This is a genomic window from Variovorax sp. 278MFTsu5.1, from assembly GCF_048305045.1.
GTDB classification, from domain to species: Bacteria; Pseudomonadota; Gammaproteobacteria; order Burkholderiales; family Burkholderiaceae_C; genus Variovorax; species Variovorax guangxiensis.
In genome coordinates this window covers 6159868-6217538 of record NZ_CP157622.1, presented here as the reverse complement: position 1 = coordinate 6217538, position 57671 = coordinate 6159868, and the positions used below count along the sequence as shown (strand labels likewise).

Here is a 57671-nt window from a genome sequence, read left to right as displayed (position 1 = left end):
CGCTTCGGCGCGCCGCCGCCGCCCAACGGCATCGGCGTGCTGATCGGCGCATGGCTGTTGCCGGTGATCACGGTGCTGGGCATCCTCGCTGCCGTCGCGCTGCCGGCCTACCAGGGCTACACCACGCGCGCCAAGGCGGCGCAGGTCGAGCGGCCCTGAGCTTTTCTACCTCACCAGCGTCGACTTGCCGAACAGGCTCTCGATGAGCTCCACGGCCACCTCGGCCGTCTGGTTGCGCACGTCGAGCGCGGGGTTCAGCTCCACCACGTCGAGGGAGCCTAGCCGACCGGTGTCGGCGATCATCTCCATGCACAGCTGCATCTCGCGGTAGGTGGGCCCGCCACGCACGCCGGTGCCCACGCCGGGCGCATCGGCGGGGTCGAGGCAGTCGAGGTCGAAGCTCACGTGCAGGTGGGTGTCCTCGTCGACGTCCTGCAGCGCCTCGGTCATGGTGGTGCGCATGCCGTGCTCGTCGATGTGGCGCATGTCGAACACGTTCAGGCCCAGCGTCCGGATGGCTTCCTTCTCGTCGCCGTCCACGCTGCGGATGCCGATGAAGCGGATCGCGTCGTGCTGCAGCGCCGCGCGCTCGCCGCTCCAGCCCGTGAGCACCGCCGGCCCATGGCCCAGCAGGCATGACACCGGCATGCCGTGCAGGTTGCCGCTGGGGCTGGTGGCCTCGGTGTTGACGTCGGAGTGCGCATCGAGCCACAGCACACGCAGCTTCTTGCCGCGCTTGCGCGCATGCCATGCCACCGCGCTGATCGAGCCGATGGCCAGGCAGTGGTCGCCGCCCATCATCAGCGGCACGTGGCCGGCGCCCAGCGCCGTGTCGATGGCCTGGTAGACCGAGCGGTTCCAGGCGATCACCTCGTCGAGATGCCGCAGCCCGCTCGGCGGCTGCGTCCAGGGCGTGGCCGGCCCCGCGAGGTTGCCGCGGTCGACGACCGCATAGCCCTGCCGCGCGAGCGCCTCGGGCAGGCCCGCCACGCGCAGCGCGTCGGGGCCCATGCCCGCTCCGCGCACGCTGGCGCCTACGTCGGTGGGCGCGCCGATCAGTTCGAGGGTGACGTTGGCATTGCTCATTTCAATTCCTCAGGTGTCGCCACAGGTATGCGTAGCCCAGCGCGTCCATGAAGGCGGACTCCTTGTTGTCCGTGGCCGCGCTATGCCCGCCTTCCAGGTTCTCGTAGAAGCTGCTGTCGTAGCCCAGCGCCTTCATCCTCGCGTGCATCTTGCGCGCATGCACCGGGCCCACGCGGTCGTCGCGCGTGGACGTGGTGAAGAGCGCGGGCGGACAGGCCAGCCCCGGCTTCGCGTTCTCGTAGGGCGAGAAGGTGCGGATGAACTCCCACTCCTCGGGCTGGTCGGGGTCGCCGTACTCCGCGATCCATGAGGCGCCCGCCGACAGCTGCGTGTAGCGGCGCATGTCCAGCAGCGCCACCTCGCTCACGATGGCGCCGTACAGGTGCGGGTACAGCGTGAGCATGTTGCCCATCAGCAGGCCGCCGTTGCTGCCGCCCATGGCGCCCAGGTGCGCGGGCGAGGTGATCCCGCGGGCGATGAGGTCTTCGGAGACGGCCGCGAAGTCCTCGCAGGTGCGCAGCCGGTTCTCCTGCAGCGCGGCCTGGTGCCAGCGCGGGCCGTACTCGCCTCCGCCGCGGATGTTGGTGACGACGTACACGCCGCCCTGGTCCAGCCATGCGCGGCCGATGCTGCCGCTGTAGGCGGGCTGCAGCGGAATCTCGAAGCCGCCGTAGGCGTACTGCAGCGTGGGGTTGGTGCCGTCGGCCTTCAGGTCCTTCGGCGCGATCTCGAAGTAGGGCACGCGCGTGCCGTCCTTCGAGGTGGCGAAGTGCTGGCTTACGCGATGGCGCGAGGCGTCGAAGAAGGAGGGGCTGTCCTTGATCACCTGCGGCTCTCCCTGCCGGATGGTGCCGATGTAGAGCGTGGTCGGCTGCAGGAAGCCGCTCACTGTGAGGAAGTAGTCGTCGTTCTCGTCCTCGTCGATGCCGCCCGCAGCGATGGTCGAGAGTTCAGGCGCGCCGCCCAGGCTCTCGCGCTTCCACGGGCCCTTGCCGTCCGCGGGCGGCGTGAGCACCTCGAGCTGGTTCACCACATCGTGCATCACGTTGAGGAGCAGATGGTTGCGCGTCCACGAATAGTCGTCGAGCGCGGTGGTGTCGTCGGGCTCGAACAGCACCGTGAGCTCGCGCCGTCCGGCCATGTAGTCGTCGAACTTCGCGGCCAGCAGCGAGCCCGACCTGTAGGTGGCGCCGCCCACGGTCCAGTCTTCTCGCGGCTCGACGAGCATCCACTCGCGCGTGATGTCGGTGTTGGAATCGTCGGGCACGTCGATCTTCACCAGCTTGCCGTCGGTGCCGCGCAGCCAGGTCTCGCTTTCGTAGAAGTCCATCTGGCGAGAGACGAAGTCGCGCTCGAAGCCGGGCGTGTTGTCGCGCCAGGCGCTGACGGACATGTCCTCGTGCAGGCCTTCGTACACCGTCACCGCGCCTTCGAGCGGCGTGCCGCGCCGCCACTCCTTCACGATGCGCGGGTAGCTGGAGCTGGTCATCGAGCCGGGGCCGAAGTCGGTGGCCACGTAGAGGTGGTCGATGTCTTTCCAGCCGACGTGGTTCTTGGCCTCCGGAAGCGAGAAGCCGCCTTCGACGAACTGCTTGGCCTCCAGGTCGAACTCGCGCACCACGTCGGCGTCGGCGCCGCCGCGCGACAGCGAGATCAGGCAGCGCCTGTACTCGGGCTCCAGGCAGTCGGCGCCGTGCCAGACCCAGTTCTCGCCGTCGGCCGCTGCCAGCGCGTCGATGTCGAGCACGGTCTCCCATTCGGGCCGGGGCTTGCGGTACTCGTCGAGCGTGGTGCGGCGCCAGATGCCCTTCGGATTTTCCTTGTCGCGCCAGAAGTTGTAGAAGAAGCGCGGGCCGATCTTGCGGACCATCGGAATGCGCTCGTCGGAGTCGAGCACCTCGAGGATGCCCTGCTGGAGCGCCTCGAACGCGGGCGACTGCGCGTAGGCCTGAACCGTGATGGCGTTCTGGGCACGCGCCCAGGCCAGTTGCTTCTCGCCATCGATGTCCTCTAGCCAGAGGTTCTCGTCTTCGTCCTGTTGCTGATGCTGCTGCGGGGGGAGGCTGGATGTCATGGCCCCAGTGTACGGAGGCGCCGTGAAAGACACCGCGTCTTGTGAGCAGTTGTTGCGGTGCCTTTTTCAGTATCCGTACTTTGGAATTACTGGGGCAAACCCCTGTCGCGCCGGTGCCTGCCCTCGGTGGAAACACTGAATAAGGGAGGGCCCGGGAACGCGATGCGCACGGTATCCTGCCAAGCGGCTCATGCCCCACCAAGGAGACACTACACATGAAACACCTGAGCGGTCTTGATGCCACCTTCCTGCACCTGGAAACGCCGGAAATGCCGATGCACGTGGGTTCGCTCAACGTGCTCGACCTGCCCAAGGGCTACACGGGCGACTTCTACGAGGACGCCAAGAAGTTCATGGCCAGCCGCATCCACCTGGCCGACGTGTTCACGCGCAAGCTCGCGCTGATGCCCTTCGACATGACCAATCCGGTCTGGGTGGAAGACAACGACATCGACCTCGACTACCACGTGCGCCACATCACGCTGCCCAAGCCCGGAACCAACCGGCAGTTGCAGCAGTACGTGGCGCGGCTGCATTCGTCGCTCATCGACCGCAGCCGCCCGATGTGGGAGTTCTACATCATCGACGGCCTCAAGAGCGGCCAGGTGGCGCTCTACACCAAGGTGCACCACGCGGGCATCGACGGGCAGGCCGGCGTGGAAGTGGGCAAGGCCATCTTCGACCTCGAGGCCACGGGCCGGGTGGTGAAGCCGCCGCGCTCGCGCCCGCGCGGCAACAACTACCAGCTGGGCATGGCCGAACTCGCTACCGCGGCGCTGCGCAACACCGCGCAGCAGTACGTGAAGCTCTTCAAGATGGCGCCGGCCATCGCGCGCGCCATCAGCGGACTTGCCAGGCCCGACGAGAAGGCGGCCGAGAAGGATGCGGCCGCCGCGCCGAAGAAGTTCAACCTCTTCGCGCCGCGCACCTCGCTCAACGTGTCGATCACCAACCAGCGCACCTTCGCCGGGCGCACCATCTCGCTGGCCGAGACCAAGTACATCGCCAAGCACTTCGGCGTGTCGCTCAACGACGTGGTGCTGGCCACCGTGTCGGGCGCGCTGCGCCACTACCTGGCCGACAACAACGAGCTGCCGGCCAAGCCCCTGGTGGCCGGCGTGCCGGTGAGCCTGCGCGAGGCGGGCGACGACACGGCGAACAACCAGGCCAGCATGATCCTGGTGAGCCTGGCCAGCGACATCACCGACCCGATCCAGCGGCTGAAGGCCATCAACGCCTCGTCGACCAGCTCCAAGTCGACCATGAACCGCTTCAAGGCGGTGATCCTCGACGACTTTCCGACCTTCGCCGCGCCCTGGCTGGTGTCGGGCATCGCGTCGATGGTGGGGCGCTCGGGCATCGTCAACCTGCTGCCGCCGGCGGCCAACGTCGCCATCTCCAACGTGGCGGGCGCGCCCTTCCCGATGTACTTCGCGGGCGCGCTGGTCACCTGCTACTACCCGGTGTCCATCGCCAGCCACGGCACGGCACTCAACGTGACGGTGCAGAGCTACAACGGCCGCATGGACTACGGCCTCATCGCCTGCCGCCGCGCCGTGCCCGACATCACGGAGATCGGCGACTACATGCTGGCCGAGCACAAGCTGCTGATGGAGCTCACGCAGAAGCACCCGGCCGCAGCCGGCGCCGCTCCCGCGCCGGTGCCGCCGAAGACGGTGGCGGAGCCCTCGGACGACGAGGCCGAAGCCATGCCCGTTGCCGCCGCAAAGAAGAAGCCAGCCGCTCGCAAGAGGGCCCCGGTCAAGGTCGCGGCGAAGAAGGCACCTGCGAAAGCGGCTGCCAAGGCGGCCGCCAAGCCACCGGCCAAGGCCCCTGCCAAGAAGGCCGCGCCCAAGGCTCTGGCCCGAAAGGCCGCCCCGGCCAAGCGTTCTTCGGGCTCCGCGCCCAGGGCCGCCGCGGCCTGACCGGCACAAGGGGCAGGCCCGGAAAGAAAATTGGGGCAGTTGGACTAGTTTTCCGACTGTTCTAGTTTTCCAGGCCTAGGCCCCCTGGAAGAAGATAGGCCCATCGCGACTGATCCAGTCCCTCTGTTTCCTTCGCGAAGCCCATCAACTTCAAGGAAATCTTCATCATGTCCACGCAAACCTCCATCGCCTCCGCTGCCGTCCACGTCGTCGGCCAGTACAACGACGCGGGCAAGACCCTGGTCGGCGCCTATCGCGCCGGCGTGCACCGCCTGCTGGGCGGCGCCGCTTCGCGCTACAGCGAATTCCTCGGCAGCCGCCAGCTCCCGCTGGTGAGCGAGCAGGTCAAGGCCAACCTGATCGGCGCGCAGGAGAAGATCAACGGCTTCCTGGCCAACCGCGTGGATATCGACACCGGCCGCATCGTCTCGGTGATGGACCGCGTCGCCGCCGGCACCACCAGCGGCATCGAAGCCGTCGCCGGCCGCGTGGCCCGCGTCGAATCGCCGGTCGCCACCTCGGTGATCAATGCCCTCGGCGCGCTGAACCAGCCGCTGGCCACCGTCTCGGTGCAGATCGCCGACCGCATCGCCGCCGGCACCAAGCAGATCGAAGCCCGCGTGAACGGCGCCGAAGAAGCCGCCAGGCCGGTCCGCACGGTGAAGGCCAAGGCCGCCGCCGCCAAGAAGCCGGTTCGCCGCGCTGCTGCCCGCAAGGCGGCCTGATCCTGGGGCGCATGGCGCCCCTTTTCATTTTTCTTCCGGCATCTGGAGCACCGAATGGCCACCCGTCCCGACGAAACTGCAAGGTTGAAGAAGAGGGCGGCGCCCGCGAAGGCGGCCAGGAAGGCGCCGGCTGCGAAGAAGAAGGCCCCCGCCGCGAAGAAGGCGGCGGAGCAGACGGGCAGCAAGGCCGAGGGCCTGCTGCGCGCCGGCCTCAAGGCGCTGGACAACGTGCGCAACGACGTCGCCAAGCGCCAGGCCAACGTGATCGAAGGCCTGCTCGGCATCGGGCAGGGCAAGGTCCCCAGCCTTGGCCTCGACAGCTTCGGCATCCGCAAGTTCGAGGACGTGTTCGACCAGCGCGTCGCCACCGCCATGCAACGCCTGGGCATGCCCGACGCGGCCGAGGTTCAGGCCCTGCGCGACGAAGTGGCCAGGCTGCGCGAGCGCGTGGCGCAGCTCGAAGCCGGCACGGGCGCGGGCGCAGGCGCAGGCACATCCCGCGGGCGCGGCAAGCGCTGAACGGCAGGCAACGCAGCAAGCCGCCTGTGGCCAGCTCCAACACCACGCGCGACCGCATCCTGCAGGCCAGCCTGGCGCTCTTCAATGCGCAAGGCCTCGCGGCCGTGTCGACCCACAAGATCGCGGCCGAGTTGGGCATCAGCCCGGGCAACCTGCACTACCACTTCAAGGCCAAGCAGCTCATCGTCGAATGGCTGTTCCGGCGCTTCGAGCAGCGGCTGGAGGCCCTGAACGGCTCGTCGGGCTCCATCGCGGCCATCGACGACCTCTGGCTCGCGCTGCACCTGCGCTTCGAGGCCATCGACGAATACCGCTTCATCTACCGCGACATGGCCTTCCTGGCCAGCGAGTACCCGGCCCTGGGCCAGCGCGCGCAGGCCCTCACCGCGCAGAACCTGCTGGCCGCGCAGACGCTGTGCGAGAGCCTCGTGGCCTCGGGCGTCATCGAGACCAGTGCCGAGCAGGCCCGCATCCTGGCGCTGCAGATGGTGTTCACCACCACCTGCTGGCTCTCGTTCGAGCGGCTGGTGCCGGGGCGCGAGGCGCTGGCGCAGGCCGACCCGGGCCTTGCGGCCTTCTACACGCTCACGCTGGTTTCCCCGTATGTTTCCGGCGAATCGAGGGCTTACCTCGATTACCTGAGGGCCAAATACCTCGGATAAATGTCGCTGCCGTCCGACGGGGCATTCGCTTTGCCGGCCTCACCTTCGTTCTGAAGCAGATAAAAGAACCACAAAGGAGCCATCCATCATGACCAGCGCTACCGCCACCTACGCCAAGGAAGACCTCACCCCGCCGTCGCGCCTGCTGCTGCTGGCCGAGGGCCGCGCGCTGTGGGAGACCGGTGCGGGCATCGCCATGTGGCCGCTGCTGCAGCTCACGCCGCGCGGCGACGGGCACCCGGTGCTGGTGCTGCCGGGCCTGGTGGCCGGCGACGGCTCCACGCTGCTGCTGCGCCGCTACCTCTGCAGCCGCGGCTACGACGCCCACGGCTGGGGCCAGGGGCGCAACTTCGGCCCGCGCGAAGGCGTGGAGCAGGGCATGGTCGAACTGCTGAAGAAGCTGCACGACGACAGCGGCCAGAAGGTCAGCATCATCGGCTGGAGCCTCGGCGGCGTGTACGCACGCATGCTGGCCTCGTCGTACTCGCACATGATCCGCGACGTCATCACCCTGGGCAGCCCCTTCTCGGGCAGCCCGCGCGCCACCAACGCATGGCGCGTGTACGAAGGCGTGAGCGGCCAGAGCTCGCACGACCCGCGCCGCATGAAGTTCGTGCAGCCCACGCCGCCCGTGCCCACCACCTCGATCTTCAGCCGCACCGACGGCGTCGTCGCATGGCGCTGCAGCATCGAGAAGACCGGCCCGCAGTCGGAGAACATCGAAGTCATCGCCAGCCACCTTGGACTGGGCGCGCACCCGGCGGTGCTCTATGCGGTGGCGGACCGGCTGGCGCAGCCGGAGGGGCAGTGGAAGCCGTTCAATCGCGGGGTGCTGGGGCCGCTGGTGTATCCGGATCCGTATCGGGGCGCTTGAGTTTCGGGCGCCCGCAGCCCCGCCGTTGCGGTCGCCCAGGTCTTTCTCAAGCCTTGGCCAGATGGGCCATGACCTCGTCGACCAGTTCCCTGGAGCCTGAAATCGACAGGCCGACGAAGGTTTCGGCTTCGACCAGGAGATGCTGGTCGGCGATGGTCACCGAATAGCTGTCTATCTCCTGCGAACCGGCAACGGACCAGTCGTGGCCGTCGAGAACGGCCCCCATCTCCCGCAGGGCCTTCGCAAGCTTCTCGCGCAGCTGCTCGTCGTATTCGTCGCCGAGGATGGCGGTAAAGGCGGTGCCTTCATTCATGGTCATCAAAGTCCCAGGTCCTTCCCGCCAGTTCGTGTGGCGGATTCAATTATCTGACTCCATGATTTCCCCCGTTGCTGCAGCCAGTCGATGGTGGGGCCCAGTTTGTCGCCGTACTTGGTCAGATTTCTCTCGTAGATCTTGTCCAGCATTTCCTTGGGGGTGAGGTCCTTGTACTGGACGCCCAGCGCGCGCCTGTCGGCATGCAGCTGTCTTGCGATTTCCTCTTCGCTCTTGCCGGCGTTTCGCATTTCCGCCTCCTTGTCCTTCAGGGAACGGACCTTGGCTTCGTACTCGGCTCGCAAGGGGGCTTTCTGAGTGACGACGACACCGTCCGCCGGAGCTGTTTCCTTCGCTTGTCCGGTGGACGGCCGTGACGAAGACGGCTTGCCCTCCACCGGCCTGCTCACTGGTTCCAGGGGCGCATTCTTCGCGGTGCCCCCAGGCCGGGGCAGGGGCTCGGCAGCAGGTTTCCCACCAAGCACGGTGACGGCGGCCGCAGATTCGAACGCACTGGCCCCGAACTGATTGGCCGCGGCGACCTGCTGCTCCGAGCCGCCCAGCACACGCGTGGCCGCACCGGGTGCCCCGAATAGCGGGCCCAGCAGTGCGATGCCCAGCGAATTGCCGAAGCGCAGGTTCTGCTCGCTCAGCCAGGCGCTTTCGGCGCCGGAGATGTTGTTCTCCCAGCGAGGCCCCGGCGTGTAGACGTCCTGGAGGAAGGAAGTCCTTCTCCTGAGCTCGAGGGCTTGTTCCGGCGGCAGCGGATTCTTGCCGCTGTAGTGGTCGTTCAGCTGCTGGAGCTTGTCGTCCAGCGCCGCCTTCGGGATCTCGTCGGGCATCTGTTCGCATGCCCGCTGGAAGGTCTTGGCCGATTGCAATGCGTCGGTCGGTTCCAGGCGCGCGTCGCGGCCGTTGCCGATGAACATCCGCTCGTACCATGGGATTTTCTCGAACTCCGCCTTCTCCCGTTCATACCGTTCACTGCAGATGCCGGGTCGGCGCCGCAGCATCGGCCCCTTGGGCACCTCGAAGGTCAGCACCCTGCCGAGGGTGCCGTTGCTGTTGAAGGCCGGGGTCGAAAAGGGGGACGAAGACGAAGAGGAGGTGGACAGCACCTGTCCCAGCGTCTTCTTGTCGTCGGGGGTCGAACTCATCAGGCCGATCCGTTCATCTCGCAAAGATCGCCATGGCGGGCAACGGCACGGCTTTCGACGAAGACCGTCTGCGAGCCCGAGATGATCTTCACGTTGCCCGCGCCGAGCGAGACGCCCGAGCGCACGCCACTGCCCGCATTGCCTGCCACGCCCTTGACGATGCTGTCGACCATGAGCACCTTTTCGCTGCGCGCGAACACTGTGTGCGAGTAGGCGGCCTTCTCCGGAGGGAGGATCGACACGATATCGAAGGGAACGACCTGCTTGCCGACGATGCAGAAGTCGGGCACGACGTTGACCACCATGAAGCCCGACTCGGCGTCGGCGATGTGTTTTTCGGTGCTCATGCCGACACCTCTTCCTGGCGGGCATTGCCATCGGTTGCGATGACTTCGGCAAGCTGCCGGTGGAAGAGGTCGACCGCTACCGTATCGAGCGCCTGGTCCAGCGTGAGCCGCCAGGTCAGATGCACGAGCATCTCGTCGAGGTCGACGTGCACCGTGTCGAGCCGCATTGCTTCGCTGCGCTCCGTGCCATCGCCGTCCCTGCACAGCGCCTCGATCCACAGCTGCGGCAGCTGGAACTCGATATGCGGCGCGGAGGCGAAGAAGCCGCTCATGCGCACCGACTCGTCGCCTCGCAGGCCGCCGGCCACGACCTGGTCGGCGGGCGCGTACTGGAAGAAGCGCTCGTCGAAATCGTCGGCGTAGTCCATGTACGGCTGTCCGGCATGACGCTGGAGCCAGGCGTCGTCGTAGGTGCCGGCCAGCGCCAAACGCGGCTGCCAGAAGCGCGCGATGGGGCCGAAGCCGGCGGGCTGCGCGTCCTCCTGGTTGGCGTGCTGCAGCGGTGCGCCGGCGTATTCGATCTGCGGTCCGAAGAACGGCAGCCCGGCGGCATGGCGCGCTCCGGGGTGGTCTTCGCGGGCTGCGCTGCCGAACCATCCGGTGCCGCAGGGATTGGCTGCGTGCGTGCGAGGCTGAGCTGCTTCATCGTCTCCCTGGTCGAAGCCCCATCCGCCGTAGGCGAGTTCATAGCGCAGAGGCACGGCGAGCGTGGGTTGCGGATCGGACAGGCCGCGCTGTGCGGTGTCCTCGTGCCAGCTCCAGTGCCGCGGGCCCGTCAGGCGCAGCGCCTTGTGCAGCAGCGTTTCCTCCTGCCGGCGCACCAGCAGCTGCGCATGCCACTCGCTCGACGGCGTCCAGCCGAGGGCGTGCGCGGTGCCCGTCACGTAGACGTCGGCACCGGGCTTGCGCAGCAGCACGTCGGTGGCGGCGCGCAGGCTCGACAGCGTGGCATGGTCGGCGTCCCACGGCTCGTCGGCGAAGACCGGTCCGCGGTGGAACGCTGCCGGCTCCAGGCGCCCGGGCGCGAGAACGAAGCTCGCGCACACCACCACCACGTCGTGGAAGCGCCGGCCCTTGCCCATCTTGTCGAACTGGAAGTGAGGAAAGGGCGTCGCGTTGCGCAATTGCGCGAGGCGTGGCTCGGGAATCGGCGACGCGGGCTCAGCCATGGCTGTCGTCCTTGTCTGCAGCCATCTTCCCGATGCCGGCAGAAACGGCCGCGGAGACGGTGCCCAGCACCTGCGTCACCTGGCCTGCCGTTCCACCGCCACCGCCAGCGCCTCCGGCCACCTGCTGCGCGATCGACGCGAGCTGCCCCGCCTTGCCCAGCAGGTCGGCCGGGTTGCCGCCCATCAGCGCGCCCAGGCTCGCGAGCGGGCTGCCCGGAGGCTCGGCCGGCGGCGGGGTGGGCACCGCGTTCGGCTGCAGCGCCGCGCCACCGCCCTTCGGGTTGAGCCAGATGTGCTCGCCGTTGACGGTCACGTCGTCGCCCTGCGCGGTGATGTTGATTTTCTTGCCCGTGACCGCGATGGAGCCGTCGGCCTTGAGCTGCAGCACCGAGGCGCCCACGCGCAGCGAGATGGTCTTGCCGTCCATCTCGATGTGGCTGCCCTTGTCGCCGCCCACGGACAGCAGGTACTTCTCGCCGACCTTGGTGGTCTGCGTCTTGCCGACCATGGTGTTGTCCATCATGCCGACCACGGTGTTGCGCAGCATGCCGACGTTGAAGGAGTAGGCCAGGCCGATGTTCACCATCTTGGCCAGCCCCACGTTGTGCATGTAGGCCATGCCGATGGTGGCCATCTGGTTGCGGCCCACCTTCTTGCTGCGGTCGCGCCCCACGGAATGGGTCTCGTCGTGCTCGACCTCGATGTCCTGGTTGCGCTCGGCGTGCAGCCACACCTGCTCGGCACCCTTCCTGTCCTCGAAGCGCAAGGCGTTGGCGTTTGCCTCGCTGCCGCCCTCGGAGCTGCGCGTGAGAAGGCCGCTCTGCGTGGCGTTGTCGGGCAGGGTCCACGGCGGCATGTTGTCGGCGTTGTAGACGCGGCCGGTGACGATGGGCCGGTCGGGGTCGCCGTTCTCGAAGTCGACGATCACCTCCTGCCCGATGCGCGGGATCTGGATGCCGCCGAAGTTGGTGCCAGCCCAGGGCGATGACACGCGCACCCAGCACGAGCTGTTCTCGTCCTTCGTGCAGTAGCGGTTCCAGTGGAAGCTGAGCTTCACGCGGCCGTACTCGTCGGTCCAGATCTCGCGGCCCGCGGGGCCGGTGACGATGGCGGTCTGCGGACCCGTGGTGCGCGGCCGGGGTACGGACGGTGCCGGCGGGCGGAACACCTTGCTCGCGGGGATCACGTCGAAGTCGACGCGGCACTCGAACTCCTGCTGCGAACTCGCGTCGCCCACGTCCTGCAGCTGCAGATGGGCATGCGTGACCAGGTACTGCCGGTTCGATTCGTTCTGCGGATGCCGCTCCAGCGTCATGAGGCAGCCCGGCACCACGGCACGCAGGTTGCCCGAGCCGCTGGCGAGCTCGCCCTGGCTGCCGGTCTCCTCCATGCGCGTGCGCACCAGCTGCTCGCCTTCGGACTCGACGACGTAGTCGCCCGGCCAGCCATAGCGCTCCCAGGTGTTCTGCGCGGTCTTGCGCGGCATGGCGCTGATCTGCTGCAGCTCGGCCTTGGGGCGCGTGAAGTCGAAGTCGTCCGTCACCCAGCGGCCGCTTTGCAGCTCCTCGCAGGCGTTGAAGCGGTCGCAGTGCTCCTCGCGCACGGTCGCGTCCGCAGGGTGGAAGGGGATGCTCTGGTAGCCCTCGTGGGCGAAGGGCTGGTGCGAGGCCATCTCGTCCACGATGACCAGCTTGTGGCTGCTCTCCTCGTGCTCGAAGTAGTAGTACAGGCCCCATTCGTGCAGCAGCCGGGCGATGAAGTCGTGGTCGCTCTCGCCGTACTGCACCTGGAACTCGCGCGGCGGATAGCTGCGCGTTGCCCGGACCTCGAAGGGCAGGCTGTACTTGCCGAGCACCGTCCTGACGATGTCCAGCACGTTCTGGTTCTGGAAGATGCGGTAGTCGCTCGTGCGCGTGGCAAGCGTGAGCCAGGGCTCGATCACGGCTTCGTAGAGCGCGCGCCGGTTCTCCAGCCGCAGGAAGCGTACGCGTGTGACGAGGCCCGAAATGTGGCGCTGCTGCGGCCCGGAGCCCGGGCGGCCGTCGAGCACGATGTGCGCGGCCAGCATTTCGCCCACAAGCTGCTTGATGGCGACGTTGGCCGCCTGCCGCTCGTTGTAGCCCTGCTGCTCGGGCGTGGCCAGCGTCAGCGTGTAGCGAAACAGGCTGCTCAGGCCCTCGTCGCCCGCGATGGCGATGGGTTCCAGCGCCGGCGCATTGCCGAGCGTAGGCATGGCGGACGAGGAAGCGGTAAGGACACGCGCAAGCTGCGCTGCGCCGACAGACATGGAATCTCCCTGGAGTTCTTGGGTTCTTGGCTGACGAAGCAAATCGTAGCAATTCGAGCCTGAAACACCAGTAAGACGATAGATTGCTACAGATCGGGCATTTCCGGCGTTCTTGCGTTCGTGTGCGCAAGATTGCGGCGAGCCATGACTTCCGTCACTTGTGGCGCCGCTGGTCCGCCCAAAACAATGGCGCACCATGCACAGCCTCCCGCCCATCTACCCCCGCATCAGGCATGCCGGCTTCGTGGAGCAGGCGATGCGGCCGGTGCTGGAACTGATCGAGACGCTCGGAGGCAACCGCGAAGCGCACGAGCCGGTGGCCTTTCCCCTTGCCGCGGATTCCGACCTGCTGGTGAGCTTCGTGGTCGACACTTCGGCGCGGTTCGTCACGCTGACCCGCGAGGGGCTGCTGGAGACAGGACTCGACACGCAGTCGATGTACGAACTGGCCATCGACAACATGCTGCGGCTCGTGGCGCCCAACGTCCGCACGCGGGATTTCGGCTGCTACAGGGCACTCGTCGCGGGCGACGGCTTCGAGGCCTGCATGCTGCTGCTGCCCGATCTCTGGCAGCAGCTTGCGCAGGGCTTTGAGGGCGAGCTGATCGCGGTGGTGCCGAGTCGCGACGTCGTCTACTTCGCCGAGAGCCGCGGCGGCGCCGAAGCGTTGGGCCGCATGTGCGCTGCCGCCGAAAAGCTCAGGGCGGCTGCCGGGTCCGAAGGGCTCTCCGACAGGGTGATGGCGCTGACCGCCGACGGCTGGTGCGTGCGCGGCACGCTCGACGCCTTCGCCCCAGCGCTGGAAGCCTGAGCTTCCGCCGCCGCCTCAGTTCCCCGCCCACACGTCCAGCACGTAGCGCTGGTCCGCGATCATTTTGTCCATCCACGTGGTGCTGTCGTGCCCGTGCTCGCGCGCAAGGTCGCTCAGCGTGCGACGCACGTCGGGCTCCATGCGTGAGCCGTCGCCGCACACGTAGACCACCGCGCCGGCTTCCAGCAGCTTCCACACGTGTGCGGCCTGCTCGCGGATCAGGTCCTGCACGTAGACCTTGCGCTCGCCGGCGCGCGAGAAGGCGGTGTGCAGCTTCATCAGGCCGCGATGCGCCCAGGCCTGCAGTTCGTCGGCATAGATGAAGTCCTGCTCGGGATGGCGGCAGCCGAAGAAAAGCAGCGCCTCGCCGAGCGCGGTGCCCGCCTCGGCCTGCGCCGCGCGCTCCTGCAGGAAGCCGCGGAACGGGGCGAGCCCGGTGCCGGGGCCGATCATGATGAGCGGCTGGGTCGCGTCCTCCGGCAGCCTGAAGCCTTCGGCCGTGGTCTCGCGCACCACGCCGTGCACCGTGTCGCCGGCCTCGGTGCGCGCCAGGAAGTTGGAGCACACGCCCTCGAAGGTGCCGATGCCAGACTTCGCGGGCCCGCTCACCACGCCCACCGTCACGCTGCAGCGGCCCGGCGTCATCGCGGGTGAGGACGAGATCGAGTAGTAGCGCGGCGAGAGCGGCGACAGCATCTCCAGAAACACGGCAAACGGCACCTGGCAGGCGCGGTGCTCTTCCAGCAGGTCGAGCAGCGACTTGCGCTTGTGCAGCACCTCGGCCTTGTATGCGGCCTGCGAGGCCTCGTCGCTGCCCGAGAGGGCCTCCAGCCTGGGTTTCGTGAACGGGCATTCGGTGTACGCCGCCAGCGTGGCGATCTGCTTGCGCGTGGCCACGTCCTGCAGCTCGACATAGTCGCCCAGCAGGCGGTCTACCGCGATCACCTGCTCCACCGGCAGCGCCGCCTTGCGGCCCGTGGCCGCGTGCAACCGCACATGGGCCGTGCGGTCGAAGCCGAAGCGCGCCATCGCGCGTTCGACCTGCGCCGGGCTGTTGCGCGGCACCACGCTCAGGTGGTCGCCGGCGCGGTAGACGAGGCCCTCGGGCAGCATCAGCTCGACGTGGCGCGTGGAGCGGCCGGCCTCGCCGTTGCCACCGCTTTGCAGTTCGCGGTTCTCGATGACGCGCATCGCCACCGCGCCGAGCGCATCGACGATCGCGTTCTTCTGCGGCGGCGGCAGCTCTTCCAGCGTGTAGAGCGGCTCGCTCTGCGCGGGCATGTCGGCACCCGTCTTGATGCCGAAGGCCTTCGACAACGCAGGCCAGAGTGCGTCGCTCCAGTCCTGGAAGGCGCCGTCCATGTCCTCGCGCGCATCGCCTTCGCCGCGCGAGTGGATGCGCGCGGCGCCCAGCGCCTCGAGCCGCTCGTCGATGCGGCGCGGCACGGCCTGGTAGGTGGAGGCCCAGTCGGTGTTGCCGCAACCGAAGACGCTGAAGCGCACGCCGTTGAGCGAGTCGTCGGCCTTGTCGAGCCAGCGGTGGAATTCCGCCGCGTTGTCGGGTGCGGCACCGTTGTACGAGGCGCAGACGATGGCGACCGCGCCGTTGGCCGGCAGCCGTTCGGCGTAGTCGTCGAGCGAGGCCAGCTGCGTCGAGAAGCCGCGCATCTCGCCGGCCTCGGCGAGCTGTCGTGCCAGGTCTTCGGCGGTGCCGAGGTTGGAGCCCTGCAGCACCAGCAGCGAGGTGCCATGGCGCGCCGCTTGCGGCTTGCGCTCGGCCGCCTTGGCGGGCTGTACCGGCGCCGCGGCCGCGTCGCTCATGTTGCCGCGCGGGCGCGTGGCCGGGTCGCGCAGCAGCGCCTTGATCCTGAAGTTCTCGGGCTTGATCGTCAGCGCTTCCTTGATCTTCAGCTTGTAGCCCGTGTGGTCCACCAGGTTGAAGCGCTGCAGGATCATGCCCAGCGTGAGCACCGCCTCCTGCAGCGCGAACTGCCGCCCGATGCAGGCGCGCTGGCCGTTGCCGAAGGGCTTGAAGGCGTTCACCGGGCGCTCGCGCTCTGCCTCGCGGCTGAAGTGGTCGGGGTTGAACCGGTCGGCGTCCTCGCCCCAGATGCCCTTGTCACGATGCAGCGCCAGCGCATGCATGATGACCATGTTGTTCTTCTTGATCGTGTACTGGCCGCCGATCTTCGTTTCTTCCTTTGCGCGCATCGAGATCGCGGGCGCCGTGGGGTAGAGGCGCAGCGACTCCTTCAGCACCTGCATCACGTACTGCAGGCGGTTGACCTGCGCGTAGGTGGGCTTCTGCGTGGTGTCAGGGCCGAACACGCTGTCGACCTCGGCCTGCGCCTTGGCCATGGCGTCGGGATTGTTCAGCAGGAAGTAGATGGCGAAGGAGAGCAGGCCGCTGGTGGTCTCGTGCCCCGCGATGAGGAATTCGATGCACTCGTCGCGGATCATCTTGTCGGTGAGCTTCTCGCCGCTCTTCTTGTCCACGCCTGCGATCATGTAGCTCAGCAGGTCGGGCTTGGTGGCGATGTCGGCGCCGCTCGTGCGCCGCTCCTCGATGATGTTTTCCACCATCTTGTGCATGTAGCGGATGTCCTTGCGCTGCTGGGCGAGCTCCTTCTTCAGCATCAGCTCTTCCAGCGGCAGGCCGCGGCGGTTCTGCACCGTCTCCAGCGTGCGCACCATCGCGTCGACGAAGGGGTGGAAGCCTTCGCGGTAGAAGGAATTGAAGCGGTAGCCGAAGCCGCACAGGCCGATGGTGTCGAGCGTGAGCGCGGTCATGTCGCGCACCACGTCCACCTCTTCGTCGAAGTTCAGCCGCTCCCACTTGGTGACCAGCTGCCCGGCGATGTCCAGCATCATCGGGTGGTAGGCCTGCATCGCGCGCTGGCTGAAGTTGGCCAGCAGGATGTTGTGCGGCTTCGACCAGGTCTCCTCGTGCGTGTCGGAGGTGAAGAGGCCGTGGGAGGCCGCGCGCAGCCGGCGCAGCGCGCCGCGCGTGCTCTTGTCGAAGCGCTCTTCCTCGCAGAGCTCGTCCACCAGCGCGGGCGAGGACACCACGATCACCGGCATGCCCGGCATGTCCAGCCAGTAGATGCCGCCCAGGTCCTGCGCGATCTTCCACATGTCGAGCACGGGAGAGTCGGAGCCGATCGACAGCAGGTTGCCGACGAAGGGTTTCTTCGCCGGATGCGGGATCGGATGGAGCGAGTTTTTGCCTGCCATGGTCTTGTTGTGCCTTTGGAATGGACCCGCCTCTGATATCCGGGCTTCGAAGCCGGAGTATCCCGACGGCACAGGCGGCAGGCAGGACGGGGTTTCCCTTACAACCCCCGTCCTCTTCAGCAGTCGCGAAGAAAGTGCACGCTCAGGGCCTGACCATCTTGCACTCCGTGCCTTGCGCGAGCTCGTTGCCGGTATAGACCGCGTCGGTGCGGAAGCCGTAGTTGGTGCCTTCCCAGCCGGTCTTCACCGTCTTGCCGTCCACCGGCACGATGGTGTTGACCACCTGCGTCAGCAGCAGCTGGTGGTCTTCGGCGCGCATGCGCACGGGGCCCACCACCGAGTCGAAGTTCAGGTCTTCCAGGGCATGCGCGACCTTCACCGTGTCGGTGGAGCCGGCCTTGTTGATGGCCGCGGCCAGCAGGCGCGGCGTCATGTCGATACGGGGCGCGAGGAAGTCCTTGCCGGTCTTGGCCTTGTAGGCCTTGGCCAGCGCGTCCACCTTGGGCGTGTCGGCCTCGCCCGGGTGCCATTCGGCCACCCAGGTCAGCTGGCCCAGCCTGGCCTGCGACACGGCCGTGACCGTGCCCGGCACCGAGCCCGCGCTGTGGTTGAAGTAGCGCAGGTTGTAGCCGGCATCGCCCGCGGCCTTCAGCAGCAGCGTCATGTCCTGGCCCCAGTTGCCGGTGATGACCGAGTCGGCGCCGCTTTGCTTCACGTTGGCGATGTAGGGGGAGAAGTCCTTCACGCGGCCGATGGGGTGCAGCGTCTCGCCCACGAACTGGATGTCCGGCCGCGCCAGGCCCACCAGTTGGCGGCCGTAGCTCGCCCACTGCTTGCCGTGCGCGTAGTCCTGGTTCAGCAGGTAGACCTTCTTCACCTCGGGCGTCTTCTTGATGTAGTTGGCCAGCGCCTTCATCTTCATCGCGGTGTTGGCCTCGGTCTGGAAGTGCCAGAAGCTGCAGGCCTTGCCCGTCATCTCGGGGTCGATGGAGGAGTGGTTCAGCACGATCAGCTCCTTGCCCGGGTTGCGCTGGTTCCAGCGCGCCACCGACTGCACCAGCGCCGTGACCACCGAGGAGCCCGAGCCGCCGGTCACGATGGCCTTCGCGCCCTGGTCGATCGCCGCCTGCAGCGCGCTCTGGCTTTCCTGGGCCGATAGCTTGCTGTCGAACTGCAGCAGCTGCAGCTTCGTGCCGCCGAGCACGCCGCCCTTCGCGTTGATGTCCTCGATGGCGTACTGCGTGTGCATCAGCATCAGCTCGCCCACGTTGGCGAAGGGCCCCGACAGCGGGTCGATGTAGGCGATCTTGTAGGTCGCCTGCTGGGCATGCGATGCGCCGGCCGCGGCCAGCAGGCAGGCAAGGGCGATCCGCGCCAGAGGCGCTTTCCTGAACTTCATGGTGCTTTGTCTCCGGAGGTGTTGTCTTCAGTTCTTCGTTCGCAGCCCGATCACGCGGCTGGCCAGCTTCGTGAGCTCGGCCACCACCTCGTCGGGCGAGAGGCGCCCGCCCGGGCGGTACCAGCTGTAGAGGAAGCCCGGCAGGCTGCAGGCCGCGAGCGCGGTGATCTTTGTCTCGGTGAAGTCGAGGTCGCCGTCGGCGCGCGCCTCTTCGAGCAGCGGGCACAGCCGCTCGTAGAAGTGATGCGCCAGCTTCTTCTGCGCGGCGATGTACTCGGGCCGGTACACCTGCGGCTCGCGGTAGGGAAAGAAGGCCACCGGGTGGTGCGAGATGGTCGCGCGGATCAGCCGCTCCAGGCCGTCGAGCACCTTCTCGCTTGCGCGGCGCGGATCGGTTGCGGCGAAGTCGAGCGCGGTGAAGCAGTCGACCGCGGGGCGCCACGACAGCGTCTCGAAGATCTCCTGCTTGTCGCGGAAGTAGTAGTACACGAAGGGCTTGGTCATGCCCAGCTCGCGCACGATCTGCGCCATGGTGGTGTTGGCGTAGCCCTGTGCCGCGAAGAGCTGCGCGGCCGCCTGCAGGATGCGCTCGCGCTGCGTGTCGGTGCCCTGCGTGGCCGCGCGCTGGCGGCCCGTGCCCTGGGGCAGGTGCGGCTGCGCCGTGACGCCGCTCTGGTCTGCGGAGCCAGAGGGTTTTTGCCGTGTCGCGGAAGTTATACCCATGGGTAGGATTGTTCGTGCACCATGCACCATTGGCAAGCGCCAGCCCCTTGCGGGCTGCTATCGATAACCCTGAGAAAGTGACGCCATGGAGACATTGCCCGACCGCCCGCAGCAGCCCCTGCACGAGTACCTGCGCACCCACGCGCGAGAGCGCGGCGACAGCCCCGCCTGCATCTGGTACGGCCACGCGACGAGCTGGGGCGCGCTCGACCGCGCCAGCGACGCCTTCGCCGCGCGGCTGCAGGCGCTGGGCGTGGAGAAGGGCGAGCCGGTGGTGCTCTTCCTCAACAACTGCCCGCAGTACCTGGTGGCGCACTTCGGCATCCAGAAGATCGGCGCCATCGTCTGCCCGAGCGGGCCGCTCAACAAGGAGCACGAGCTGGCCTACCAGGTCAACGACCTGAAGGCGCGCGTGATCGTCGCGGCCGCGCCGCTCCTGCCGGTGGTGCGCAAGGTGCAGCCCGGGAGCTCGCTCGAACACGTGTTCGTGGTGCACTACGCCGACCTGCTGCCGGCCGATCCTGCGCTCGACCTTCCGGCCGAACTCGCCGCCGAACGCAGGGCGGAACACAGCGTGCCCGAGGACTGCGAAGACTTCCTCGCCGTGATGCGCGCCGATGCGAAGCCGCAGCCGGTGGCCATCGGCATGGACGACGTGGCGCTCATGACGTACACATCCGGTACCACCGGACTGCCCAAGGGTGCGATGCTGAGCTACGGCAACGCGCTCTTCAAGACGCGCGCAGCGGCCGACTGCAACGGCGTTGGGCCTGACGACCGGCTGCTCTCGATCGCGCCGCTGTATCACATCGCCGGCATGCTGATGGGCGTCAACGTGCCGGTGCTCACCGGCGCCGCCTCGGTGCTGTTGCACCGCTTCGATCCGCGCGCGGCGCTGCAGGCCATTGCCGCGTACAAGGTGAGCTGGTGGTACAGCATCGCGCCGATGAACGTGGCATGCATGCAGGTGCCGGACATCGCGTCCTTCGACCTGCGCAGCCTGAAGATGAACCCGGTGACCAGCTTCGGCATCGCCTTCACCGAGCCGCTGGCGCTGCAGTGGCGCTCGCATGCGCCCAACTGCACGTCCTTCGAGGCCGCCTACGGCCTGAGCGAGACCCACACCTGCGACACCTACACGCCGCACCATGCGCCGCGCTGGGGCACGCAGGGCGTGCCGGTGCCGGGCGTGACGATCCGCATCGTCGATGCCGACACGCAGGCCGACTTGCCCGCGGGCGAGGTCGGCGAGATCGTGCTCACCAGCCCCGGCACCTTCAAGGGCTACTGGAACAAGCCCGAGGCCACCGCCGCCACGCTGCGCGACGGCTGGGTGCACACGGGCGACATGGGCAAGATCGACGCCGACGGCTACCTGACCTTCATCGGCCGCTTCAAGGAAATGATCAAGGTCTCGGGCTACAGCGTGTTCCCCGAGGAGGTCGAGACCATCCTCATCAAGCATCCGGCGGTGGCGCAGGCGGCGGTCATCGCGCAGCCCGACGCGGAAAAAGGCGAGGTCGTGAAGGCCTTCATCGTGCGCAAGACCGGCGCCGAGCTCGATGCGGAGGCGCTCATCGCCTGGGCGCGCGACAACATGGCGAGCTACAAGGCGCCGCGCGCGGTGAGCTTCATCGACGCGCTGCCCACCACCGGGGCGGGCAAGGTGCTGCGCCGCCTGCTCAAAGACCAAAGCTGAGAGGTTCCGTTTGCTGTTCTCCAAAGTTCTGATTGCCAACCGCGGCGAGATCGCGGTGCGCCTGGTGCGCGCGCTGCGCGACCTGGGCATCGCCAGCGTGGCGGTGCATGCGCGCGACGACGCCGCCGCGCTGCATGTGCAACTGGCCGACACGGCGGTGGCGCTCGATGCCACCGGCCCCGCCGCGTACCTCGATGCCGCAGCGCTGATCGCGGTGGCGAAGGCGCAGGGCTGCGACGCTGTGCATCCCGGCTACGGCTTCCTCAGCGAGCGCGCCGATTTCGCGCAGGCCTGCGCGGATGCGGGCCTGGTCTTCATCGGGCCCACGCCGGAGCAGCTCGGCCTGTTCGGCGACAAGGCACGGGCGCGCGAACTCGCCACGCAATGCGATGTGCCGGTGATGCCCGGCAGCGCCGGCGCCGTGACGCTTGCGCAGGCGCAGGCCTTCTTCGCCGAGCAACAGGCGCAGGGCGCGGGCGTCATGGTCAAGGCCATCGGCGGCGGTGGCGGGCGTGGCATGCGCGCGGTGCTGGATGTGCAGGAGCTTCCGGAGGCGCATGCGCGCTGCATGTCCGAAGCCAGGGCGGCCTTCGGCATCGAGGGCGTGTACGTCGAGCGGCTGATGCTCAACGCGCGGCACATCGAGGTGCAGGTGATCGGCGACGGCAAGGCCGTGGCCAGCCTCGGCGAGCGCGAATGCACGCTGCAGCGGCGCTTCCAGAAGCTGGTGGAGATCGCGCCCAGCCCGTCGCTGCCCGAGGCATTGCGCGCGCAGGTCACGCAGGCCGCGCTGCGCATGGCAAAGGCGGTGAGCTACCGCGGGCTCGGCACCTTCGAGTTTTTGGTCGATGCGGCATCGGCGACGCTGCCCTTCGTGTTCATCGAGGCGAATCCGCGCCTGCAGGTGGAGCACACGGTGACCGAGGCGGTGACGGGGCTGGACCTGGTGCAGCTGCAGATCGCCGTGGCCGCCGGCCAGCCGCTTTCCGAACTCGGCGTGGAGGCCGGCCGCACGGCGCTGCAGCGCGGCTTCGCTGTGCAGTGGCGCATCAACGCCGAGACCCTCGATGCGCAGGGCAACGCTCGGCCCTCGGGCGGCACGCTTGCGCGTTTCGACCTGCCGGCCGGCCCCGGCGTGCGCGTGGACACGCACGGCTATGCGGGCCTCGCGCCTTCGCCGCACTACGACACGCTGCTCGCCAAGCTCATCGTGCATTCGCCCTCGCCGCGCTTCGAGGACGCGCTGCGCCGCTCGCTGCGCGCGCTCGACGAGTGCCACATCGACGGCATCGCCACCAACCTCGCGCTGCTGCGCGCCATCGCGGCGCGGCCCGAGTTCGCGACGCAGGCGGTGCACACGCGCTTCGTGGAGGCGCATCTGGGCGATCTGCTCGCCGCCGCGTCGACGCTGGAGAAGCAGGTGCGAAAGACGGTGGCTGCTCCGACCGGGCAGGCGGCCGTCGCTGCCGATGACGAGTCGGACGAACTCACGGTCAAAGCACCGATGCCCGCGCGCCTGGTGCAGTTCGAGGTCGAGGTGGGCGACGTGCTGCCGGTCGGCGCGCAGCTCGGCGTGCTCGAGGCGATGAAGATGGAGCACCTTCTGCACGCGCCGGTGGCCGGCCGCGTGGTGGCGCTGCTGGCCGCACCGGGCGACTATCTCGTCGAAGGGCAGTCGCTGGTGCAGCTCGAAGCCGTCGATGCGCAGGCCGTGCAGGCCGAGGCACGCGCCGAGCATGACCTCGACGCGATCCGCCCCGACCTGCGCAAGGTGATCGACCGCCATGCCTACACGCTCGACGCCAACCGCAAGGCGGCCGTCGACAAGCGCCACGCACAGGGCGGGCGCACCGCGCGAGAGAACATCGCGGACCTGTGTGACACCGCCTGCGACCCCGCCAACTTCATCGAATACGGCGCGCTCGCCATCGCCGCGCAGACGCGGCGGCGCACGCTGGAAGACCTCATCGCCAACACGCCTGCCGATGGCATGGTCACGGGGCTGGGCAGCGTCAACGCGAAGCAGTTCGGTCCCGAGGCCTCGCGCTGCGCGGTACTGGCCTACGACTACACCGTGCTGGCCGGCACGCAGGGCATGCGCAACCACCACAAGACCGACCGGCTGCTGGCTGTGGCGCACCAGCTGAAGCTGCCGGTGGTGTTGTTCGCGGAAGGCGGCGGCGGGCGGCCGGGCGACACCGACATGCCGATCGTGGCCGGCCTCAACAACCACACCTTCAGCCAGTTCGCGGCGCTCTCGGGCAAGGTGCCGGTGGTGGGCATCGTGCATGGCCGCTGCTTCGCGGGCAATGCGGCGCTGCTGGGCTGCGCCGACGTGATCATCGCCACCAAGGGCAGCAACATCGGCATGAGCGGCCCCGCGATGATCGAGGGCGGTGGGCTCGGCACCTTCGCGCCGGAGCAGATCGGGCCGAGCGGCGTGCAGTCGCGCAACGGCGTGATCGACATCCTGGTGGAGGACGAGGCCGCGGCCGTGGCCGCCGCGAAGCAGTACCTCTCGTACTTCCAGGGCGCGACCACCGGCTGGCAGTGCGCCGACCCGCGCACGCTGCGCCACGTGGTGCCCGAGAACCGCCTGCGCGTGTACGACGTGCGCGCCGCGATGCGCGGCGTGGCCGATACCGGCTCGCTGCTCGAGCTGCGCGCGGGCTTCGGCGCGGGCATCGTCACCGCGCTCGCGCGCATCGAGGGCAGGCCGGTCGGGCTGATGGCCAACAACCCGCATCACCTGGGCGGCGCCATCGACGTGGAGGCGGCCGACAAGTCCGCGCGCTTCATGCAGCTGTGCAATGCGCACGGCCTTCCAATTGTTTCGTTGTGCGACACGCCCGGCTTCATGGTCGGGCCCGAGATCGAGGCGCAGGCGCAGGTTCGGCACGTGTGCCGCATGTTCATGGTGGCCTCGCATCTGCGCGTGCCCTTCTTCGCCGTGGTGCTGCGCAAGGGCTATGGCTTGGGCGCGCAGGCGATGACGGCCGGCGGCTTCGATGCGCCTGTTTTCACGGTGGCCTGGCCCACGGGCGAATTCGGCGCGATGGGGCTGGAAGGTGCCGTGCGGCTGGGCTTTCGCAAGGAGCTGGCCGCCGCGCCCGAAGGCGCCGAGCGCGATGCGCTGTTCAAAAAGCTGGTGGCGCAGCAGTACGAGAACGGCGAGGCCATCCACATGGCACAGACGCTGGAAATCGACGCAGTGATCGACCCGGCCGACACGCGCACCTGGTTGGTGCGTGGGCTGTCTTCCGCGACGAAGGCGCAAGGAGCGGCCGTCGCTTACGTAGACACCTGGTAACCGGGCTTTAGACCTCGTCACGTTCGGGGGATCGGTGGCTCCGTACACTGATTCGCTTTGCGTGCATGAACCTGCTTTCCCGATGGGCGGCCCGCCTTCGCGACGTGGCCGTCGCACACTGGGTGGCTGCCTCCTTCCTTGCCCTGCTGGCCGTCGGCGTGCATGCCGTCACGCCCGACGGGCGTCCGCGCCAGCCTGCCGAGGCGCACTGGGTCGCGAGCTGGGCCGTTGCGCCCGTCGACTTCGCCGAGATGGCCGCCAGCCCCGGCGGCGGCGGCTACTCGTCGCCCGCGGGCAATGACCTGCGCGGGCAGACGCTTCGCCAGAAGGTGGAGCTGTCGCTCGACGGAGAGCGCATCCGCATCCGTTTTTCCAATCGTTTCGGCAAGACGCCGCTGCGCATCGCCGCGGCGAGCGTTGCGCGCGGCACCGGTGCCGAGGCGTTCTCGCCGACAACGCTGCGCGTGCTTCATTTCGGCGGCCGCAGCAGCCTCACCATCGCCCCGGGCGCGGAGGCCTGGAGCGACGGCATCGACCTGCCGGTGCAGGCGGGCCAGACCGTGATGGTGAGCGCCTTCTTCGATCGCGCCACGCCCTTCGCCACGGTGTCGATGGTGGAGTCGGGCACGACGTGGGTGACGGCCGGCAACGCGGTGATGACACCGAAGCTCAGGAACCCGGCGACGCTGGTGCTCAACCAGATCGTGACGGGGCTCGACGTGCTCACCACCAAGTCCGTTCGCACCGTCGTGGCATTCGGCGATTCGATCACGGCGGGCACCACGGAGGCCACCACCGGCGCCTACCCCGACATGCTGGCCACGCGCCTGCGCGATACCCAGCCTGGCGGACAGGACGTCGCCGTGCTCAACCTGGGCATCGGAGGCAACCGCCTGCTGGCCGACGGCATCGGGCCCAGCGGCCTTTCGCGCTTCGAGCTCGACGTGCTGAAGCAGAGCAGCGCGACGCACGCGATCATCCTGCTGGGCACCAACGACATCGGCCGCGCGATGTTCGCCAAGGTGCCGGGCGCTGAACTGAAGCCGCGCGACATGCCGACGGCCGAGCGCATCACCGAGGGGCTGCAGCAGCTCGTGAAGCAGGCGCGCGCCAAGGGCGTGAAGGTGCTGATAGGCACCGTGCCGCCGTTCAGGAATACGCCCTACTGGAGCGAATCGAACGAGGCCATGCGCGAGGCAGTGAACCGCTGGATCCGCGGCAAGCAGGACATCGACGGCGTGATCGACTTCGACGCCGCGCTGCGTGACCCGGCCGACCCGCAGGCGCTGAACCCGCTGTTCGATTCGGGCGACCACCTGCACCCCAACAAGGCCGGCCATGCGGCGATGGCGGCGGCCATCGACCTGCGCGAACTGCAGGAATGAGCCTTTTTCGGGCTTTCTGCGCGTGTGAGTGAGCGCTAGCAAGAGCCAAAAAGACCCCAAAGGCGCGTCACAGCTTTACACAAGACTTCGTGCACGGCTTACAGGAGGTTCACAAGGGCTGGGCAGCATGAAGGCTCCTCCAACAACTCATGAGGAGTTCTTCATGAAAAAACTTGCATTGGCTCTTTCTGTCGGCGCTGCATCGCTTCTGTCGGTAGGCGCATTGACCGTTCCGACGGCCGTGCAGGCGCAGCCTGTCATCACCATCCAGACGCCGCCGCCTCCGCCGCGCTATGAGCGCGTTCCCCCGCCGCGCCGCGGCTACGTGTGGGCGCCGGGACATTACGAGTGGCGTGGTGGCCGCCACGTGTGGATCGGCGGCGGCTGGGTCCGCGCCCGCCCGGGCTACGCCTACCGTCCGCCGGAGTGGCGCCAGGACGGCGGCCGCTGGGTCTACGACAGGGGCCGCTGGGACCGTGACGGCGACGGCGTGCCGAACCGCTATGACCGTCGGCCGAACAATCCGAATCGCAACTGATGCGACCGGTTGAGCGGGGCTGCCGCAATGCAGCAGCCCTGCTCGAGGGAACCCTCTAGCGGATGCTGACCAGCTCGAGGGTTTCCCGGACTTGGAAGGCGACGCTCCCCGCACCGCCCCGGGTCTCTGCCTCGAAGCGCACCACGCGCCCCAGTTCCTGCGAGAACCAGACGTTCGCGACATAGCGGCCGTACTGGTTTCCGAACACCGAGCCAGCGTTCGGGAAGCGCTGCGTGTACCCCCTGTACTCGATGCGCACGACCTTGTGTTCCCTGCCGCCAATGGTCAGCGCGGTGTCTTCCATCACCGTCGCGTTCAGGTCCATGTTTGAGCGCGAGCCGCCCAGCGTGGAGCTGTAGCGGGCCCTCCAGGCAGCTTCTTCTTTGAGGTTCTCCTTGGCCCAGCCGCCTGGCGGCATGACCGAATCGAATTCGCCCGCGATGGCCGAAGTGACGCTGACAACTTCGCCGTTCGGCTTCTCGACCCAGCCGCCGTTGTTGAAGCTGATCTGCTCGTCCGTCGAGGGGTCGATCCTGTAGACCACCTTGCGGTAGGTGTTGGTGAGACGGTCGTGCAACTGGTATTCGATGACGCTGGGCCGACCCGCCACCAGGCTTGCCGGACCGCCAGTGCCGGTTGCGGCGGCGCCGCTGGCCGCACTGGAGACAGGCAGCGAAGCAAGCCTCTCGATCGCCCGCCCTCCGCGTTCGGGCAACTGCGCGATCCACGATGCCGGCATCGCGAGGTTCGCGGTCGGCGCACTCGCGGCCGATGCGGGAAGCAGGCCCACGAGCCGGCCCTGCGCATCGAACACTCCGGCACCGCCGAGTCCTGCTTCCGCAGAGCCAGCCAGCTGCAGCGCTTCGACCTCGCCCGCTGCGCTGCGGCGGATACCCCCGAGCATGCCCACACCCAGCGTCAGTTCCCTGCCGCGCGGTGCACCGATCACGTAGAGCGGCATGCCGACCTGCAATGCGTTGGCTGGGGCCACTTCGGCGACCGTAGCGGGCAGGTTCGAGATGCGCAACTGGCACAGGTCGCGCTCCACGTCCGGCAGGGCCAGCGCCGCGCCGTAGCTCACGTTGTCGCGCTTCAGCGTCACGGTACTGGCCTTCGCGAGCAACTGGCAGCTGGTCACCGCGGTGCCCGCGGCGGCGGAGACGGCGCTGCCGGTGGCGAGCACCTTGCCTTGTGCGTCGCTGGCCTGCACCACCCAGATGCTGGGCGAGACGCGGGCAAAAAGCACGTCGGGCGCAAGTGTGGCGGTGTTGCGCGCCTCCTGCGCGGAGGCCGTCAGCACGGGCAGTGCGATGGCGAGCGCTGCAAGCGCCGGGAAAGACAGGTATTTCATCGCACGCGTCTCAGCGGTTGGCCTGCAGGAGCAAGCGCAGATCGTTAAGGGAAGTCTTGGCAAAAGGAGTGGCCTCGGGCGCTGATGGTGCCGTGGCGCGAGTGGCAGGCGGCGATGCGGCGGCTGCGGCCGTCGGCTGGGCAGGGGCGAGAGGCGCGGCGGCCACCGTTGCCGCGGGGGCCACGGGTTTGCTCACCGCCGCTGGAGCAGGGGGCGCGGGGGCTGTCGTAGCGTTTGCAGGCGGTACGGCGGCGGAAGCCTTGGCCGTCCGGGTCGAAGCGAAGGCATCGTCGTAGGCCAGCGACTGCAGTTCCTTCCGGCCCTCGGCCTCGGAAACGCGCTCGAAGTTCGGATGTCCGACGAGGATGCCCATGCTGATGCTCATCGAGACATAGGCGGTCTGCTTCGGCCGCAGCACGACGTCGATCGTGCCTTCGGCCTCGGTCCGGGCGCTGGCCCGGTAGGTGCCGGCCGGGCGGTCGATGTAGAAGAAGCTGCTGGGGCGCGACGTGCCCACCACCTGGCCGTTGACCGAGACATCGGGCTGGACCGCCATGCCTACGATGGAATTTCGATAGAAGTAAATCCGCCCTTCGTTCTCACCCAGCGACGGCATGCTGCCCGCCATCTCCGAAAACCGGGGCCCGCTGGCCGAGCACCCGAACAGGCCGGCCGCAAGCACTGCCAGCAACACCCCACCGATCCAACGTCGCAACATCACGCCTTCTCCTCTTTTTCTGGCGCGAGATGCTACACCCGCCTTCCGGCGGGCCTTGGCTTCAGTCCAAGTTAGCGGAACACCACCGTGCGGTGCCCGTTCAGCAGCACCCGGTGCTCGCTGTGCCACTTCACCGCGCGCGCCAGCACCTGGCTTTCGGTGTCGCGGCCGCGGGCCGTGAGGTCTTCCACCGTATCGGTGTGGTCGGCGCGGGCCACGTCCTGCTCGATGATCGGGCCTTCGTCGAGGTCGGCCGTCACGTAGTGGGCGGTGGCGCCGATCAGCTTCACGCCGCGGTCGTGGGCCTGGTAGTAGGGCTTGGCGCCCTTGAAGCTCGGCAGGAACGAGTGGTGGATGTTGATGGCGCGGCCCGAGAGGCTGCGGCAGAGGTTGTCGCTCAGGATCTGCATGTAGCGCGCGAGCACCACGAGTTCGGCGCCCTCGGCTTCGATGATTTCGAGCTGCTTTGCCTCGGCCTGCGCCTTGGTCGCGGCCGTCACCGGGATGTGGTGGAAAGGCACGTTGTAGCTGGCGGCCAGCTGGTAGAAGTCGCGGTGGTTCGAGATGATGGCGCGCACGTCGATGGCGAGCAGGCCGCTCTTCCAGCGGAACAGCAGGTCGTTGAGGCAGTGGCCTTCCTTGCTGACCATGATGACCGTCTTCATCGGCTCGGCGGCCGCGTGCAGCTGCAGCGTCATGCCGAAGCCGGTGGCGAAGGCCTTGAGCTCCTCGCGCAGCACGGCCTCGCTGTGGGCGCCGCAGGCGAAGCGCACGCGCATGAAGAAAAGACCCGTGTCGTGGTCGTTGTACTGGGCCGCCTCCTCGATGTTGGCGCCGTGCTCGAGCAGGAAGCCCGAAACGGCGTGCACGATGCCCGTCCGGTCGGGGCAGTAGAGGTTCAGGATGTAGGCGGGCGAGGTGGGCGTAGAGGTCGTCATCAGGGGCGTAATTGTGGCAGGGGTGCCAGAATCGCGATTTTCCCCTCCCAGATAACCCAACCGCAGGAGCGAGACATGGCCTACCAGGACTTCAACATGGACAACCAGTGGTTGCCCTTCACCCCCAACCGTCATTTCCGCAAGGACCCGCGGGTGTTCGTGGCGGCCGACGGCATGGAGTTCACCACCCACGACGGCCGCAAGGTGATCGACGGCATCTCGTCGCTGTGGTGCGTGGGCGCGGGCCACAACCGCAAGCCGATCAACGAGGCGATCAAGCAGCAGCTCGACACGCTGGACTACGCCACCGCCTTCCAGGTGAGCAACGACCGCGCCTTCAAGGCGGCCGAGATGATCGCCTCGCTGGCCCCGGGCGACCTGAACAAGGTGCTCTTCTGCAATTCGGGCTCGGAAGCCGCCGACACCTCGATGAAGGTGGCGCTGGCCTACCACCGCGCGCGCGGCGAGGGCCACCGCAACGTGTTCATCGGCCGCGAGAAGGGCTACCACGGCGTGGGCTTCGGCGGCATGTCGGTGGGCGGCATCCCGGGCAACCGCAAGGTGTTCGGCTCGGCGTTCCTGCCGCGCGTGGACCACATGCGCTTCATCCACGATCCGGTGAACCACGCCTACATCCACAACGAGGAGCCGGTGTGGGCCGAAGACCCGCTGGTCGAGCTCGAGACGCGCATCCTGCCGCTGCACGACCCGAGCAACGTGGCCGCGATCATCGTGGAGCCGGTGGCCGGCTCGGCCGGCTGGTACCTGCCGCCCAAGGGCTATCTCAAGCGCCTGCGCGAGATCTGCGACAAGCACGGCATCCTGCTGATCTTCGACGAGGTCATCACCGGCTTCGGCCGCATGGGCACCAACTTCGCGTCCGACTACTTCGGCGTGGTGCCCGACATGCTGAACTTCGCCAAGTGCGTGACCAACGGCGTCATCCCGCTGGGCGGCGTGATCTGCCGCGACAAGCTCTACGACGCGATGATGAAGACCGACGCGCCCGAGCACGTGGTCGAGTTCTTCCACGGCTACACCTACTCGGGCCACCCGGTGGCCTGCGCAGCTGCCATCGCCACGCTCGATCTGTTCAGGCAGGAGAACCTCTTCACGCGCGCCGGCGAAATGGGCAAGGTGCTGGGCGACGCCTTCCACAGCACCTTGAAGGGCCTGCCCAACGTCATTAGCATCCGCAGCCTCGGCCTCGCCGCTGCGGTGGAGCTCGCGCCCATCGCGGGCACGCCGGGCAAGCGCGCCTACGAGATCTTCCTCGACTGCTTCCACAAGGGCGCGCTGGTGCGGCCCGCGGGCGACGTGCTGGTGATCGCGCCGCCGTACATCGTGGAGAAGTCGCACATCGACACGCTGGTGAACACGCTGGCCGATTCGATCAAGGCGCACGCCTGAACAAGCGCTGAAAGGACATGCGGCGGCAGCCGCAGATCGATGTCCGGATACGGCGAGTAAAGGCGGCGGGGAACGCGCAGCATGTGAATGTTCGCGGCCCCGCCGCCTTCTCTTTTCCGAGGACACGATCATGCTGAAGCTGCAATTGAGCCGCATCGAGTCGCCGCTGGGCGGGCTCCTTCTCGTCGTCGACGACGCCGGCGCGATCCATGCGCTGGACTACGCGGACCATCGCGCCCGCCTGCATCGTCTTCTGCGCCAGTTGCACGAAGGCGAGTTCGAACTGGCTGAAGGAAGCGCCGCACCGCATGCGGTGGCCGATGCATTGCGCCGCTACTTCGACGGCGATCTCGCCGCCATCGAAGCGCTGCCCGTAGCCACGCTGGGCGACGCGCTTCAGCGCAAGGTGTGGGCCGCGCTGCGCCGCATTCCGGCGGGCCGCACCACCAGCTACGGCGAACTCGCGAAGCAGCTGGGCTTCGACGATCCGCGCGCGGCCATCGATGTCGGCGCGGCCAACGGATCGAATCCCGTCAGCATCGTCGTGCCTTGCCACCGCGTGATCGGCAGGAACGGCGAGCTCAAGGGCTACGCGGGCGGTGTCGTGCGCAAGCAGCGGCTGCTGCAGCATGAGGGCGCATTGCCCGCCACCGATGCCGGGTCGGCAGGCGCGGCCGCTGCATCGCAGACCATGCGGCTCGCGTTCTGAGCCACGGCTTCCCGCTTTTCCATTTCCACCGGTTCGCGGGATGCCGCCTACCGGTTCCAGGGATACCGGCCACCGCGGCCGGTGCCTAGCATCCCCTCGCGAAACACAGCACTCGTGACTTCATCGGGTGTGTCTTCGAAAGAGGGACCGTCATGCAACGCGTATTTCTTTGGGCACTGCTGTGCATGCCTCTGGCTGCGCACGCCAACAACGTCGGCGAGAACGCCGCATGGCAGTTCCAGACCAGCACCGACAAGGTCAACCAGGCCGCGATCCAGGACATGATCCGCAAGCAGAAGAGCGGCTACTACTCGGCACCTGTCTACAACACGAACAACTACATCGGCCGCCAGTACAACTGCAACGTCTCGGCCACCTCCACCGGCAACGACGGCAACAACAGCACGGTCGCCAATTCGCCGAGCACCGCCGGCTCAACCTCGAACGCATCGGGCAACGACAGCCGCACGGCGGTGGGCACGCTGGGCGGTGCGACGGTGGGCACCTCGCAGGCCAACTCGGGCGCGGTGGAATCGGGCATCGTGGGCGGTACCAGCTCGCAGGTGCAGGGCGCGGCCAACCAGGCGCTGAACTCGGCGCAGGGCAACAACGGCGCGCAGACGGCGAGCGTGGGCGGCAGCTCGGCCTGCGCCTTCGGCGTGCTCAACTGAGCAGGAGCGCGACATGCAACACCGCATCGCACGCACCCTTGCCCTCGCAGCCGCCGCCACGCTGGCGCTGGCCGGCTGCGTCTCCGCGCCGCAGCAGCGCTTCGCACCGAACGAGGCACCCGTGGTGCTCGGCCCCTCGGTGCGCGACAACGTCACGCCGATGGAGGCGGTGCTCGCCTGCTACGCCGACCACATCGCGGCCACGCGGCGCCCACCGGTGATCATCGGCGTGGGCGACGTGAAGGACTACACCGGCAAGTACAGCATCAACGAGGGCAATGCCATCACGCAGGGTGGGGCGCTGATGGTGTATTCGGCACTCGGCAAGCTCGGCGGCGCGGTGAGCATCGCCGAGCGCTTCGACCCGGTGATCGCCGAGCGCGAGCTCGCGTATGCCGACCGCCGCCAGCTCGGCGACGGCCGCACGCACCAGCTCGGCGGCCCCAACGGCGGGCAGAACGTGCCGTGGCTGCCGTACTTCGGCGGCACCATCAACAAGTCCGACTACTTCATCGTGGGCGGCATCACCGAGCTCAACTACAACATCAACTCGGGCGGCGCCGAGTTCGGCGTGAACCAGGTGGGCGTGAAGGCGCGCACCTTCAGCCAGTCGGTGAGCATCGACCTGCGCATCGTCGACACCAGGTCGCTGATGGTGGTGCGCACCGTGAGCCTCACCAAGCAGTTCAACGGCTACGAAGTGGGCCTGAACGTGTTCCGCTTCTTCGGCAGCAAGCTGTACGACGTGGACATCGGCGCCAAGGGCCAGGAACCGGTTCAGATGGGCGTGCGCGCCGCGCTGGAGGAGGGCGTGGTGCGCCTGATGGCCGCCGTCACGCAGGTCGACCACCGGCCCTGCATGACGATGCGCCCGGGCGGCGGCGAGCCGATTCCGCTCACGCCGGCAGCCGATCTGCGCAAGGTCGACAACCCCGGCGATGCCGCAGTGGGCGGCGCGGCCGTCACCTCGCCAGTGGCGCAGGGCGGCGTGGCCGTCAATGCTGGCGGTGCGGGCGGCGCGCGCCTCACGGGCACGGCGACGCAGGTGCCCTTCGACTTCGGCGCGACCACGCTGGGCGGCGCCTCGCTCGCGCTCATCGACCAGATCGCCGGCGCGGCCAAGAAAGGCACCACCGACATCGTGCTGGTGGCGCGCGACACCGAGAACTGGGACGCCCGCAAGCGCGACGAGCTCACCGACCAGCGCATCGCGGCCGTGACCTCGGCGCTGGCCAACCGCGGCGTGGCGCCGGGCGCCATCAGCATCACCTGGCGGCCCGACGCGGCCGACACATCGATCCATCGCGACGGCCCGGGGCTGCAGGAGATCGCCAAGCTGCGCATCGGCAGCCCGGTGGTCAGCGGCTCGGCGCCTTCGTCTTCTTCCGACGGCGCCGTCAAGGGCGACTGACCTGCTCTCAGCGCGTTGCGCGCATCGCGCGTCCATCCGTTTTCCAAGCCAGACCGCATCCAACATCCGAGGAGTCACGACATGAAAGCACGCAAGATCCAGAGCCGGGCCGCACGCGCGCCCATGTTCAGCCGCAGCAGCATCGGCAGCGCAGTCGCGATGGCGCTGATCGCGGCGGCCTCCGGCGCGCAGGCCGCGGAGACTTCGGTGGACGCGGCCTACAGCGGCACCGCCACCGGCACGCCTTCGGTGAATGCGGGCATCACCAACTCGGCCAACGTCAACGCCACCATCACCGGCGCCACCGTGGGCACCACCTCCACCGGCACGCCGTCGAACCCGAACCCGGTGGCGATCGGCACCAGCGGCAACCTGATAGGCGCGACCGCCACCGGCAACACCTTCGGCAACGGCATCCAGGCCGCGCCCGGCTTGCCGGTGAACAATGCGGCCACGCTCGGCGTCGCGACCAACACCGGCGTCATCGACAGCGGCGTGACCGGCAGCAAGCTCGCCTCCGAATCGAGCACGCTGCAGGCCGGCAGCGTGGTCAATGCCGACAACACCATCTCGGCCACCACCACGCTCAACAGCGGCAGCTCGGTGATCTCGGGCGCGGCCGCCGTCGCCGCGCCGGCGCAGCCGGGCACCTCGGTGCTGACCTATCCGGCGGGCGCGCAGCTCTTCGACGCCAAGGGCAACATCGTGGTCACCTCGCTGCAGTCGGCCACGGGGCAGGGCTCCAGTGCGGCGGTGCTGGGCAACATGGTCGACCTGATGCTGACCGCGAACGCGGGCAACACGCTGACCACGGCCGCGTCGCTGGAACGCAATTCGATCTCGGCGGTGCTCAAGGCCAACAGCGCCAGCAGCACGGCCGAGATCCAGTCGGGCGGCGCGCCGACCTTCGCCGGCTCGGCGGTGGTCGCGAACCTGCAGGCGAACGGCAACGGCATCCTCGCGACGCGCTCGGCCACCAACGCCGGCTCGGTCGTCATGGGCATCGTCAGCGGCGCGCCCGCGGGTGGCTCCAACGTGCTGCAGGGCTCGCTCTCTGTGCAGGGCAACGCGATCTCCAGCGAGGCCACGGGCAACGAGGCGCTGGGCGCCACGGCCGGCGTGGCGGGCAACCGCATCCTGATCGGCGACGTGAGCGTCGCGGGCAGCGGCACGGCGGCCACGGCGTCCAACAACAGCATCCACAACGGCGCGGGCGTCACCAGCAACGTCAACAGCGACCTTGCCATCGTCAACAGCCAGGGCAACCTCGGCGTGACCACTGTCGCGCAGACCATGGGCGCGCAGATCCTGGCCGGCGTGCAGTCGAGCAAGAACAGCGCGGTCACGCTGGCGGACAACAGCATCACGGCCACCGTCGCCGGCAACACGGCCTCCAGCAGCATCGCCACCGGCAAGAACGCGGCCTCGTTCACCGGCACCGCCGCGGTGTCGAACCAGCAGGCCAACCTGAATGCACCGGTCAGCGCGTTGCTGCTGCCTTCGGTCATCGCCGCGCAGACCGGCGAGTCGCCCGGCACGGGCCAGACCACGGGCAGCTCGGTCAGCGTCTCCGACAACATCTCGGCGGCCAGCGCGCAGGGCAACCAGATCACACAGAGCCTGGCATTGCAGGCGGGTACCGTGGCGCTGGGCACGGGCAATGCCGCGCTCACGGGCGGCACCGATTCCGACGGGCGCGTGTCCGCCAGCGGCTCGGCCACGCTCACCAACCTGCAGGGCAACTACGGCGGCGGCGTCGCGGCGGTCAACGCCGGCTCGCAGATCTGGCTGGTCGCCAATGGTGGCGGCGTGCCGGTCGCCAACAGCACGCTGGTGCTGGACGGCAACCGGCAGGAAGCCGTGGCGCTGGGCAGCGGTGCCACCAACACGCTCACGCTGGCCGGCAACCCGGTGGGCACGGGCGCGGGCATCGCGAGCGTGCAGATGAACGACGCGAACTCGGCCGTCGGCGCGGGGCTGTCGAACCCCGAGGCGCGGCTGCTGGTGAACGGCGACCTCGCCGGCGGCTCGGCCGCGCTCACCGACAACCTGCAGCGCGCCATCGCTTATGGCAACTCGGCCACCAACACGCTGGGCGTGAGTTCGGGCAACCTGGCGGCGGCGCCCGGCCTGGGCATCACGCCGGCCTCGAACGTCACCGTCGATGCGCTCAGCGGGCTGCCCTTCAGCAACTCGGCAGGAGCGCTCCCCACGGTGAGTGCTGCTTACGGCGTGCTGAACGACCAGTCGGTGCAGGCGAACGTCAACTCGGCGGCCACCGGCGCCAATACCTTCGCGGCCGCTGTCGCCGGCAACGTCTCCGGCGCCAGCGTCGCCAACAGCGGCAATGCCTTCGTCGCCGCCGCCTACGGCAACGACGCGGCCAGCGGCGTGACGCTGAAGCTCAACAACGTGAGCGGCGCGAATGCCGCGGTTGCCAACGTCACCAACACGCAGGCGGTGGCGGGCGCGGGCACCGTCGTCTCGGCCATCGCGGCCGGCGGCGTGGTGGCGGGCACCACGGTCACGGGCACGCTGACCGGCGGCTCGGTCACCAGCTCGGGCAACACGGCGGAGGCGCTGGCCTACGGCAGCCGCGCCACCGGCAACACGGTGAAGGTGACGGGCAACAACATCGACACCTCGGGTCTCTCGCTGTCGGGCGCGACGCTCACGGGCAACGCGCTCGCCACCAACGCCGCCTTCAGCGTGCAGAACGCGCAGTCGGGCCAGGGCACGGTGTCGGCGCAGCGCAGCGGCGGGCCTGAAGTGAATGTCGTGGTCGGCGGCGCGGTCAGCAACTCGAAGATCGCCGCCACCGGCAACGCCACGCTGGCCGGCGCGACCAGCAACAGCGCGGCCAACGGCGTGGCCATCGATGCCGTCGGCGTCTCGACCACCAGCGCGGTGCAGAACCTGCAGCTGACCAGCGCCGCCGTGAGCTCGCTCACGGGCCAGGAAGGCCCGCTGCTGACCAACAAGGACGGCGTGCAAGCGGTGCTGGGCGGCGCGAGCATCCAGGGTTCGCAGGTCACGGTGGACGGAAACTCCGCCGGCGGCTCGGCCACCGGCAACGCCGCGGCCAACAGCATCGACGTGAAGGGCAACACCATCGCGGTGGGCAACGGCTTGCCGCTGGGCGGCGCGGCCAACATCGGGGGTATCGCAGGCGCGGTGGCCGACCATGCGCTCTCGAACATCCAGCTGGTGACGAGCCCGACCGTCTCTTCCAAGGCGGCGGCGGCCTTCGGCGTGGACACGGCGCCGGGCGCGGTCATCTCGGGCTCGACGCTGAGTGTCTCGAACAACACGCAGAGCGCGAAGGCCGTGGCCAACACCGGCAGCAACGCGATCGCGCTCGCGGCCACCGACGTGTCGGCCCGCGCCGCGCTGATGTCCTCGCAGGGCAGCACGGCGGCGGTGGAGTCGCGCTCCTTCATGCAGGCCTTCGCGCCGGCTTCGGTGTCGGGCTCGGCGGCGAAGCTGTCGAACAACGCGAACACGGCGCTGGGCGTGATCAACGACGTGAGCAACAAGCTCTCCGTTTCGGGCGGCACCTCGGGCTCGCTGCCGGTGCCGGCGCTCATCGCCCAGGGACCGCTGCCGGGCAACACCATCGCGGCGGGCGACCAGGTGCTGGTGAACCGCCAGTCGGCCGGCGCCTCGGTCACCAGCACGGCCGACACAGCTATCTACAACGAAGACCGCCTGGTGCCCGGCAACTCCGGCCTGACCAACAGCAGCTTCGCCGCCTCGGGCAACACGACGTATTCGGAGGCCTCGGCCAACCGCGCGACCAACGCGGCATCGCTGGCAGGCGGTGCCTCGCAGTCGGCCAGGACGGCAGTGCTGAACGCGCAGGACAGCAGCGCGGCCGTGACCGCCAACGCCAACAACTCGACCAAGCTCACGCTGACCGGCCCCTCGGCGCTGGCGGGCAGCAGCGCCACGCTGGACGGCAACAGCACCATCGCCGCAGCCACCGGCAGCGCCGCCACCAACAGCATCGACGTGAAGAGCGGCGCCATCACCGGCGGAGTGCCGGCATCGGCCACCGCGACGGGCGGACCGGCCTCGGCCGTGGCGGTGTCGGCCGACCATGCGCTGGCCAACGTGCAGGTGGGCTCCGGCGCGGTGTCGGCCACCGCGACGGGCGTCATCGGCATCGACTCGGCGCCGCTGTCCGCAGTGAGCACCTCGACGCTGGGCGTGACCAACAACAGCCAGAGCGCCAAGGCCGTGGCCAACACGGCGCTCAACAGCGTGGCGCTGGCGGGCTCGAACGTGGGCGCGCGCACCGCGCTGCAGTCGAGCCAGTCGGGCACCGCGGCGGTGACGGCGTCCTCCACGCTCGAAGTGTTCGCGCCGGCGGGCTCCACCGGCTCGACGGTGCGGCTCTCGGGCAACAGCAACGCCGCGCTGGGCGTGATGAACGACGCGGCCAACACGCTGGGCGTGAGCGCGGTCAACACGCTGCCGGCGGGCGCGACGGGCTCGGCCACACTCGCCGAGACCGGCAGCCCCGACAACGTGTCGGCCACCGGCGACCACGTGCTGTCGAACCGCCAGACGGCCGCGTCGACTGTGAGCAGCACGGCCGCCACCTCGATCCACAACGACGACAACGCCGCGCCCACGACGACGCTGGCCAACGGCGCGCTCACCATCTCGGGCAACAGCACCTTCGCCGAAGCCGCGGCCAACCGCGCGACCAACACCGCCACGGTGGCGAGCAGCGCGACGCAGGGCGCGAGCGCCGGCATCCTCAACGTGCAGGGCAGTACGGCGGGCGTGACGGCGACTTCGAGCACGGTGACCAACGCCACGCTGGCGGGCGCGGTGCCGCTCAACGGCAGCACCGTCTCGCTCGACGGCAACACCACGGCGGCGCTGGCGCGCGGCAATGCGGCGACCAACGTGCTGGAATCCAGCGCCGGCAGCAGCTACGGCGGCGCGGCCACGGTGGGTTCGTCGAGCCTGATCGGCGCGCCGCTGGCACTGAACGTCGGCGCGAGCGCGGCAATCCTCAACAGCCAGAACAACGCGGGCGCGGTAACGGCCACGAGCACGGGCGCCAGCTACCAGGTGGCGCTCAACGGCACCGGCGCGGGCGTGTCGAACGGCACGGCCGGCGTCACCGGCAATACGCTGGCCGCGCAGGCCTTCGGCAACAGCGCGACCAACCGCGTGACGCAGACGGCGCTGAACACCGGCGCGCCGAGCGCGGCCATTGGCAACTACCAGGTCAACAGCGGCGCGGTGACGGCCACGGTGACCAGCGTGAACTTCGGCGTCGCCGTCTCGGGCCCGGTGGGCAACAGCACGCTGCGCACCACGGGCAACCAGATCACGGCGTCGGCGACGGGCAACTCGGCCGTGTCGACGATCACCTCGCGCTGAGCTGCCGCGCTCCGAGGGCGACAAAAAAGCCGCGGGCCTTCGGGCCGGCGGCTTTTTCTTTTCTCTTCTCTTTCTTCTTCAGGTCTTGGGCTGCGGCCTGGCCTGTCGCTTGAACTCGGCGCAGTAGTCCTTCTCGGGCAGGGGCGGCGTGCGCCAGATGCGGTCGTAGTCGCCGGTCTCGGGGCCGGCCGCGGAGGCCGGTGCCGCCAGCAGCCGCACGGTGGCGATCTTCACGTCGTCGGGCAGGTGCTGCGGCACGCCGAGCGCGCGCACCACGTGGCCGGCGCCGGCGATGAGCAGCACCGTCTGGCCCGGCTTCCTCGCCTTGACGATGGCCTGCGCCATCGCGCGGTCGCGGCCCACCTGGATGCGGGTCATGGGAACGATCTGCGATTCGGGGAGCATCCGGCAATGGCCGTCGCGCACGGCGTCCTGCTGGGCGGTGAAGGCCTCGCCGTTGAGCTGGACGTCGAGCGAGACGTCGGCCATCGCGTTCTTCATGCGCGAGCGCGGCAGGTTGGCGCCGACCACCGGCACGCCGGCGCGCACGGCGGCCATCACGGCGGGGCCGTAGCTGGCCCAGGGCCAGGCCTTGTCGCTCCAGTCGAGCGCGGCCTGCACCTGCGCTTCGGTGGCGGTGGACGCGAGCTGCGTGGTGCTGCGGCCTTCCTCGGCCATCTCCAGCGCCAGCGCGGCGAGGTGGCCGCGCGCGGCCAGCGCCTCGACGGTCTCGCGCTCGATGACGTGGTGCTCGCTCGCGTCGTGCTGCTCGCCGAGCAGCAGGGCATCGACCGGCTGCAGTGCCGCGACGCGGCGCGCGATGGGGGCGTCGGGCGCATCGGCACCCGAGGCGGAAAGGCTGGAAAGCGCCGAGCAGCCCGCGAGCGCGGCCGCGGCGAAGAGGGGGAGCAGCAGCGGCAGCCAGGAAGCCCGAGCGGGCCGGTGAGGAAGAAGCATCGCGCCATACTATGCCCCCGGCGCGCGCCCGCGGTGCCGTCCGCCGCCGCTTTTCCCTGTCGTCCCTTCTTCCGGTCCGTGTCTTCCCGATATCCCGTTCGCATGCTGGCCACGCTGCTGCTGGCGCTCGCTGCCGCGGGCGCGTGCCTGGCGCTGCGCACGCCGCTGCCCTGGATGATCGGCCCGCTGCTCGCGGTGTCGCTGGCCTCGATTGCCGGCGCACCCACCGCGAGCTACACGCCGCTGCGCAACGCGGGGCAGTGGACCATCGGCACCGCGCTGGGGCTGTACTTCACGCCGCACGTGGTGGCGCTGGTGGCCAGCGTCTGGTGGGCGATCGTGCTGGCGATCGCGTGGGCGCTGCTGCTGGGCATGGGATTCGGGCGCTGGCTGCACGCGATGCATGCGTCGCGCATGCCGCAGGTGCCGGCGAAATCCATGAGAGCCACGACTTACTTCTCCGGCGCCATCGGCGGTGCCTCGGAGATGACGCTGATGGCCGAGTCGGCCGGCGCGCGCACTGACCTCGTGGCCGCGGCGCACAGCCTGCGGCTGGTGGTGGTGACGGTGACCATCCCGTTCGCGATGCAGTGGAGCGGCCTGCACGGGCTGGAGATCAACCCGCCCGGCGTGCGCGAAGTGAGTCCCGGAGGCCTCGCGTTGCTGGCGGCGGCGACCGGCATCGGCGCGATCGCGATGCGCGCGCTGAAGCGCACCAACCCGTGGTTCATCGGGCCGCTGCTGGTGGCGATGGGCTTCACCATCGCGGGCCAGTCGCTGTCGGCCGTGCCCACGTGGATGTCGAACGCGGCGCAGCTGGTGATCGCGGTGAGCCTGGGCGTGCGCTTCAGCCGGGAGTTTTTGCACACGGCGCCGCGCTGGCTGGGCTCGGTGGTTCTGGGCACTTTCGGCATGCTGGTGCTCTGCGGTGGCGTGGCATGGCTGCTGGCGTGGGCGACGGGGCTGCACCCGGCCACGGTGATCCTGGGCACCTCGCCGGGTGGCATCGCCGAGATGTCGATCACCGCCAAGGTGCTGCAGCTGGGTGTGCCGGTGGTCACGGCCTTTCAGGTCTGCCGGCTGGTGGCGGTGCTGCTGATCGTGGGGCCGATGTTCCGGTGGATCTACCGCTGAGGGCGCTGCGAGCAGGCCGGCAAGGAATGAAAAAAGCGCCCCGAGGGGCGCTTTTTGGTGATTTCTCGGGAAACCGGCCGGATCGGGCTCAGTGCACCAGGACCGGGGTGTGCGCCAGTTCGGCGTAGCCCTCGAGCGTGTCTTCCACCTCTTCCTGCGTGGGGGTGTTGAGCTGCCAGGCGGCGATCTGTTGCTGGAACAGCTCGGCCCAGGAGCCGTCGAGGTACACCTCCTTGCCCGAACGCTTGTCCACGATCTCGAAGCCATGGCGTTCGAGGACCGGCATGTTCGGCTGCGCGGACTCCTCGCCTTCATTGGGCTGCACGTGGACGACGACGAAAGACTCCGAGTCATAAAGCATGTTCATGGCGGGCCCTGTGAGAATGTCGATGGCGTTCATGGGGGTTAGATAGCAATCAACGCGCCAGTTTCAAGATAGGTTGTCTATCTGTAAAACCAACTGGCTAATTGGCCTATCTCTGGCTCCTTTCGCTTCGTTAGCGTGACTTTCTCCTCAATTGGGCGGGCCGGAGGGCAGGGGTTTGCGCAACTGCGCGTCAGCGAAGTCCCCGTTGGCCTCGGTTTGCCTGATCCGCACGGGTAGATACCCGTATTCCGGGGCCAGCCAGAGTTCCAGTTTCCTGTCGAAGGCCTTGCGCGGGTCGCGGGTGAGCTTGCGGGCGATGAATTCGCCGGCGGGCAGGCTGAGCTTTTCTTCCTCGCCGACCACGAAGACCCAGACTTCGGCGTCCCGGGGCCCCACGGTCTGCACCGAGATCCTGGTGCCGGCGGGATAGCGCTGCGGGCTGGCCGCCAGCAGGCCGCCGAGCTGCATCATCACGCTCATGCGGTCCTGCGCGCCCGGCAGCAGCGGCACCGGGGGCGCGTTGTTGCTGAAGACGATCTGGTTCTGGTCGCGCACGAAATGCGAGGCCACTTCGGACTTGCGGCTTTCGGAGTACCGCTCCGGCTCCAGGCCGGAAGGGCCGATGCGCCCGGTGCTGTGCCAGTTGAGCAGGGTGAAGAACACTGCCTTGAGCGTCAGCCGGCCGTCGTAGCGGGTGCCGTCCTGCAGCCAGACCAGCTCGCCGAACACGCCGCGCTGGGGGGAGGCGCCGCTCTGGCCGGTGGCCTCGAAGTCCAGCGTGACCGAGCCCGGTATCTTCATCGCCTGGGTGCCGGCGATGGTGCCCGAGGCCTCGCCGCCGGCCGCCGCCTGGGTGCCGGTTCCGCTGCCGCCGGAAGGCGATGTCGCCCCAGCCGGCGCCCCAGCCGGCGCACCGCCCGCCGCTTCGGGTGGTGCTGCTCCTGAATCGGTAGCGGCCTGGGCTGTCAGGTCGGGCGTTTCGGGTGCCGGTGTCGCGGCTGTCTCGGGTTCGGGCGACGGCTCGGCGGGGGCCGGCTTCGGTGCCGGCTTCGGCCTGGGCACCGAGGCTTCGCGCGGCCGCTTGGGCTTCGGGGGGGGTGCGGGCTTCGCTTCCGCAGGGGCGGCTGCCGGCGCGGGCGCCTCGGCGGCCGGCGGCGCGATCACGATGGTGCGTGTGCTGAACTTGTTCGCCAGCGGCGAGGGCTCCGGCCCGATGGCCATCGGCGCCAGCCCGAGCAGCAGCAGGTGGACCAGCCCCACCAGCAACGTCAGCCCGATCAGCACCCGCCACGACGGACGCCCCGGCAGGCCGGGAGGCAGCGACGGCGAGGAAGAAGGGGCGACGAGCGTCGGCATCGGTAAGTGGAGTGGGGCGCCGGCCCGGAGGTTCACCAAAGACCACCTCGGTAAACTGCCGCCCGTTCAACCAGTTTAAGTGGGAGCGGCGACCGGCCCGTGCCGGCGGCCCGCTCCAGTCCTCACGCACGCACCGCATCATGAAACTCGCCACCCTGAAGGACGGCTCGCGCGACGGCCAGCTCGTTGTCGTATCGCGCGACCTCACGCTCGCCCACTACGCCACCGGCATCGCGAACCGGCTGCAGCAGGTGCTGGACGACTGGGGCTTCATGAGCCCGCAGCTGCAGGACCTGTACGCGAGCCTCAACGCCGGCCGCGCGCGCCACGCCTTTCCCTTCGACCCCTCGATGTGCATGGCCCCGCTGCCGCGCGCCTACCAGTGGGCCGACGGCTCGGCCTACATCAACCACGTGGAACTGGTGCGCAAGGCGCGCAACGCCGAGGTGCCCGAGAGCTTCTACACCGACCCGCTGATGTACCAGGGCGGCAGCGACGATTTCCTCGGCCCGACCGACGACGTGGTCGTGCCCAGCGAGGCCATGGGCATCGACTTCGAGGCCGAGATCGCGGTCATCACCGGCGACGTGCGCATGGGCGCCACGCCCGACCAGGCGCTCGACGGCATCCGCCTCGTGATGCTGGCCAACGACGTGAGCCTGCGCAACCTCATCCCGGCCGAACTCGCCAAGGGCTTCGGCTTCTTCCAGAGCAAGCCCGCCACCGCCTTCAGCCCCGTGGCCGTCACGCTCGACGAACTCGGCGAGGCCTGGCAGCACGGCCGCGTGCACCTTGCGCTGCAAAGCAGCTGGAACGGCCGCAAGGTCGGCATGTGCGACGCCGGCCCGGAAATGACCTTCCACTTCGGCCAGCTCATCGCCCACATCGCCAAGACCCGCAACGTGCGCGCCGGCAGCATCGTCGGCAGCGGCACCGTGAGCAACAAGGGCGTGGAGAAGAAGGACGGCCAGATGGAGTGGCCCAAGGGCTATTCGTGCATCGCCGAGAAGCGCTGCATCGAGACCATCCAGACCGGCCAGCCCTACACCGACTTCATGAAGTTCGGGGACACCATCCGCATCGAGATGAAGGGGCTGGACGGGCGCTCGATCTTCGGCGCGATCGACCAGGAGATCGTGTCCACCGCGGGGCGTCCGAAGGATGCGCCGGTGTCGCTGGTCAAGCCGCAGTCCGGCGACGAACCTCCACAGGCCGAAGCGGAAACCCCGGAAGACTGAAGCGGCCCGCTCAGTGCGGCCCCGCGCCGCGCAGCAGCTCCTTCTGCGACCGTATCCCCAGCCGCCGGAACGCCCGGTACTGGTGGGTGCGCACGGTCGTCAGCTCCACGCCGATCTCGCGTGCCGCCTCCTTGGCGGTGCGGCCGGCCATCAGGTGGCCGATGACCTCGCGCTCGCGCAGGCTCAGGCGCAGCAGCCTTTCAGCCAGGGCGGGCTCCACCGCCTTGCGGGCGCCGACCGCGCTGCGGCTGTGCGCCGCGGTGGCGTCGGCCAGCAGCGTGGCATGGGCCTCGATGAGCGCGAAATCCGCCGCGCCGAACTCCGGCTGCGCGAGGCTGCGATAGAAGCTCACCGCCACCCGCTGCCCCGTGGGCTGAAGCAACAGCACCGACGCGCGTTCGCGGATGCCCACGTCGCCATAGCAGGCGGCGCGGTACACCGGATCGGCCACCTCGTCGGCGCGCTGGTGGCCCATCCACAGCTGCGCGCGCCTGGGCAGCTTGCGTGCGGCGAGCCAGGCCATGTTCGGGTCGAGCAGGTCGAAGCGCTGCGCCACGTAGCGCTCGGAGGTGCGCTCGGCCGTGCTGCCGTAGCTGCTGGCGGCCGACACCAGTTCGATGCGCCCGGCCGCGTCGACCACGAACACGGTGCAGAAGGTCACCGGCATCACGCGCTGCATGGCCTTGAGGTAGCTGGTCGCGAGCAGCGGCGTGCCCACGCCGGAGAGCACGTCGCCGACCACGGCGGCGGCCAGCGCGGCGTCCTCGGAAGGGTGGATGCGCCAGCGTCTCATCGGTGACGAAAGAAGTAGAAGAGGGTGCGCATGCGGGTAAACACTTCGTACGAAGTTATGACATTGCCGCTCGCCGCGCATCGGGACAATCCCGCCGCATGACGAACTCCCCCGCCGCCACTCTGGGCGATGCCGCCAACGGCCCCGTGCCGCCGAAGCCCGGCGCCGATGCCGGATTGCCGCCTTCGGTCGGCGCCTTCCACTACACGCGCTACGAAACCCGCACGCCGGAACTCGGCCCCGACGGCATCGAAGCCGCCAGCCATCCGGTGGTGATCGCGGGCGGCGGACCGGTCGGCATGGCGCTCGCGCTGGGGCTCGCGAACCACGGCGTGCGCAGCGTGATCCTCGAAGCCGACGACACCGTGTGCGTCGGCAGCCGTGCGGCCTGCATCTCGCGCCGCAGCCTGGAGATCATGGAGCGGCTCGGCGTGCTGGGCGCCTTCATGGACAAGGGCCTGCCCTGGACCGGCGGACGCAGCTTCTACAAGACCGCCGAGGTGTTCCGCTTCGAGATGCCGCACGACGAGCGGCAGAAGCTGCCGCCGATGATCAACCTCGAGCAGTACTACGCCGAGCACTACCTGCTGCAGGAGATCCTGCGCCGCAACGAGCGCACGCCGGGGCTCGTCGACATACGCTGGGGCACCGAGCTCACCGGCCTCGCGCAGGACGAGGAGGGTGTGACGCTCGACGTGCGCAATGCCGAAGGCGCGTACCGGCTGCGCGGCCAGTGGCTCGCGGCCTGCGACGGCGGCCAGAGCTTCGTGCGCAAGTCGCTGGGGCTCGCGCTCGAAGGCACGGGTTATGAAGGCCGCTACGTGATCATCGACATCGAGCTCGAGAGCGGCCACCCCACCGAGCGCCGCGCCTGGTTCGACCCGCCCTGGAACCCCGGCTCGACCGTGCTCATGCACCGCCAGCCCGACGACATCTGGCGCATCGACTACCAGCTGCGCCCCGGCCAGAGCACCGAGGAGGCTTTGCAGCCGGCCGCCATCGCCGAGTTCGTGCAGCGCCACCTCGACGCCATCGGCGAAGGCCACCTGCCATGGAAGACGGTGTGGACCTCGGTCTACCGCGCCGGCGCGATGACGCTCGAAAGCTACCGCCACGGCCGCGTCGTCTTCGCGGGCAACGCGGCGCATGCGATGCCGATATTCGGCGTGCGCGGGCTCAACTCCGGCTTCGACGACGCGGACAACCTCGCATGGAAGCTGGCCTTCGTCGCGAAGGGGTTGTCCGAGGCCGAGCTGCTCGATTCGTACTCGCAGGAGCGCATCGAGGCCTTCCACGTCAACGCCGAGAACGCGATGCGCAGCACCGAATTCATGTCGCCGCCCTCGCGCGGCTTCGACCTGCTGCGCGAGGCGGCGCTGTCTTTGTCGGAGGAGCACCGCGGCATCGCGCAGCTCATCAACCCGCGCCAGACGCAGGCGGTGCGCTATGCGGCATCGCCGCTGTCGAGCGAAAGCGACGCGCTGCCCGCCGGCCCGCTGCCGGGCGAGGCGATGCCCGAGCAGCAGCTCGAGCGCGGCCATCTCACCGACTGGATCGCGCCCAGCTTCACGCTGCTGGTGCTGCGGCCCGAGCTGGTCGCGCTGCCTGCCGCCGATGTGGAACGGGCGCGCAAGGGCGCGCTGCCCTTCGTCGTGCGCAGCATCGCGAGCCCGGGCATCGATGGGGCCGACGCGCACGCATCGCCTGCCGTGTTCGAAGCGCTGGGCGCAAGGGACGGCGCCGTCTACCTGCTGCGCCCCGACGGCCACGTGGCCGCCCGCTGGCATCGCCTGCCGGCCGGCGCCCTGCAACCCGCACTGGCCCGCGCGGCCCGGGAGATTTCCGCATGACCACCACCACCGCACCGCAGCTCCAACCCGACGCCCGCGACCGCCTCTATGCCGAGTGCGCCCGCGCCATCACCGAAGCCGGCGCCGAGCGCGAATCGCTGTTCCTCGCGCGGCTCGCGCTGCTGCTGTTCGAGCAGGTCGGCGACGAGGCACGCTGCCGCGCCGCACTGGCCGACGCGCTGCGGGCTCTGCCCGTACCATCGCTGTCCGCTTCCTGATTTCCGGAACGACATACATACAACCAGCAGATTGGAGACTGATTCCATGGATCGCCGCACCCTTCTCGCCACGCTCGCCTCCGGCGCCGCAATGGCCGCATCGCCCTTCGCCCGCGCGCAGGAGTACCCCGCACAGCTCATCAAGTGGGTCGTGCCCTATCCGGCGGGCGGCGGCACCGACGTGATCGCGCGCGTGCTGGCCGAGGCCATGCGCCAGACGCTGGGCCAGCAGATCGTGGTGGACAACCGCCCCGGCGCCTCGACCAACATCGGCGCCGACATCGTCGCCAAGAGCAAGCCCGACGGCTACACGATCCTGTCGGCCGACAACGCGGTGCTGGCCTTCAACGAGCACCTGTTCAGCAAGCTGCCCTTCAACCCCGAGAAAGACTTCACCTACATCGGCGCCATCGGCAAGTTCCCGCTGGCGCTCGTCGTGCACCCCGACTTCCCGGCGAAGAACTTCAAGGAGTTCCTCGCGTACGTGAAGGCCAACCCTGGCAAGGTCAACTACGCCTCGCCCGGCAACGGCTCGCCGCACCACCTGGCCATGGAGATGTTCAAGGTGCGCACCGGCACCTTCATCACCCACATCCCGTACCGCGGCGCCGCGCCGGCCATGGCCGACGTGATGGGCGGCCAGGTGCCCTGCATGTTCCTCGACCTGGCCTCGGGCCTGCCGATCATGCAGACCAACAAGGTGCGCGTGCTGGCCATCGGCTCGGGCGCGCGCAGCAAGCCGCTGCCCAACGTGCCCACGCTGGCCGAGGTGGGCGTGCCGAACACCGAGGTGTTCGCGTTCCAGGGCATCCTGGGCCCGGCCAACCTGCCGGCGGCGGTGGTCAGCAAGCTCAACGGCGACCTGAACAAGGCCTTCGGCACGCCGGCCGTGCAGAAGCGCTTCGACGACTTCGGCATGGAAGCGATGCCGGGCACGCCGGCACAGTTCGCGGCGCTGTCGCGCGCGGAATCGAAGCGCTGGGGCCCGATCATCAAGCAGGCAGGAATCAAGCTGGACTGAGCTCGCCAGGAGCAGCTCTTTTCGCGGGACACCGCGGAACCGGCTTCGCCGGGCCGCAGGTGTTGCCCCCGGTAGGGGGTTGGCGCAGCGCACGAAGTGCGCGGAGCCTGGGGGCGTTACCTTGTATATGCCTTGCGCGAGCCGTCCTCGAAGACTTCGTCGTCGCGCTGCAGTTCGCCGTTCTCGTCCCACACGCGCTCGCGCGTGACGCGGCCCTTGGCGTCGAAGCTCGACTCGGCCAGCAGCGTTCCCTTCTCGCTGAAGCGCTGGTGGGTGCCGACCGGGATCTGCCGGTTGCGGCCCTGGATCTCGTAGCGGCCCTGCGCGGCGCGCTGGCCGCTGTCGTAGAACTCGGTGACTTCGACGGTGCGCGTGTCGCCGCTGCTGCTGTAGGCCGACTTGCTGCGCGGCTGGCCGTTGAGGTAGTAGCTGTCGTCGACGATCGGTTCGCCCGCGCTGTTCCAGCGCTGGTCGCGCACCAGCGTTCCCTTTTCGGAGAAGGCCTGCTCGCGCACGCGGATGCTCGTGCGCTCCACCAGCAGGAAGGCGGTCTCGCGGCGCTTGACGCCTTCCGATGAAAAGCTCTGCTCGACGCGCTGGTTGCCCACCGTCTCGTCGAGCGACGAGGTCTTGCCGTTGTCGTAGAAGCTCTGCGCGCGCACCCGCTTGCCCGACACGTACGCGAGGCGCGAGCGCAGGATGCCGCGCGCGTCGAACAGGTCGACCTGCGAGGGGCCGGTGCCCGAGAAGCCGCAGAGCTTCGCGTCGTCGACCACCGGCGCCAGCGTGGGCGCGTCGGCGCAGCGCAGGGCCGAGAGCTGGCCGTGCTCGGTGAACTCGACCGAGGCGCGCTCGTTGCCTCCGCCGGTGTCGGAGGTCGGATAGAAGATCGCGCGGCGCAGCTTGCCGTCGGGGTAGAAGCTGCGCACCAGGCCGCGCTCCTGGCCATCGTCGTAGGTGGCGTCGCGCAGTACGCGGCCGGTGGGCGAGAACTCGCGGGCGCGGCCCTGCAGGTTGCCCTTGGCGTTGACGCTTTGCTCCCTGGCGAGCTTGCCCTTCTCGTAGATGCGCACCAGGCCCATCGACACGCCGTTCTGTATCTGTTCCTCGCGCTGCAGCTCGCCGCTCGCGCGGTCCTTGCAGCGCAGCAGGCCGGTCTTGCCGGCGGTGCTGCTGCCGTTGTCGGGGTTCACGGGGCGGCCGTTGAGCTCGCAGTCGAGCTGGGCGTGCGCGAGGGTGGCGCACAGCAGCGCCAGGGGCGCGATGACGGCGGCCGGGCGCGGGATCATTTGCTTACTTGTCGTAGAGGGAGTCCAGGGAACGGAAGCCCTTCACCTCGATCGGATTGCCGAACGGGTCGTGGAAGAACATCGTCCACTGCTCGCCGGGCTGTCCCTCGAAGCGCACCTGCGGCTTCAGCACGAACTCGGTGCCGGCGGCCTCCAGCCGCTGCGCCATCGCCTGCCAGTCGGGCAGCGCGAGCGCGAGGCCGAAGTGCGGCATGGGCACCATCACGTCGCCGACGCGGCCGGTACGGGCGGTGGCGAAGGGTTCGCCCAGATGAAGGGAAATCTGGTGGCCGAAGAAGTCGAAGTCGACCCAGGTGTCGGTGCTTCGGCCTTCGGCGCAACCGAGTACGCCGCCATAGAAGCGGCGGGCGCCGTCGAGGTCGCGGACATTGAAGGCAAGGTGGAAGATGCTTTGCATGGTTTCGGATTATGGGCAGCGGTGCTGTGAGAATGCCGGACTTTCTTTCATCGTGGAGCAAGCATTGCGGATACTCCGGATCCTCGCCGCGCCCCTGTGCGGCATCGCTTTCCTCTTCACCTTCGGGGCGGCCCAGGCCGCCTGCCCGCCTTCCGCCATCGCCAGCCTCGAGAAGCCCGGCGTTGCCATGCGCAACGGCGTCGACCGCGGCGTGCTCTGGCGCATCGAGCGCGACGGGCGCACCTCGTGGCTGTACGGAACCATCCACATCGGCCGTGGCGACTGGGTGCGGCCCGGCCCCACCATCCAGAAGGCGCTGACGCAGAGCGACACCGTCGCCCTCGAACTCGACATGCGCGACGAAGCCACCGCGCGCGCCATGGCCCGTCCGGCCGACCCCGAGCTGCTGGCCCGCATGCTCAGCGGCGAGCGCGCCCGCCGGCTGGAGCGCCAGAACAGCGAAGCCTGCGTGCCGCCGGGCTCGCTGTCGAAGCTGCAGCCGATCCTGCAGGTCACGGCGCTGGCCGGGCTGGTGGGGCGTGCCGATGGCCTTTATCCTGAATTCGGCGTGGACGAGACGCTGGCCGTCGCCGCGCGCAACGGCAACAAGCCCATCGTCGCTCTCGAGAATGCGCAAGACCAGCTCAAGGTGCTGACCGGCAATTCCGAAGCCGAGGAGGCCGAGCAGGTCGACGCGGCCCTCGACGAACTCGAGTCGGGCAAGCTGCGGGGCCAGATCAAGGAGCTGGCCGACGTCTGGGCCCGCAGCGATGCCGCCCGGCTGGCCCGCTACTCCGAGTGGTGCGACTGCCTCAACACGCCCGCCGAGCAGCGGCTGCTCAAGCGCCTGCTCGACGACCGCAATCCGAACCTCGCCGACGGCATCGAACGCCTGCACGCCAGCGGCAAGGGCGTGTTCGCCGCGGTCGGTGCGCTGCACATGATCGGCCCGCAGGGCCTGCCGACGCTGATGGCGGCGCGCGGCTTCACCGTGACGCCGGTGCTGACCAACGCGCAGGAGCAGACCGCGCAGCCGATGCCCGCGCTCGCGGCGCCGTCGCCGGCGCCCAGGGCCGCGCGCGGCGGCAAGGCGGTCAAGGGCCAGCGCGCAAAGGCGGCGCCCGCGGCTGCCGCAAGAGGCGGAAAGTCGGCCAAGGCGGCGCCCGCCGCGCCCAGGGGCGGGGCCCGCGCGCCGGCCAAGGCAGCCGGCAAGGCCGCGCCTTCCAAGGCCCCGGCCCCTGCCGCCAAGGGCAAAGTGCGCAGATAATCGCGGCCGCCATGCACGCGCTGCACCGATCCACCCGCTCCATCGCCCTCGCCGGGCGTTTGCTGCTGCTGTGGTTCGTGATGTCGCTGGGCGTGGCGGTGGCGTCGCCGCTGGTGAACCCGCAGGCCATGGAGCTGGTTTGCTCCGCCGCGGGCTCCATCAAGGTGGTGGTCCACACCGAGGACGGCGTGAAGGAAATGGGCGCCTCGCACATGGACTGCCCGCTGTGCGTGCTGACCGGCGCACCGCCGCCGGCCATGGCCGCCCCGGTTTTCGATCTTCCCCTTCCGCTGGGCCGCGTGGTCCAGCCCATTCCCGCCGCGCGCCTTGCCGCGGCCACCGCGGCGCCGCTGCCGGCGCGCGGGCCCCCGACCTTCTCCTGACGCTCTCAAAACCGTAGCCGTGCACGCGCGACCGAAGCGCGTGCGCGGCTTGTCCGGCCTGTCCGGTTCGAAGCTTCGTGGAGAAGGTTCCTCTTGAAAAAGCATTCCCGCGCCCTGGCGATCGCCATGGCATTTCCCCTCGGTGCGCCCGCGCTGGCGCAGCAACTGCAGCCGGCCGAGGCGTCTGAAGGCGGCCCCGGCGGCCGCTCGCTCAACACCATCACCGTGACCGGCGGCCGGCCGACTTCGCTGCCCGCGCAGATCCCCACCACCATCGAGGGCGTGACGCACGAGCAGATCGTCGAGACCGTCAACGCCACCGACAGCGAGGACGCGCTGAAGTACCTGCCGAGCCTGGTCGTGCGCAAGCGCTACATCGGCGACTTCAACCACGCGGTGCTCGCCACGCGCGCCTCGGGCACCGGCAACAGCGCGCGCTCGATGGTGTACGCCGACGGCATCATGCTGTCGAACCCGCTGGGCAACGGCGCCACCTATGCGCCGCGCTGGGGCATGGTGTCGCCTGAGGAGATCGAGCGCGTCGACGTGCTCTACGGGCCGTTCTCGGCGGCCTACCCCGGCAACTCGGTGGGTGCGGTGGTCGACTACGTCACGCGCATGCCCACCAAGTTCGAGGCACACGTCAAGCTCAGCGGCTTCGTCTCCAACTTCGACCTCTACAACAGCCATTCCTCGCCGGCCGGCCAGCAGCTCGACCTGTCGCTGGGCAGCCGCAGCGGCGACTGGTCGTGGTGGCTCAGCGCCTCGCGCACGCACAGCAAGGGGCAGGCGCTGGTGTTCGGCAACCGGCTTGTGAGCGCCGGCACCGTGGGCAACGCGGGCACGCCGGTGACCGGCGCGGTGGGCGGCCTGAACCCGTCGAACCAGCCCTGGTGGCTGGTCGGCGGCTCCACCATCTACGACACCACGCAGGAGCAGGCCAAGCTCAAGCTGGCCTACGACTTCTCGCCCACCGTGCGCGCCACCTACACGCTCGGCGCATGGAACAACACCACCCACGGCGGCGTCGACACCTGGCTGCGTGACGCCTTCGGTCGGCCGGTGTACGGCGGGCGGGTGAACATCGGCGGGCGCAGCTACAACCTCGATTCCCCCAGTGCCGCGCTAGCGCCCACCGAGACCGCGCTCACGCACTACATGCACGGGCTTTCGGTCAAGAGCCACACCGGCGGCGTGTTTGACTGGGAGGTGGCGGCCAGCCTCTACGACTACTCGCGCGACACCTCCCGCACGCCCACCACGCCGCTGCCGGGCGCCTTCGGCGGTGGCCCGGGCCGCACCACCGACATGGGCGGTACTGGCTGGAACACCTTCAAGGCGGCCGGCACCTGGCGGCCCACCGGCTCGGCCGAGGGCGTGGGCACGCATGTGGTCGACTTCGGCTTCCAGCAGGACACGGCGCGGCTTCGCACCAGCGTCGGCAACACGCTCGACTGGATCGGCGGCTCGCCCGTCTCGCCGTTCTCGGCCTTCAATGGCAACACCCGGCTGCAGTCGCTCTACGTGCAGGACACCTGGCGCTTCGCGAAGGACTGGAAGACCACGCTCGGCCTGCGCCACGAGCGCTGGGAGGCCTACGGCGGCCAGCTCGGCAACGCCAGCACGCTGTTGAACTTTGCGCCGCGCAAGAACAGCTACGGCTCGCCCAAGGCGGCCATCGCCTGGCAGGCCACCTCCGACTGGCTGCTCAAGGCCTCGACCGGCCGCGCGGTGCGCATGCCCACAGTGAGCGAGCTCTACCAGGGCTCCATCGACGGCAACCGCATCGTCAACACCAACCCGAACCTGCGTCCCGAGCGCTCGTGGACCACCGAACTCACGGCAGAGCGCGACCTCAAGGGCTGGGGGCTCGACGGCGTGCTGCGCACCACGCTCTTTTTCGAGAACACCAGGGACGCGCTCTATACGCAGGCGCTCACCAACCTCGTGAGCACCGTGCAGAACGTCGACGCCATCCGCACCCGCGGGCTGGAGGTGGCGCTGAACGCGGTCGACGTCGGCGTGCGCGGGCTGGACCTGAGCGGCAGCCTCACGCTGACCCGCTCGAAGATCGCCGCCAACAACGGCTTCGCGGCCAGCGTCGGCCACGACCAGCCGCGCGTGCCGAGGGTGCGCGCCACGCTGCTGGCCACCTACCGGCCCGACGACCGCTGGAGCTACACCGTGGGCGCGCGCTACAACGGCAGGCAGTACGGCACCCTGGACAACAGCGACCCCAACGGCTTCGCGTACATGGGCTTCTCGAAGTTCTTCGTGGTCGATGCGCGCATACGCTACCGGATCGACCGGCAGTGGAGCGCTTCCTTCGGCATCGACAACCTGAACAACAACAAGTACTGGGCCTTCCACCCGTATCCGCAGCGCACCTACGTGGCCGAACTCAAGTTCGACCTTTGATCGATGACTCCCCGTTCCAACCGCAAGGACCAAACGACATGAACAAAACGACTTCGATGGCCATCCTCAGGACCACCGCCGCATGCGCCATGCTGGCCGGCATGGGCGCCGCGGTGGCGCACGTCACCCTGCGCCCGGGCGGCGTGACCGTCGGCAGCGACTACGACGCCGCCTTCCGCGTCGGCCACGCCTGCGAAGGCGCCAAGGCCACCACCGGCCTGGCCGTGCGCCTGCCCAGGGGCTTCATCCTGAGCGACGCCCAGGCGCGCAAGGGCTGGAAGCTCGACGTGCACAAGGGCGCCAAGGACGGCGAAGGCGAGGTCCGCTGGACCGCCGAGACGCCCGGGAACGCGCTGCCCGGCAGCGAGCGCGCCGAGTTCGTGCTGCGCGGCAAGGTGCCCGCCACGCCGGGCACGCTGTGGTTCAAGGTGCTTCAGACCTGCGACGTGGGCGCTGCCGACTGGGCCGAGGTGCCGGCCTCGGGCAGCTCCACCGCCGGCCTGAAGAGCCCGGCCGCGAAGCTCAACGTGGTGGCGCAGGGCGTGGCCACGGTCGACGTGCGCGACGGCTGGGTGCGCCAGTCGGTGCCGGGCCAGAGCGGCACCGGCGCCTTCATGAAGCTGACCTCACCCACCGGCGCGAAGCTGGTGGGCATCTCCACGCCGGCCGCCGGTGTCGCCGAAGTGCACGAGATGAAGATGGAGGGCGACACCATGAAGATGCGCGAGCTCTCGGCCGGCCTCGACCTGCCCGCGGGCCAGACCGTCGAGCTCAAGCCCGGCGGCTACCACGTGATGATGATGGACCTGAAGGGCGCGCTGGCGAAAGGCGCGACCGTGCCGATGACGCTGACTTTCCAGGACGCCAAGGGCGCCAAGACCACGCTCGACGTGACGCTGCCCGTGGGTGCGCCCGAAGGCGCGGATGCCGGCGGCGCGGCCGGTGCGGCGCACCAGCACAAGCACTGACCGGTGCCGCTTCCGCTCTCAGAGCAGCTGGTCGGGCGCCAGCGGCCCGAAGAGCTTGAGCATCAGCCGCAGCATGGCGCCGGCGTCGGGCTCGGTGGTGGCGTCCTTCAGGCCGCTGCCCTGGGGCGCGCGCCACACCAGCGAGCCGTCGACCAGCTCGACGCGCCATGAGCGCTCGCGCATGCCGCGCTCGATCTGCTCGGTGGCGGCGCGCGAAAGCTCGTTGCTGCGGATCAGCAGTGCGATCTCGGTGTTCTGCAGCTGGGAGCGCAGGTCGAGGTTCATCGAGCCCACCACCAGCAGCCGGCCGTCCATCACCAGCACCTTGGAGTGCAGCATCGCGCGCGATTCGCCGGGGGCGCTGCTGCCGCCCGAGGAACCGAAGACATTGCCGAAGCTCGCCTGCTCGCTGCGCAGTTCGTAGAGCTCGATGCCCATCTTCAGCAGTTCCTCGCGGTGGCGCGCGTAGCCCACGTGCGCCACCGGCGCGTCGTTGGAGGCCAGCGAGTTGGTCAGCACGCGGATGCGCACGTTGCGGGCGCGGGCCGTGGAGAAGGCCTGCAGCATGTCCTTTCCGGGCACGAAGTAGGGCGAGATGATGGTCAGGTCGGTTCGTGCCTGGCCGATGAGCTGCAGCAGTCCCTCGACCACGGTGTCGCCGCTGGCTGCGATGTCGGAGGCGGCTTCCAGCGAGGCCGGGCCGCGAGAACTTCCGGCCTTGTCGTCGGGACGGCTGACCACCAGGCCCGGAGCCTTCGCGTTGCCGGGGCCGGAGTCGGCGGGAATCTTGCCGGGCTTGTCGGCCAGCATCACGGCCGGCGCCCAGACGAAGGTGGCTGTGCGCAGGTCGAGCGGCTTCTCGTCCCAGGCTCGGGCGCGCTGTTCGGCTGTGGGCGTTCCGGCGCCTCCTTCCTGCTGCCGGGCCGATTCCTCGGCCAGTTCCTTGGCGGCCTTTCGCGCGCGGTCGCGCATGGCCTGCAGCTCCTCGCGGGTGACCAGCGACTGCACCGGGTAGGCGCGCTCGTTGTTCCAGTAGCTGTCGAAGCTGCGCGACAGGTCCTGCACGATGGGGCCGGCGGCCAGCACGTCGACATCGACGAAGTTGCCATTGGTCGCGTTGCCGAAGTAGGCGTCGCCCAGGTTGCGCCCGCCCGTCACGCCCAGCACGTTGTCGGCCAGGAACAGCTTGTTGTGCATGCGCTGCTGGATGCGCGAGGCGTCGTCGATCGAGTTGAGCAGGCGGCTGAAGGTGGAATCGCGCGAACCCGCGAGCGGGTTGAACAGCCGCATCTGGATGTTGGGAATGAAGGCCAGGCCGAGCACCAGCGCGTCGCGGCCGGTGGAGTGGAAGTCGTCGAGCAGCACGCGCACCCGCACGCCGCGCTCGGCGGCCGCGCGCAGGCCGCGCACCAGGCGGCCGGTGCTGGCGTCGGCGTGGATCGCGTAGTACTGGAGGTCCAGCGTCTTCTGTGCGCCTTCGATCAGCGCGAGGCGGCTGCCGTAGGCCGCCTGCGGACCTCCCAGCAGAAGGAAGCCGGATTCGTAGCGGGCCTTCTCGGCCTGCCGGCGCTGCTGCACCAGGTCGGCCAGCGCGGTGCCGGTGGCCGGCGCGGCGATGGCGGTCGAGACGGGGCGATCGACGTTCTGCGGCAGTTGCGCGCAGGCGCCGAGGGTCAGCAGCGCCAGCAGTGCCGTCGACCGGCGGAAGAACGTCTGAAAGGATGAAGGCATGCGGCTTTCCCGGGCTTGGAGGGGTGCCGCATATATAGCCTAGTCGGCGCCCGCCGCGCGTCGGACGGCAGGCGCGCCTGGCTGTCAGCGTCCGGCGGAGAGTTCTTCCTGGCGCTCCATGGCGGCCAGCAGTTCATCGTCGATCTTGGCGTGGCGCTCCGCCAGCTCGGCTGCGCGCGAGGAGTCGGTGGCGTAGATGGCGCCGCCGTCCAGCTCGAGCAACTCGGTGATGCGCTGCTGCTCGGTCTCGAGGGCCGCGATCTGGGCGGGGAGCGCGTCCAGTTCACGCTGCTCCTTGTAAGAGAGTTTCTTGCGCAGGCCTGGCGCCACCTTCGGAGCGGGCACTTCCGCCGCAGGGGCGGGAGCCGCGGCCGGTGCGGCTGCCGCTGCCGCGGCAAGGCGCTGCTCGGCAATCTCGCGGGCGCGCTTGGACTGCGTCAGCCAATCCTGAACGCTGCCTTCGTACTCGCGCCAGCGGCCGTCGCCCTCGTACGCGATGGTGCTGGTGACCACGTTGTCGAGGAAGGTGCGGTCGTGGCTCACAAGGAACACGGTGCCGTCGTAGTCCTGCAGCAGGTTCTCGAGAAGCTCGAGGGTGTCGATGTCGAGGTCGTTGGTCGGCTCGTCGAGCACCAGCACATTGGCCGGACGCGCGAACAGGCGAGCCAGCAGCAGCCGGTTGCGCTCGCCGCCGCTGAGCGAGCGCACGGGCGAGTTGGCGCGCGCCGGGGAGAAGAGGAAGTCGGAGAGATAGCTCTTGACGTGCTTCTTCTGGGTGCCGATCTCGATCCACTCGCTGCCGGGGCTGATGAAATCTTCCAGCGTGGCGTCGAGGTCGAGCTTGTCGCGCATCTGGTCGAAGTACGCCACCTGCAGGTTGGTGCCGCGGCGGATCCTGCCGCTGTCGGGCTCGAGCTCGCCGAGGATCAGCTTCAGCAGGGTGGTCTTGCCCGCGCCGTTGGGGCCGAGCAGGCCGACCTTGTCGCCGCGCAGGATGGTGCCGCTGAACTTGCGGATCACGGTCTTGTCGCCGAAGGACTTGGTGGCGTCGGTGAGCTCGGCCACGATCTTGCCGCTGGCCTGGCCCGAGGCCACGTCCATGTTGACGCTGCCCTGCACGTTCCGTCGGGCGGCGTGGCTGGCACGCAGTTCCTGCAGGCGGGTGATGCGGCTCTGGCTGCGGGTGCGGCGGGCTTCCACGCCCTTGCGGATCCAGATTTCCTCCTGGGCCAGCAGCTTGTCGGCCTTGGCGTTGATCACCGCCTCCTGGGCGAGCTGCTCTTCCTTCTGGGCGAGGTACTGCTCGAAATTTCCGGGGTAGGAGCCGAGCTTGCCCCGGTCGAGCTCGACGATGCGGGTGGCGACGCGGTTCAGGAAGCTGCGGTCATGGGTGACGGTGACGACGCTGCCCTTGAAGT

46 protein-coding genes (2 of these 46 only partly in view) are annotated in these 57671 nt (G+C 69.0%); 25 read left to right on the top strand and 21 right to left on the bottom strand.

The window, feature by feature from the left end; all coding sequences use genetic code 11:
* Window positions 1-159, top strand: partial view of a DUF805 domain-containing protein gene (locus ABL844_RS28890; RefSeq protein ID WP_418129789.1) — the end only. It extends 405 nt beyond the left edge of the window; 159 of the gene's 564 nt are visible here — the last part of the coding sequence; the start codon falls outside the window, past its left edge; its stop codon occupies window positions 157-159.
* Between the two features lie 6 nt (window positions 160-165).
* Here ABL844_RS28890 and rocF read toward each other — a convergent pair whose 3' ends face one another.
* Complete coding sequence (gene rocF, locus ABL844_RS28885) at window positions 166-1086, bottom strand: arginase (RefSeq protein ID WP_184642065.1); 921 nt, start codon at window positions 1084-1086, stop codon at window positions 166-168.
* Window position 1087: 1 nt separating this feature from the next.
* Window positions 1088-3160: a prolyl oligopeptidase family serine peptidase gene (locus tag ABL844_RS28880; RefSeq protein WP_418129788.1), complete on the bottom strand. Its 2073-nt coding sequence runs from the start codon at window positions 3158-3160 to the stop codon at window positions 1088-1090.
* Between the two features lie 215 nt (window positions 3161-3375).
* Between ABL844_RS28880 and ABL844_RS28875 the strand changes: the two genes are divergently transcribed.
* From ABL844_RS28875 to ABL844_RS28855, 5 genes are all read left to right on the top strand, one after another.
* Complete coding sequence (locus ABL844_RS28875) at window positions 3376-5085, top strand: WS/DGAT/MGAT family O-acyltransferase (RefSeq protein ID WP_418129787.1); 1710 nt, start codon at window positions 3376-3378, stop codon at window positions 5083-5085.
* Between the two features lie 167 nt (window positions 5086-5252).
* Complete coding sequence (locus ABL844_RS28870) at window positions 5253-5810, top strand: hypothetical protein (protein ID WP_418129786.1); 558 nt, start codon at window positions 5253-5255, stop codon at window positions 5808-5810.
* 54 nt (window positions 5811-5864) lie between these two features.
* Entirely contained in the window at window positions 5865-6329 is a 465-nt protein-coding gene (locus ABL844_RS28865; RefSeq protein ID WP_418129785.1) for a phasin family protein, read from the top strand.
* Between the two features lie 26 nt (window positions 6330-6355).
* Window positions 6356-6991, top strand: coding sequence for a TetR/AcrR family transcriptional regulator (locus tag ABL844_RS28860; protein WP_418129784.1), 636 nt, complete (start codon window positions 6356-6358; stop codon window positions 6989-6991).
* 88 nt (window positions 6992-7079) lie between these two features.
* A complete protein-coding gene (locus tag ABL844_RS28855; protein WP_418129783.1) occupies window positions 7080-7865 on the top strand; it encodes an esterase/lipase family protein in 786 nt (261 codons plus the stop codon).
* A 46-nt stretch (window positions 7866-7911) separates the two neighbouring features.
* On the opposite strand, the gene ABL844_RS28850 is transcribed toward ABL844_RS28855, so the two are convergent.
* The 5 genes from ABL844_RS28850 to ABL844_RS28830 are packed head-to-tail and all read right to left on the bottom strand — an operon-like array spanning window position 7912 to window position 13138.
* On the bottom strand, window positions 7912-8178 hold the full coding sequence (locus ABL844_RS28850) for a hypothetical protein (RefSeq protein WP_418129782.1): 267 nt from the start codon (window positions 8176-8178) through the stop codon (window positions 7912-7914).
* A 5-nt stretch (window positions 8179-8183) separates the two neighbouring features.
* Window positions 8184-9335: a hypothetical protein gene (locus tag ABL844_RS28845; RefSeq protein ID WP_418129781.1), complete on the bottom strand. Its 1152-nt coding sequence runs from the start codon at window positions 9333-9335 to the stop codon at window positions 8184-8186.
* On the bottom strand, window positions 9335-9682 hold the full coding sequence (locus tag ABL844_RS28840; protein WP_354325294.1) for a PAAR-like domain-containing protein: 348 nt from the start codon (window positions 9680-9682) through the stop codon (window positions 9335-9337). Before ABL844_RS28840 ends, ABL844_RS28845 begins: the two co-directional genes overlap by 1 nt.
* Window positions 9679-10851, bottom strand: coding sequence for a DUF2169 family type VI secretion system accessory protein (locus ABL844_RS28835; protein ID WP_418129780.1), 1173 nt, complete (start codon window positions 10849-10851; stop codon window positions 9679-9681). The genes ABL844_RS28840 and ABL844_RS28835 overlap by 4 nt, the downstream gene beginning before the upstream one ends.
* Window positions 10844-13138, bottom strand: coding sequence for a type VI secretion system Vgr family protein (locus tag ABL844_RS28830; protein WP_418129779.1), 2295 nt, complete (start codon window positions 13136-13138; stop codon window positions 10844-10846). The genes ABL844_RS28835 and ABL844_RS28830 overlap by 8 nt, the downstream gene beginning before the upstream one ends.
* A 196-nt stretch (window positions 13139-13334) precedes the next feature.
* On the opposite strand from ABL844_RS28830, the gene ABL844_RS28825 reads away from it, so the two are divergent.
* The gene (locus tag ABL844_RS28825; RefSeq protein ID WP_418129778.1) at window positions 13335-13949 is read left to right on the top strand and encodes a hypothetical protein; all 615 of its coding nucleotides are present in this window, start codon (window positions 13335-13337) and stop codon (window positions 13947-13949) included.
* Window positions 13950-13964: 15 nt separating this feature from the next.
* Here ABL844_RS28825 and ABL844_RS28820 read toward each other — a convergent pair whose 3' ends face one another.
* From ABL844_RS28820 to ABL844_RS28810, 3 genes are all read right to left on the bottom strand, one after another.
* A complete protein-coding gene (locus tag ABL844_RS28820) occupies window positions 13965-17183 on the bottom strand; it encodes a bifunctional cytochrome P450/NADPH--P450 reductase (RefSeq protein ID WP_418129777.1) in 3219 nt (1072 codons plus the stop codon).
* Between the two features lie 142 nt (window positions 17184-17325).
* Complete coding sequence (locus ABL844_RS28815; protein ID WP_418129776.1) at window positions 17326-18582, bottom strand: branched-chain amino acid ABC transporter substrate-binding protein; 1257 nt, start codon at window positions 18580-18582, stop codon at window positions 17326-17328.
* A gap of 27 nt (window positions 18583-18609) precedes the next feature.
* Window positions 18610-19305, bottom strand: a complete 696-nt coding sequence (locus tag ABL844_RS28810) for a TetR/AcrR family transcriptional regulator (protein WP_184642050.1) — start codon at window positions 19303-19305, stop codon at window positions 18610-18612.
* Window positions 19306-19390: 85 nt separating this feature from the next.
* Here ABL844_RS28810 and ABL844_RS28805 point away from each other — a divergent pair, with 85 nt between their 5' ends.
* From ABL844_RS28805 to ABL844_RS28790, 4 genes are all read left to right on the top strand, one after another.
* Window positions 19391-21004 carry an AMP-binding protein gene (locus ABL844_RS28805; protein WP_418129775.1) on the top strand — a complete coding sequence of 538 codons (1614 nt, stop codon included), beginning with the start codon at window positions 19391-19393 and terminating at the stop codon, window positions 21002-21004.
* A 13-nt stretch (window positions 21005-21017) separates the two neighbouring features.
* Entirely contained in the window at window positions 21018-24314 is a 3297-nt protein-coding gene (locus ABL844_RS28800; protein WP_418131965.1) for a carboxyl transferase domain-containing protein, read from the top strand.
* 65 nt (window positions 24315-24379) lie between these two features.
* Entirely contained in the window at window positions 24380-25699 is a 1320-nt protein-coding gene (locus tag ABL844_RS28795) for a GDSL-type esterase/lipase family protein (protein ID WP_418118112.1), read from the top strand.
* A gap of 163 nt (window positions 25700-25862) precedes the next feature.
* Entirely contained in the window at window positions 25863-26237 is a 375-nt protein-coding gene (locus ABL844_RS28790; RefSeq protein WP_184642047.1) for a YXWGXW repeat-containing protein, read from the top strand.
* Between the two features lie 55 nt (window positions 26238-26292).
* Here ABL844_RS28790 and ABL844_RS28785 read toward each other — a convergent pair whose 3' ends face one another.
* The 3 genes from ABL844_RS28785 to purU form a co-directional block, all read right to left on the bottom strand.
* On the bottom strand, window positions 26293-27588 hold the full coding sequence (locus tag ABL844_RS28785) for a S1 family peptidase (protein WP_184642046.1): 1296 nt from the start codon (window positions 27586-27588) through the stop codon (window positions 26293-26295).
* A gap of 10 nt (window positions 27589-27598) precedes the next feature.
* The gene (locus tag ABL844_RS28780; protein ID WP_418120531.1) at window positions 27599-28306 is read right to left on the bottom strand and encodes a DUF2846 domain-containing protein; all 708 of its coding nucleotides are present in this window, start codon (window positions 28304-28306) and stop codon (window positions 27599-27601) included.
* Window positions 28307-28377: 71 nt separating this feature from the next.
* Window positions 28378-29244, bottom strand: coding sequence for a formyltetrahydrofolate deformylase (gene purU, locus ABL844_RS28775; RefSeq protein ID WP_126025818.1), 867 nt, complete (start codon window positions 29242-29244; stop codon window positions 28378-28380).
* A gap of 75 nt (window positions 29245-29319) precedes the next feature.
* Between purU and ABL844_RS28770 the strand changes: the two genes are divergently transcribed.
* The 5 genes from ABL844_RS28770 to ABL844_RS28750 all read left to right on the top strand — a co-directional run bounded on the left by ABL844_RS28770 (window position 29320) and on the right by ABL844_RS28750 (window position 38845).
* Window positions 29320-30654, top strand: a complete 1335-nt coding sequence (locus ABL844_RS28770) for an aminotransferase class III-fold pyridoxal phosphate-dependent enzyme (protein WP_184642045.1) — start codon at window positions 29320-29322, stop codon at window positions 30652-30654.
* A 130-nt stretch (window positions 30655-30784) separates the two neighbouring features.
* Window positions 30785-31363 carry a methylated-DNA--[protein]-cysteine S-methyltransferase gene (locus ABL844_RS28765; protein ID WP_418129774.1) on the top strand — a complete coding sequence of 193 codons (579 nt, stop codon included), beginning with the start codon at window positions 30785-30787 and terminating at the stop codon, window positions 31361-31363.
* A gap of 152 nt (window positions 31364-31515) precedes the next feature.
* On the top strand, window positions 31516-32034 hold the full coding sequence (locus ABL844_RS28760; RefSeq protein WP_418129773.1) for a hypothetical protein: 519 nt from the start codon (window positions 31516-31518) through the stop codon (window positions 32032-32034).
* A 13-nt stretch (window positions 32035-32047) separates the two neighbouring features.
* A complete protein-coding gene (locus ABL844_RS28755) occupies window positions 32048-33445 on the top strand; it encodes a CsgG/HfaB family protein (RefSeq protein WP_418129772.1) in 1398 nt (465 codons plus the stop codon).
* A gap of 81 nt (window positions 33446-33526) precedes the next feature.
* On the top strand, window positions 33527-38845 hold the full coding sequence (locus tag ABL844_RS28750; RefSeq protein WP_418129771.1) for a beta strand repeat-containing protein: 5319 nt from the start codon (window positions 33527-33529) through the stop codon (window positions 38843-38845).
* A gap of 78 nt (window positions 38846-38923) precedes the next feature.
* On the opposite strand, the gene ABL844_RS28745 is transcribed toward ABL844_RS28750, so the two are convergent.
* Window positions 38924-39802, bottom strand: a complete 879-nt coding sequence (locus ABL844_RS28745) for a ChaN family lipoprotein (RefSeq protein WP_418129770.1) — start codon at window positions 39800-39802, stop codon at window positions 38924-38926.
* 102 nt (window positions 39803-39904) lie between these two features.
* On the opposite strand from ABL844_RS28745, the gene ABL844_RS28740 reads away from it, so the two are divergent.
* Window positions 39905-40936: an AbrB family transcriptional regulator gene (locus ABL844_RS28740; protein ID WP_418129769.1), complete on the top strand. Its 1032-nt coding sequence runs from the start codon at window positions 39905-39907 to the stop codon at window positions 40934-40936.
* 88 nt (window positions 40937-41024) lie between these two features.
* On the opposite strand, the gene ABL844_RS28735 is transcribed toward ABL844_RS28740, so the two are convergent.
* Both ABL844_RS28735 and ABL844_RS28730 read right to left on the bottom strand, forming a co-directional pair.
* Window positions 41025-41303, bottom strand: coding sequence for a DUF3567 domain-containing protein (locus ABL844_RS28735; RefSeq protein ID WP_184642041.1), 279 nt, complete (start codon window positions 41301-41303; stop codon window positions 41025-41027).
* A gap of 147 nt (window positions 41304-41450) precedes the next feature.
* Window positions 41451-42659 carry a DUF3108 domain-containing protein gene (locus ABL844_RS28730; RefSeq protein WP_418129768.1) on the bottom strand — a complete coding sequence of 403 codons (1209 nt, stop codon included), beginning with the start codon at window positions 42657-42659 and terminating at the stop codon, window positions 41451-41453.
* Window positions 42660-42799: 140 nt separating this feature from the next.
* Between ABL844_RS28730 and ABL844_RS28725 the strand changes: the two genes are divergently transcribed.
* Entirely contained in the window at window positions 42800-43897 is a 1098-nt protein-coding gene (locus ABL844_RS28725; protein WP_418129767.1) for a fumarylacetoacetate hydrolase family protein, read from the top strand.
* 10 nt (window positions 43898-43907) lie between these two features.
* On the opposite strand, the gene ABL844_RS28720 is transcribed toward ABL844_RS28725, so the two are convergent.
* A complete protein-coding gene (locus ABL844_RS28720; protein WP_418129766.1) occupies window positions 43908-44690 on the bottom strand; it encodes a LuxR C-terminal-related transcriptional regulator in 783 nt (260 codons plus the stop codon).
* 98 nt (window positions 44691-44788) lie between these two features.
* Between ABL844_RS28720 and ABL844_RS28715 the strand changes: the two genes are divergently transcribed.
* The 3 genes from ABL844_RS28715 to ABL844_RS28705 are packed head-to-tail and all read left to right on the top strand — an operon-like array spanning window position 44789 to window position 47779.
* The gene (locus ABL844_RS28715; protein WP_418129765.1) at window positions 44789-46540 is read left to right on the top strand and encodes an FAD-dependent monooxygenase; all 1752 of its coding nucleotides are present in this window, start codon (window positions 44789-44791) and stop codon (window positions 46538-46540) included.
* Entirely contained in the window at window positions 46537-46758 is a 222-nt protein-coding gene (locus tag ABL844_RS28710; RefSeq protein WP_176668361.1) for a hypothetical protein, read from the top strand. The genes ABL844_RS28715 and ABL844_RS28710 overlap by 4 nt, the downstream gene beginning before the upstream one ends.
* Window positions 46759-46804: 46 nt before the next feature.
* Window positions 46805-47779, top strand: a complete 975-nt coding sequence (locus ABL844_RS28705) for a Bug family tripartite tricarboxylate transporter substrate binding protein (protein ID WP_418129764.1) — start codon at window positions 46805-46807, stop codon at window positions 47777-47779.
* Between the two features lie 116 nt (window positions 47780-47895).
* Here ABL844_RS28705 and ABL844_RS28700 read toward each other — a convergent pair whose 3' ends face one another.
* Together ABL844_RS28700 and ABL844_RS28695 are read right to left on the bottom strand one after the other, a co-directional pair.
* Window positions 47896-49068 (bottom strand): toxin-antitoxin system YwqK family antitoxin, encoded by a 1173-nt coding sequence (locus tag ABL844_RS28700; protein WP_418129763.1) that lies wholly within the window; start codon window positions 49066-49068, stop codon window positions 47896-47898.
* Window positions 49069-49072: 4 nt separating this feature from the next.
* Complete coding sequence (locus ABL844_RS28695) at window positions 49073-49486, bottom strand: VOC family protein (protein ID WP_126025831.1); 414 nt, start codon at window positions 49484-49486, stop codon at window positions 49073-49075.
* 64 nt (window positions 49487-49550) lie between these two features.
* On the opposite strand from ABL844_RS28695, the gene ABL844_RS28690 reads away from it, so the two are divergent.
* The 4 genes from ABL844_RS28690 (at window position 49551) to ABL844_RS28675 (ending at window position 54522) form a co-directional block, all read left to right on the top strand.
* On the top strand, window positions 49551-50753 hold the full coding sequence (locus ABL844_RS28690) for a TraB/GumN family protein (RefSeq protein ID WP_418129762.1): 1203 nt from the start codon (window positions 49551-49553) through the stop codon (window positions 50751-50753).
* Window positions 50754-50764: 11 nt separating this feature from the next.
* Window positions 50765-51136, top strand: a complete 372-nt coding sequence (locus ABL844_RS28685; RefSeq protein ID WP_418129761.1) for a DUF2946 family protein — start codon at window positions 50765-50767, stop codon at window positions 51134-51136.
* 126 nt (window positions 51137-51262) lie between these two features.
* Window positions 51263-53554: a TonB-dependent receptor gene (locus ABL844_RS28680; protein WP_418129760.1), complete on the top strand. Its 2292-nt coding sequence runs from the start codon at window positions 51263-51265 to the stop codon at window positions 53552-53554.
* A 38-nt stretch (window positions 53555-53592) separates the two neighbouring features.
* Window positions 53593-54522, top strand: a complete 930-nt coding sequence (locus tag ABL844_RS28675; RefSeq protein WP_418118092.1) for a copper chaperone PCu(A)C — start codon at window positions 53593-53595, stop codon at window positions 54520-54522.
* A gap of 18 nt (window positions 54523-54540) precedes the next feature.
* On the opposite strand, the gene ABL844_RS28670 is transcribed toward ABL844_RS28675, so the two are convergent.
* Both ABL844_RS28670 and ABL844_RS28665 read right to left on the bottom strand, forming a co-directional pair.
* Window positions 54541-56253 (bottom strand): phospholipase D family protein, encoded by a 1713-nt coding sequence (locus tag ABL844_RS28670; protein WP_418129759.1) that lies wholly within the window; start codon window positions 56251-56253, stop codon window positions 54541-54543.
* Between the two features lie 84 nt (window positions 56254-56337).
* Window positions 56338-57671 carry the 3' portion of an ATP-binding cassette domain-containing protein gene (locus ABL844_RS28665; protein ID WP_418129758.1) on the bottom strand. It continues 571 nt past the right edge of the window, so the window shows 1334 of its 1905 coding nt (coding positions 572-1905); its start codon lies beyond the right edge, outside the window — the gene reads right to left on this strand; its stop codon occupies window positions 56338-56340.

Coding starts and splice junctions, on each gene's coding strand:
- rocF (WP_184642065.1), bottom strand. CDS start 1,086: ATGAGCAATGCCAACGTCACCCTCGAACTGATCGGCGCGCCCACCGAC.
- ABL844_RS28880 (WP_418129788.1), bottom strand. CDS start 3,160: ATGACATCCAGCCTCCCCCCGCAGCAGCATCAGCAACAGGACGAAGAC.
- ABL844_RS28875 (WP_418129787.1), top strand. CDS start 3,376: ATGAAACACCTGAGCGGTCTTGATGCCACCTTCCTGCACCTGGAAACG.
- ABL844_RS28870 (WP_418129786.1), top strand. CDS start 5,253: ATGTCCACGCAAACCTCCATCGCCTCCGCTGCCGTCCACGTCGTCGGC.
- ABL844_RS28865 (WP_418129785.1), top strand. CDS start 5,865: ATGGCCACCCGTCCCGACGAAACTGCAAGGTTGAAGAAGAGGGCGGCG.
- ABL844_RS28855 (WP_418129783.1), top strand. CDS start 7,080: ATGACCAGCGCTACCGCCACCTACGCCAAGGAAGACCTCACCCCGCCG.
- ABL844_RS28850 (WP_418129782.1), bottom strand. CDS start 8,178: ATGAATGAAGGCACCGCCTTTACCGCCATCCTCGGCGACGAATACGAC.
- ABL844_RS28845 (WP_418129781.1), bottom strand. CDS start 9,335: ATGAGTTCGACCCCCGACGACAAGAAGACGCTGGGACAGGTGCTGTCC.
- ABL844_RS28840 (WP_354325294.1), bottom strand. CDS start 9,682: ATGAGCACCGAAAAACACATCGCCGACGCCGAGTCGGGCTTCATGGTG.
- ABL844_RS28835 (WP_418129780.1), bottom strand. CDS start 10,851: ATGGCTGAGCCCGCGTCGCCGATTCCCGAGCCACGCCTCGCGCAATTG.
- ABL844_RS28830 (WP_418129779.1), bottom strand. CDS start 13,138: ATGTCTGTCGGCGCAGCGCAGCTTGCGCGTGTCCTTACCGCTTCCTCG.
- ABL844_RS28825 (WP_418129778.1), top strand. CDS start 13,335: ATGCACAGCCTCCCGCCCATCTACCCCCGCATCAGGCATGCCGGCTTC.
- ABL844_RS28820 (WP_418129777.1), bottom strand. CDS start 17,183: ATGGCAGGCAAAAACTCGCTCCATCCGATCCCGCATCCGGCGAAGAAA.
- ABL844_RS28815 (WP_418129776.1), bottom strand. CDS start 18,582: ATGAAGTTCAGGAAAGCGCCTCTGGCGCGGATCGCCCTTGCCTGCCTG.
- ABL844_RS28810 (WP_184642050.1), bottom strand. CDS start 19,305: ATGGGTATAACTTCCGCGACACGGCAAAAACCCTCTGGCTCCGCAGAC.
- ABL844_RS28805 (WP_418129775.1), top strand. CDS start 19,391: ATGGAGACATTGCCCGACCGCCCGCAGCAGCCCCTGCACGAGTACCTG.
- ABL844_RS28795 (WP_418118112.1), top strand. CDS start 24,380: ATGAACCTGCTTTCCCGATGGGCGGCCCGCCTTCGCGACGTGGCCGTC.
- ABL844_RS28790 (WP_184642047.1), top strand. CDS start 25,863: ATGAAAAAACTTGCATTGGCTCTTTCTGTCGGCGCTGCATCGCTTCTG.
- ABL844_RS28785 (WP_184642046.1), bottom strand. CDS start 27,588: ATGAAATACCTGTCTTTCCCGGCGCTTGCAGCGCTCGCCATCGCACTG.
- ABL844_RS28780 (WP_418120531.1), bottom strand. CDS start 28,306: ATGTTGCGACGTTGGATCGGTGGGGTGTTGCTGGCAGTGCTTGCGGCC.
- purU (WP_126025818.1), bottom strand. CDS start 29,244: ATGACGACCTCTACGCCCACCTCGCCCGCCTACATCCTGAACCTCTAC.
- ABL844_RS28770 (WP_184642045.1), top strand. CDS start 29,320: ATGGCCTACCAGGACTTCAACATGGACAACCAGTGGTTGCCCTTCACC.
- ABL844_RS28765 (WP_418129774.1), top strand. CDS start 30,785: ATGCTGAAGCTGCAATTGAGCCGCATCGAGTCGCCGCTGGGCGGGCTC.
- ABL844_RS28760 (WP_418129773.1), top strand. CDS start 31,516: ATGCAACGCGTATTTCTTTGGGCACTGCTGTGCATGCCTCTGGCTGCG.
- ABL844_RS28755 (WP_418129772.1), top strand. CDS start 32,048: ATGCAACACCGCATCGCACGCACCCTTGCCCTCGCAGCCGCCGCCACG.
- ABL844_RS28750 (WP_418129771.1), top strand. CDS start 33,527: ATGAAAGCACGCAAGATCCAGAGCCGGGCCGCACGCGCGCCCATGTTC.
- ABL844_RS28745 (WP_418129770.1), bottom strand. CDS start 39,802: ATGCTTCTTCCTCACCGGCCCGCTCGGGCTTCCTGGCTGCCGCTGCTG.
- ABL844_RS28740 (WP_418129769.1), top strand. CDS start 39,905: ATGCTGGCCACGCTGCTGCTGGCGCTCGCTGCCGCGGGCGCGTGCCTG.
- ABL844_RS28735 (WP_184642041.1), bottom strand. CDS start 41,303: ATGAACATGCTTTATGACTCGGAGTCTTTCGTCGTCGTCCACGTGCAG.
- ABL844_RS28730 (WP_418129768.1), bottom strand. CDS start 42,659: ATGCCGACGCTCGTCGCCCCTTCTTCCTCGCCGTCGCTGCCTCCCGGC.
- ABL844_RS28725 (WP_418129767.1), top strand. CDS start 42,800: ATGAAACTCGCCACCCTGAAGGACGGCTCGCGCGACGGCCAGCTCGTT.
- ABL844_RS28720 (WP_418129766.1), bottom strand. CDS start 44,690: ATGAGACGCTGGCGCATCCACCCTTCCGAGGACGCCGCGCTGGCCGCC.
- ABL844_RS28715 (WP_418129765.1), top strand. CDS start 44,789: ATGACGAACTCCCCCGCCGCCACTCTGGGCGATGCCGCCAACGGCCCC.
- ABL844_RS28710 (WP_176668361.1), top strand. CDS start 46,537: ATGACCACCACCACCGCACCGCAGCTCCAACCCGACGCCCGCGACCGC.
- ABL844_RS28705 (WP_418129764.1), top strand. CDS start 46,805: ATGGATCGCCGCACCCTTCTCGCCACGCTCGCCTCCGGCGCCGCAATG.
- ABL844_RS28700 (WP_418129763.1), bottom strand. CDS start 49,068: ATGATCCCGCGCCCGGCCGCCGTCATCGCGCCCCTGGCGCTGCTGTGC.
- ABL844_RS28695 (WP_126025831.1), bottom strand. CDS start 49,486: ATGCAAAGCATCTTCCACCTTGCCTTCAATGTCCGCGACCTCGACGGC.
- ABL844_RS28685 (WP_418129761.1), top strand. CDS start 50,765: ATGCACGCGCTGCACCGATCCACCCGCTCCATCGCCCTCGCCGGGCGT.
- ABL844_RS28680 (WP_418129760.1), top strand. CDS start 51,263: ATGGCATTTCCCCTCGGTGCGCCCGCGCTGGCGCAGCAACTGCAGCCG.
- ABL844_RS28675 (WP_418118092.1), top strand. CDS start 53,593: ATGAACAAAACGACTTCGATGGCCATCCTCAGGACCACCGCCGCATGC.
- ABL844_RS28670 (WP_418129759.1), bottom strand. CDS start 56,253: ATGCCTTCATCCTTTCAGACGTTCTTCCGCCGGTCGACGGCACTGCTG.